At 61.1% G+C, this 56549-nt stretch carries 54 protein-coding genes and 1 pseudogene (1 of these 55 running past the window's edge); 24 read left to right on the top strand and 31 right to left on the bottom strand.

All coding sequences use genetic code 11. The features are described 5' to 3' along the window. On the top strand, positions 1-484 hold the 3' portion of the coding sequence (locus J3P81_RS05340) for a TetR/AcrR family transcriptional regulator (protein ID WP_420764220.1). Its footprint begins 152 nt before the window's first position; only the last 484 of its 636 coding nucleotides appear in the window; its start codon lies off the left edge, out of view; its stop codon occupies positions 482-484. A gap of 111 nt (positions 485-595) precedes the next feature. On the opposite strand, the gene J3P81_RS05335 is transcribed toward J3P81_RS05340, so the two are convergent. Then, positions 596-1378, bottom strand: a complete 783-nt coding sequence (locus J3P81_RS05335) for a class I SAM-dependent methyltransferase (RefSeq protein WP_420764219.1) — start codon at positions 1376-1378, stop codon at positions 596-598. 92 nt (positions 1379-1470) lie between these two features. On the opposite strand from J3P81_RS05335, the gene J3P81_RS05330 reads away from it, so the two are divergent. Continuing rightward, on the top strand, positions 1471-2091 hold the full coding sequence (locus tag J3P81_RS05330) for an energy transducer TonB (protein ID WP_420764218.1): 621 nt from the start codon (positions 1471-1473) through the stop codon (positions 2089-2091). Between the two features lie 3 nt (positions 2092-2094). On the opposite strand, the gene J3P81_RS05325 is transcribed toward J3P81_RS05330, so the two are convergent. From J3P81_RS05325 to ppc, 7 genes are all read right to left on the bottom strand, one after another. After that, on the bottom strand, positions 2095-2793 hold the full coding sequence (locus J3P81_RS05325; protein WP_434562511.1) for an extensin-like domain-containing protein: 699 nt from the start codon (positions 2791-2793) through the stop codon (positions 2095-2097). A gap of 16 nt (positions 2794-2809) precedes the next feature. Next, positions 2810-3631 (bottom strand): isocitrate lyase/PEP mutase family protein, encoded by an 822-nt coding sequence (locus J3P81_RS05320; protein WP_434562509.1) that lies wholly within the window; start codon positions 3629-3631, stop codon positions 2810-2812. Between the two features lie 33 nt (positions 3632-3664). After that, the gene (locus J3P81_RS05315; RefSeq protein WP_434562507.1) at positions 3665-4525 is read right to left on the bottom strand and encodes a DUF72 domain-containing protein; all 861 of its coding nucleotides are present in this window, start codon (positions 4523-4525) and stop codon (positions 3665-3667) included. Next, positions 4525-4833, bottom strand: a complete 309-nt coding sequence (locus tag J3P81_RS05310) for a hypothetical protein (protein WP_420764214.1) — start codon at positions 4831-4833, stop codon at positions 4525-4527. The genes J3P81_RS05315 and J3P81_RS05310 overlap by 1 nt, the downstream gene beginning before the upstream one ends. 342 nt (positions 4834-5175) lie before the next feature. After that, positions 5176-5856 (bottom strand): tRNA (adenosine(37)-N6)-threonylcarbamoyltransferase complex dimerization subunit type 1 TsaB, encoded by a 681-nt coding sequence (tsaB, locus tag J3P81_RS05305; protein ID WP_434562505.1) that lies wholly within the window; start codon positions 5854-5856, stop codon positions 5176-5178. A 94-nt stretch (positions 5857-5950) separates the two neighbouring features. After that, entirely contained in the window at positions 5951-6598 is a 648-nt protein-coding gene (gene adk / locus J3P81_RS05300; protein ID WP_420764212.1) for an adenylate kinase, read from the bottom strand. A 289-nt stretch (positions 6599-6887) separates the two neighbouring features. Then, entirely contained in the window at positions 6888-9518 is a 2631-nt protein-coding gene (gene ppc, locus J3P81_RS05295; RefSeq protein ID WP_434562503.1) for a phosphoenolpyruvate carboxylase, read from the bottom strand. Between the two features lie 176 nt (positions 9519-9694). Here ppc and J3P81_RS05290 point away from each other — a divergent pair, with 176 nt between their 5' ends. From J3P81_RS05290 to J3P81_RS05280, 3 genes are all read left to right on the top strand, one after another. After that, positions 9695-10039, top strand: a complete 345-nt coding sequence (locus J3P81_RS05290; RefSeq protein WP_420764210.1) for a pilin assembly protein — start codon at positions 9695-9697, stop codon at positions 10037-10039. Positions 10040-10325: 286 nt separating this feature from the next. Beyond that, on the top strand, positions 10326-10739 hold the full coding sequence (locus J3P81_RS05285) for a DUF4398 domain-containing protein (RefSeq protein WP_014336761.1): 414 nt from the start codon (positions 10326-10328) through the stop codon (positions 10737-10739). Between the two features lie 49 nt (positions 10740-10788). Beyond that, on the top strand, positions 10789-11580 hold the full coding sequence (locus J3P81_RS05280; protein WP_420764209.1) for an OmpA family protein: 792 nt from the start codon (positions 10789-10791) through the stop codon (positions 11578-11580). Between the two features lie 186 nt (positions 11581-11766). Here J3P81_RS05280 and J3P81_RS05275 read toward each other — a convergent pair whose 3' ends face one another. The 8 genes from J3P81_RS05275 to J3P81_RS05240 form a co-directional block, all read right to left on the bottom strand. Continuing rightward, positions 11767-12096 carry a hypothetical protein gene (locus tag J3P81_RS05275; RefSeq protein ID WP_434562501.1) on the bottom strand — a complete coding sequence of 110 codons (330 nt, stop codon included), beginning with the start codon at positions 12094-12096 and terminating at the stop codon, positions 11767-11769. Then, complete coding sequence (locus J3P81_RS05270; RefSeq protein WP_434562499.1) at positions 12093-12998, bottom strand: alpha/beta hydrolase; 906 nt, start codon at positions 12996-12998, stop codon at positions 12093-12095. Before J3P81_RS05270 ends, J3P81_RS05275 begins: the two co-directional genes overlap by 4 nt. 144 nt (positions 12999-13142) lie before the next feature. Continuing rightward, on the bottom strand, positions 13143-14420 hold the full coding sequence (locus J3P81_RS05265) for a flavohemoglobin expression-modulating QEGLA motif protein (protein ID WP_434562497.1): 1278 nt from the start codon (positions 14418-14420) through the stop codon (positions 13143-13145). Positions 14421-14457: 37 nt separating this feature from the next. Then, positions 14458-15012, bottom strand: coding sequence for a hypothetical protein (locus J3P81_RS05260; RefSeq protein ID WP_434562495.1), 555 nt, complete (start codon positions 15010-15012; stop codon positions 14458-14460). An 89-nt stretch (positions 15013-15101) separates the two neighbouring features. Next, the gene (locus J3P81_RS05255; protein WP_420764204.1) at positions 15102-15818 is read right to left on the bottom strand and encodes a TetR/AcrR family transcriptional regulator; all 717 of its coding nucleotides are present in this window, start codon (positions 15816-15818) and stop codon (positions 15102-15104) included. Positions 15819-15919: 101 nt separating this feature from the next. Continuing rightward, positions 15920-17422: a lysine--tRNA ligase gene (gene lysS, locus J3P81_RS05250; protein ID WP_420764203.1), complete on the bottom strand. Its 1503-nt coding sequence runs from the start codon at positions 17420-17422 to the stop codon at positions 15920-15922. 107 nt (positions 17423-17529) lie between these two features. Further along, positions 17530-18625, bottom strand: a protein-coding gene (gene prfB / locus J3P81_RS05245; RefSeq protein ID WP_095963568.1) for a peptide chain release factor 2 whose coding sequence is annotated in 2 segments (ribosomal slippage) — positions 17530-18552 and positions 18554-18625 — 1095 coding nt in all. Because the reading frame shifts where the segments join, the coding sequence is not laid out codon by codon here. A gap of 391 nt (positions 18626-19016) precedes the next feature. Continuing rightward, on the bottom strand, positions 19017-19727 hold the full coding sequence (locus tag J3P81_RS05240) for a tellurite resistance TerB family protein (RefSeq protein WP_420764202.1): 711 nt from the start codon (positions 19725-19727) through the stop codon (positions 19017-19019). A gap of 185 nt (positions 19728-19912) precedes the next feature. Here J3P81_RS05240 and J3P81_RS05235 point away from each other — a divergent pair, with 185 nt between their 5' ends. From J3P81_RS05235 to J3P81_RS05195, 9 genes are all read left to right on the top strand, one after another. Beyond that, entirely contained in the window at positions 19913-20827 is a 915-nt protein-coding gene (locus J3P81_RS05235) for a LysR family transcriptional regulator (RefSeq protein ID WP_420764201.1), read from the top strand. Positions 20828-20924: 97 nt separating this feature from the next. After that, positions 20925-22382 carry a gamma-aminobutyraldehyde dehydrogenase gene (locus J3P81_RS05230; protein WP_434562493.1) on the top strand — a complete coding sequence of 486 codons (1458 nt, stop codon included), beginning with the start codon at positions 20925-20927 and terminating at the stop codon, positions 22380-22382. Between the two features lie 129 nt (positions 22383-22511). After that, positions 22512-23663: a putative ABC transporter substrate-binding protein YdcS gene (ydcS, locus tag J3P81_RS05225; protein WP_420764199.1), complete on the top strand. Its 1152-nt coding sequence runs from the start codon at positions 22512-22514 to the stop codon at positions 23661-23663. A gap of 202 nt (positions 23664-23865) precedes the next feature. Beyond that, the gene (locus J3P81_RS05220) at positions 23866-24903 is read left to right on the top strand and encodes an ABC transporter ATP-binding protein (protein WP_434562491.1); all 1038 of its coding nucleotides are present in this window, start codon (positions 23866-23868) and stop codon (positions 24901-24903) included. Position 24904: 1 nt separating this feature from the next. After that, a complete protein-coding gene (locus J3P81_RS05215) occupies positions 24905-25852 on the top strand; it encodes an ABC transporter permease (protein WP_420764197.1) in 948 nt (315 codons plus the stop codon). Continuing rightward, positions 25842-26654 (top strand): ABC transporter permease, encoded by an 813-nt coding sequence (locus J3P81_RS05210; RefSeq protein ID WP_434562489.1) that lies wholly within the window; start codon positions 25842-25844, stop codon positions 26652-26654. Before J3P81_RS05215 ends, J3P81_RS05210 begins: the two co-directional genes overlap by 11 nt. A 146-nt stretch (positions 26655-26800) precedes the next feature. Then, complete coding sequence (locus J3P81_RS05205; RefSeq protein WP_434562487.1) at positions 26801-28225, top strand: gamma-aminobutyraldehyde dehydrogenase; 1425 nt, start codon at positions 26801-26803, stop codon at positions 28223-28225. A gap of 145 nt (positions 28226-28370) precedes the next feature. Further along, the gene (locus tag J3P81_RS05200; RefSeq protein ID WP_420764194.1) at positions 28371-28634 is read left to right on the top strand and encodes a CopG family ribbon-helix-helix protein; all 264 of its coding nucleotides are present in this window, start codon (positions 28371-28373) and stop codon (positions 28632-28634) included. Beyond that, a complete protein-coding gene (locus tag J3P81_RS05195; protein ID WP_434562485.1) occupies positions 28597-28896 on the top strand; it encodes a type II toxin-antitoxin system RelE/ParE family toxin in 300 nt (99 codons plus the stop codon). Before J3P81_RS05200 ends, J3P81_RS05195 begins: the two co-directional genes overlap by 38 nt. Before the next feature lie 45 nt (positions 28897-28941). Here the strand turns inward: J3P81_RS05195 and J3P81_RS05190 are convergent, their stop codons facing one another. After that, on the bottom strand, positions 28942-29127 hold the full coding sequence (locus J3P81_RS05190) for a hypothetical protein (protein WP_434562483.1): 186 nt from the start codon (positions 29125-29127) through the stop codon (positions 28942-28944). A gap of 359 nt (positions 29128-29486) precedes the next feature. Here J3P81_RS05190 and J3P81_RS05185 point away from each other — a divergent pair, with 359 nt between their 5' ends. Next, positions 29487-31112, top strand: a complete 1626-nt coding sequence (locus J3P81_RS05185) for a glucan biosynthesis protein D (RefSeq protein WP_420764191.1) — start codon at positions 29487-29489, stop codon at positions 31110-31112. 76 nt (positions 31113-31188) lie between these two features. Here the strand turns inward: J3P81_RS05185 and J3P81_RS05180 are convergent, their stop codons facing one another. The 3 genes from J3P81_RS05180 to J3P81_RS05170 form a co-directional block, all read right to left on the bottom strand. Continuing rightward, positions 31189-32295 (bottom strand): NADH:flavin oxidoreductase/NADH oxidase, encoded by a 1107-nt coding sequence (locus J3P81_RS05180; RefSeq protein ID WP_434562481.1) that lies wholly within the window; start codon positions 32293-32295, stop codon positions 31189-31191. A 264-nt stretch (positions 32296-32559) separates the two neighbouring features. Next, complete coding sequence (gene recJ / locus J3P81_RS05175) at positions 32560-34269, bottom strand: single-stranded-DNA-specific exonuclease RecJ (protein WP_434562479.1); 1710 nt, start codon at positions 34267-34269, stop codon at positions 32560-32562. A 157-nt stretch (positions 34270-34426) separates the two neighbouring features. Then, a complete protein-coding gene (locus tag J3P81_RS05170; RefSeq protein WP_420764188.1) occupies positions 34427-34969 on the bottom strand; it encodes a YaeQ family protein in 543 nt (180 codons plus the stop codon). Positions 34970-35116: 147 nt separating this feature from the next. On the opposite strand from J3P81_RS05170, the gene J3P81_RS05165 reads away from it, so the two are divergent. Next, the gene (locus J3P81_RS05165; protein WP_434562477.1) at positions 35117-36316 is read left to right on the top strand and encodes a CaiB/BaiF CoA transferase family protein; all 1200 of its coding nucleotides are present in this window, start codon (positions 35117-35119) and stop codon (positions 36314-36316) included. 244 nt (positions 36317-36560) lie between these two features. Here the strand turns inward: J3P81_RS05165 and J3P81_RS05160 are convergent, their stop codons facing one another. The 11 genes from J3P81_RS05160 to ffh all read right to left on the bottom strand — a co-directional run bounded on the left by J3P81_RS05160 (position 36561) and on the right by ffh (position 46941). Continuing rightward, complete coding sequence (locus J3P81_RS05160; protein WP_420764186.1) at positions 36561-36848, bottom strand: DUF3509 domain-containing protein; 288 nt, start codon at positions 36846-36848, stop codon at positions 36561-36563. Between the two features lie 157 nt (positions 36849-37005). Beyond that, positions 37006-38382, bottom strand: a complete 1377-nt coding sequence (locus J3P81_RS05155; RefSeq protein WP_434562475.1) for a transporter substrate-binding domain-containing protein — start codon at positions 38380-38382, stop codon at positions 37006-37008. Between the two features lie 120 nt (positions 38383-38502). Continuing rightward, positions 38503-39912 carry a threonine synthase gene (gene thrC / locus J3P81_RS05150; RefSeq protein WP_420764184.1) on the bottom strand — a complete coding sequence of 470 codons (1410 nt, stop codon included), beginning with the start codon at positions 39910-39912 and terminating at the stop codon, positions 38503-38505. 103 nt (positions 39913-40015) lie between these two features. After that, on the bottom strand, positions 40016-41320 hold the full coding sequence (locus tag J3P81_RS05145; protein ID WP_420764183.1) for a homoserine dehydrogenase: 1305 nt from the start codon (positions 41318-41320) through the stop codon (positions 40016-40018). Between the two features lie 132 nt (positions 41321-41452). Then, complete coding sequence (locus J3P81_RS05140) at positions 41453-42184, bottom strand: DsbC family protein (protein WP_420764182.1); 732 nt, start codon at positions 42182-42184, stop codon at positions 41453-41455. A 161-nt stretch (positions 42185-42345) separates the two neighbouring features. Beyond that, positions 42346-43242 (bottom strand): site-specific tyrosine recombinase XerD, encoded by an 897-nt coding sequence (gene xerD, locus J3P81_RS05135; RefSeq protein WP_420764181.1) that lies wholly within the window; start codon positions 43240-43242, stop codon positions 42346-42348. Between the two features lie 126 nt (positions 43243-43368). Beyond that, complete coding sequence (rplS, locus tag J3P81_RS05130; protein ID WP_003175895.1) at positions 43369-43719, bottom strand: 50S ribosomal protein L19; 351 nt, start codon at positions 43717-43719, stop codon at positions 43369-43371. A 45-nt stretch (positions 43720-43764) separates the two neighbouring features. Beyond that, the gene (gene trmD, locus J3P81_RS05125) at positions 43765-44538 is read right to left on the bottom strand and encodes a tRNA (guanosine(37)-N1)-methyltransferase TrmD (RefSeq protein ID WP_434562473.1); all 774 of its coding nucleotides are present in this window, start codon (positions 44536-44538) and stop codon (positions 43765-43767) included. Further along, positions 44520-45056: a ribosome maturation factor RimM gene (gene rimM / locus J3P81_RS05120; protein WP_420764180.1), complete on the bottom strand. Its 537-nt coding sequence runs from the start codon at positions 45054-45056 to the stop codon at positions 44520-44522. The genes trmD and rimM overlap by 19 nt, the downstream gene beginning before the upstream one ends. Before the next feature lie 5 nt (positions 45057-45061). After that, complete coding sequence (gene rpsP / locus J3P81_RS05115; protein WP_003198088.1) at positions 45062-45313, bottom strand: 30S ribosomal protein S16; 252 nt, start codon at positions 45311-45313, stop codon at positions 45062-45064. 251 nt (positions 45314-45564) lie between these two features. Further along, a complete protein-coding gene (gene ffh / locus J3P81_RS05110) occupies positions 45565-46941 on the bottom strand; it encodes a signal recognition particle protein (RefSeq protein ID WP_413794151.1) in 1377 nt (458 codons plus the stop codon). A 206-nt stretch (positions 46942-47147) separates the two neighbouring features. Here ffh and J3P81_RS05105 point away from each other — a divergent pair, with 206 nt between their 5' ends. From J3P81_RS05105 to cmoB, 8 genes and pseudogenes are all read left to right on the top strand, one after another. Further along, positions 47148-47960: a cytochrome C assembly family protein gene (locus tag J3P81_RS05105; protein WP_434562471.1), complete on the top strand. Its 813-nt coding sequence runs from the start codon at positions 47148-47150 to the stop codon at positions 47958-47960. Positions 47961-47972: 12 nt separating this feature from the next. Next, positions 47973-49211 carry a CNNM domain-containing protein gene (locus J3P81_RS05100; RefSeq protein WP_434562469.1) on the top strand — a complete coding sequence of 413 codons (1239 nt, stop codon included), beginning with the start codon at positions 47973-47975 and terminating at the stop codon, positions 49209-49211. A gap of 303 nt (positions 49212-49514) precedes the next feature. Next, positions 49515-50828, top strand: coding sequence for an MFS transporter (locus J3P81_RS05095; protein WP_434562467.1), 1314 nt, complete (start codon positions 49515-49517; stop codon positions 50826-50828). 150 nt (positions 50829-50978) lie between these two features. Beyond that, a complete protein-coding gene (gene lon, locus J3P81_RS05090; protein WP_420764176.1) occupies positions 50979-53393 on the top strand; it encodes an endopeptidase La in 2415 nt (804 codons plus the stop codon). A gap of 206 nt (positions 53394-53599) precedes the next feature. Next, on the top strand, positions 53600-53992 hold the full coding sequence (locus J3P81_RS05085) for a protease inhibitor I42 family protein (RefSeq protein WP_434562465.1): 393 nt from the start codon (positions 53600-53602) through the stop codon (positions 53990-53992). 2 nt (positions 53993-53994) lie between these two features. Beyond that, a pseudogene (locus J3P81_RS05080) lies at positions 53995-54629 on the top strand (lysoplasmalogenase). A gap of 58 nt (positions 54630-54687) precedes the next feature. Continuing rightward, a complete protein-coding gene (cmoA, locus tag J3P81_RS05075) occupies positions 54688-55431 on the top strand; it encodes a carboxy-S-adenosyl-L-methionine synthase CmoA (protein WP_434562463.1) in 744 nt (247 codons plus the stop codon). Next, a complete protein-coding gene (cmoB, locus tag J3P81_RS05070; RefSeq protein WP_434562461.1) occupies positions 55428-56384 on the top strand; it encodes a tRNA 5-methoxyuridine(34)/uridine 5-oxyacetic acid(34) synthase CmoB in 957 nt (318 codons plus the stop codon). The genes cmoA and cmoB overlap by 4 nt, the downstream gene beginning before the upstream one ends. Positions 56385-56549 lie beyond the last annotated feature (165 nt).

Raw genomic sequence — 56549 nt, 5'->3', positions numbered from 1 at the left:
GAAGCTGACGGTCTACAGCCACTTCAACGATAAGGAAACGCTGTTTTCCGCCGCGGTGATCGCCAAGTGCGAGGAGCAAGTGCCGCCGCTGTTCTTCGAATGGGTCGAAGGCGTCCCGATCGAACACGTGTTGTTGAACATCGCCCGAGGCTTCAATCAACTGATCAACAGCGACGAGTCGGTGAATCTGCATCGGCTAATGGTCGCCCTGGGTAGTCAGGATCCGAAGCTCTCGACGATTTTCTACGAGGCCGGCCCGCAACGCATGCTCTGCGGCATGGAGCGGTTATTGAGCAAGGTCAACCAGAGCGGCGCCTTGAGCATCGACAAACCGCGAAATGCCGCCGAGCATTTTTTCTGCCTGATCAAGGGGGCGGCCAACTTCAGGTTGCTGTACGGCTGCGACGGACCGCAAGACGCCGAGGCGGCCGAGGCTCATGTGCAGGAAGTGGTGGGGTTGTTCATGCGGGCCTATCGGCCTTAGTTCCCAAGCGCCATCACCTGGGGGCTTCATTCGCGAGCAGGCTCGCTCCCACAAGGGATCGTGGTGTTCCGTGTGGGAGCGAGCCTGCTCGCGAACGGGGGCGCCTCGGTTTCAAGCCTTGAGCGCCTTCTTGGGATAGATATCGTACCGACTGGATTTGCCCTCGAGCCCATGGCTCGGCTTCGGCCCTTCGATGCAAGGCGCCTTGCGCGGGCGTTTGACCACCACCCGGTGGGTCGCCAGCGCCAGCGCCGCGGCCAGCAGCGCCGGTGCGTCATTGTCATCGCCCACCAAAGGTCGGAACAGGCGCATTTCCTTTTTCACCAGGGCGGTTTTCTCTCGATGGGGAAACATCGGGTCCAGGTAGATCACCTGGGGCGGCTCGCCTTCCCAATGGCGCATCACCTCGATGGAGTTGCCCTTGAGCAAACGCATGCGCGCCACGATCGGCGCCACGTCGAAATCTTCCGCGCCACGGGCCAGGCCATCTTCCAGCAGTGCACCGATCAGCGGCTGGCGCTCGATCAGGCTCATTTCGCAGCCCAGGCTCGCCAGCACAAACGCGTCCTTGCCCAACCCGGCCGTGGCGTCGAGTACCCGCGGACGCACACCTTGGGCGACACCGACCGCCTTGGCGATCATCTGACCGCTGCCACCGCCGTACAAGCGCCGATGGGCCGCGCCACCCTCGACGAAATCCACCCGCACCGGTCCCGGCGCGTCCGGACCCAATTGCTGCAATTGCAATCCCTGCTCGCCGACCTGCAAGGCAAACTCGCCATCGTCCACTTGCAAAGGCAGGCCAAGCCGCTCTGCCCATTGTTCGGCCTGGGGCTGGAACGCCGGAATCAAGGCCTCGACATGGATGCGGCAGGCCGCGGGTTGCTCAATCATGAAAACACGCTCGAAAAAATTAAGGATCGGCAAAACCAGCCGATAACAACGGTGAACGGCATTTTGCCAGAGCTGAGCGTCGACCGAGAAAAATGTCAGACATTCAATCCACATCGATAGGCGTTATCTCCCCTTACGGCGATTACAGCCTGCGTAACACCCAAGCGCTGAGCGGCGTCAGTCACCTGTGGCAGGATTTTTTTGCCCGGGCCCTGGCCGATCAACTGGGTGAAAACGCACCGGCGCCTGGCAGCTACCAGCCCGTCGCCCTCGATGAAGCGGTTGAACCGACCCTTGGCGCCGAGCTGCTGGAGCACATCGTCAGCCAGCGCACCTGCGACGTGAAGGAAACCCAGGTCAAGCCGCCAGAGCCGTTGTTCCTGCCGATTGCCGAGTTCGAACTGGATTTGCTGGACAAACCGTTCCCACCGTTCCCGCCCGAAGAAATCGTTGCCCAGCAAAAGCAGCAAACCTTCGAGAGCAACTGGGTTCGCCCGATCGTCCTCACAGCCGGCCAGCCACAGTCGGAACCGGGCCCGGCGCCGCACCCGCGTCCATTGCACCTGCCGATCGCCGAGTTCGAACTCGACTTGCTGGATAAACCGTTCCCTCCGTTCCCGGAAGAGGAATTGGTGGCGCAGCAGAAGCAACTCGATTTCGATACCCGTTGGGCACGTCCGATCGTTCTGCAGAACCTTCGTATCGCCGCCTGATTCTTACCGACAGATCCACCACGGCCCTACATCCAGATGGAAGTGGTTGCGGTGCGCCGCGTTGTAGTCCGGACTCAACACCACACTGAACATCTCACAGGCGCCATCTCGCACCTGCCGCAGGAACTGCGCATCGGTGTTGTCTTTCGGCCAGTCCCTGAGCACGCTGATCGCCTTCCCATTGGCCAGGCGAAACCCGGCAATATCGAGCGCGCTGGCGGTGGCGTGCTGGCTGCGCGCCCCGCTCTCACGGCCGTACATGTTGCGACAGGCAAAGCTGCCCAGATGATCGACACGCGTGACTTTCTGCCCATAGGCCGCCGTTGCCGCCGGCTGCAGCGCATGGCGCTCGAACAACGCAAAAGCCACGGCCAGCGGGCAACTGGCCAGGAAGCTGCTGCTCAGCGCCACCTCGCCGCCCTGCACTCGCAACACATTGGTCAACGGACAGGTGGTGTTGGCGCCGCTGTCCGCCTGGCGAGAGGTCCGAAGCCCTGACGTAGCGAGCGCCTGGTCGCACAGTTGTGGGTCGTTGCGCAGGGCCATCAGCTTGTAGCGGGTCAGCATGTTCGGCGGGGCGCTGACGTCCAGCGGCGCCCAGGGATTCCATTGCGGCGGCACCGACAACCAGCCGCGCCATACGCCAAGCACTGCGGCGCCGACGATCAGCAGCACCACCATCAAACCTTTGAAAAACCGCACGACAACGCCCCGGGCATCAGCCCTTGAATAATTGATTGGCCTGCTTGAATGGCATCGAGCGACGGGTGAAGGTGAACGTGCCTTGCTGCTGGATTTCCTGCGCGGCGCGGAAGAACTCGCCATAGGCCGCCAGCGCCAACGCCGAGCCGACACTGATGCGCTTGACGCCCAGTTCGCTCAACTGCGCCACGGTAAGGTCCAGGGCGCCGGACATCAGCACATTGACCGGTTTGGGCGCCACCGCTTGTACCACCGCGAGGACCTGTTCGGCGCTGCTCAATCCTGGCGCGTACAACACGTCGGCGCCTGCGTCGGCGAACGCCTTGAGGCGTCGGATCGTGTCGTCCAGGTCGGGTTTGCCGTGCAGGAAATTTTCCGCGCGGGCGGTGAGCAGGAACGGGAACGGCAGGCTGCGCACCGCCTCGGCCGCGGCCTTGACCCGCGCCACTGCTTGATCGAAACGATAAATCGGGCTTTCTTCGCGCCCGGTGGCGTCCTCGATGGAGCCCCCCACCGCCCCGGCCTCTGCCGCACGCAGCAGGCTGGCCGCGCATGCGTCGGGCGCATCGGCAAAGCCGTTTTCCAGGTCGACCGCCACTGGCAGATCCGTGGCCGCCACAATCGCTCGCACGTTGGCCAGGGTGTCATCCAGGCCCAGAGCACCATCGGGCCGCGCCAGGGAAAAAGCGTGGCCGGCACTGGTGGTCGCCAAGGCTTCGAAGCCAAGGCTGGCGAGCATCTTCGCCGATCCGGCATCCCACGGATTGGGAATTACAAAGGCCCCTTCGCGTTCATGCAGGGCCTTGAACGCCTGGGCTCGCCGGGTTTGTGCATCCATCAGAGTCGCTCCTGAGCAATGAGAGGGTTTGCCTTAGAGCAATCCCAGTTGCTCGGCGGCGGGTTCTCTATATAGCTCAGGCAGGGCCGGCAAGCCAGGCAAACGGTTCATCAAGCGGCTGTGAAAACGCATCGCGAGCTTTGCCGCCAGAAGGTTGTCGGCGGTGTGCAGGAACATGTACGGGGTGCGCCCTTCTTCGATCCACTCGGCGATTTTCTCCACCCAGGGCGTCAGGAACGGCTCGTTGGCTTCCACCACTGGATGGCCGACGAAGCGCACCTGCGGGCATTGAGTGAAAGCCGCTGGCCGCGTAGGCACCCGAGGCTTCTTGTATTGCGCATGGATCACTGAGGGATCGGTCGAGGCGCAGCTGAACAAGCCCCGTGGATCGAGACAGATGCGTTCCACGCCGCGATCGAGCAACAGGCGATTGAGCCGGCGCTCGGCATCTCCCTTGGCAAAAAACTCGTCGTGACGGACCTCGACCGCCAACGGGCTCGGGAACGCGTCGATAAACGCCGCCAGCTCCTGCATCCGATTGGGCGTGAAGGCCTTGGACAGCTGCAGCCAAAACGGCGAGACGCGCTCGCCCAGCGGGCTGAGCAGTTGAACGAAGGCTTCAGTGGCGGTCAGGTGTTCACGCAAGTCGCCGCCATGGCTGATGTCGCCCGGGATCTTGGCCGTGAAACGAAAATGCTCGGGCATGATTTCCGCCCAGCGCTGGACAGTGGCCGCAGACGGGCTCGCATAGAAGGTCGTGTTGCCTTCCACGGCATTGAAAACCTGGCTATAGAGGTTCAGGAAGTCGGAGCTTTTTGCGTCTTGGGGATAAAGATAATCGCGCCAGGCGTTTTCGCTCCAGGATGGGCAGCCCAGGTAATAAGGCAACCGCATCAGATGTAGAGGTCGAGCCCTAGCACTTCCATATCCCAGTCGACAAAACCGGCAGTGCTCAAATAACTGGCAAGGGCCGTGGCGACACTGCGGCTCATGGCGCGGTGATACAGCATGTCCTGCTGACGGGCGGGGAGATTGCTCAGGCGCTGCGCAGAGGCTTTGGCGGCACGTGCGGCCAGTTGCTCTTCGGACGGAAATTCCAGGTCGCCATCGATATCATCGAAGTTTTCGGGCTCAGCGGATTTACCCGCACGAGGCCGACGCTTGATCGGGTAGGACTGGGATGAAACGCCGTCTATACGCATGACAAAATGCTCGGTATCAATGATGGCAATTTAGCGGCACATTCGTAGCCGCGCAAACGCGCAAGTGATAACTAGAACACAGAAAGCTAAAAAGGTTTAAAAACGGGCCGGAAAAGTGACGACTGGCAATGTGGCGTGTGACTTTTAGTTAGAGAAATGACTTTTCAAGCGCAAATCTGAAATTGGTCGATGTCCTTGTGGCGAGGGAGCTTGCTCCCGCTCGAGTGCGTAGCACTCGCTCGATAGTTGGCTTTCACACCAAGGTCGGGGCCGCTCCGCCCGAAGCGTCGGACCGTCCCAGCGGGAGCAAGCTCCCTCGCCACGAAGGCCGTTCGCTTGAGGTCAGAGCCGCTCGGATTTTGGCGTTGCTACCTTGTCCCGCAGGTAAACCGGCTGGGCATCATCGGCCACAATGGCCTCGCCGCGTTCCCAGGCGAAGCGTGCCAGCGCAAGCAAGTCTTCGGCATGGGGCAACATCGAGGCGTCCTGGCCAACAAGGCTGACACCGATCCGCTCGGCATAACCCCAGCCCGTACCGGCGCCGAACCAATCACCGCTCGCCTCAGCCGGCAGCGCCGCCGCCTCGGGTGGCAATACCGCTTCAGGCCCCGCCAGGCGCATCTCGCCGTTGGCTTCGCGATAGCAGCCCCAATACACCTCGTCCATGCGCGCATCGATCGCCGCGGCGACCTGGCGCGCACCGTGTTCGCGCAGGGCGCGCTGGGCCAGCACCGCCAGGTTCGACACCGGCAGCACCGGGCGCTCCAGGGCAAAGGCCAAGCCCTGCACCACGCCGATGGCGATGCGCACACCGGTGAAAGCCCCGGGCCCGCGACCGAAGGCGATTGCATCCACCGCTTGCAAGTTGGTGCCGGCATCGCTGAGCAACTGCTGGATCATCGGCAGCAATTTCTGCGCATGCAAACGCGGGATCACCTCGTAATGGCTCGTGACTTTGCCGTTGTGCAGCAAGGCAACGGAGCAAGCTTCAGTCGCGGTGTCCAGGGCCAGCAAGGTGCTCATTGATGTGTCCGTAAATCAGGTGGGGAAAAAGTGCGCCAGTATAAACAACTACGGCCCGCAAGCGGGCCGTAGTTGTTGCTGCCGATCAGACTTTTCAGCTCAAGGCCGCAAGCACTTTGGCAGTGATGGCCTCAACCGAACCGACGCCTTCGATATGGCTGTATTTCGGCTTGCCGTTGGCAGCCGACAGCTTCTGGTAGAAATCCACCAGCGGCTTGGTCTGGGAGTGGTAGACCGATAAGCGATGACGCACGGTTTCTTCGGTATCGTCCTTGCGCTGCACCAGTTCTTCACCCGTCACATCGTCCTTGCCTTCGGCTTTTGGAGGATTGTAGACGGTGTGATAGACACGGCCGGACGGCTCATGAACACGTCGACCGGCGATGCGCTGGACGATTTCTTCGTCCTCGACGGCGATTTCAACGACTGCATCCAGCTCTACGCCGGCGCTCACCAGGGCTTCAGCCTGTGGAATGGTGCGCGGGAAACCATCGAACAGGAAGCCATTGGCGCAGTCAGGTTGAGCGATACGATCCTTGACCAGGGCGATGATCAGGTCATCCGACACCAGGCCTCCGGCATCCATGATGCTCTTGGCCTTGATGCCCAGCTCGGTGCCGGCCTTGACCGCCGCACGCAGCATGTCGCCGGTGGAGATTTGCGGGATACCGAATTTTTCGGTGATGAACTTTGCCTGAGTACCTTTACCGGCCCCGGGAGCTCCCAGCAGAATGACGCGCATCGATGTGCTCCTCAATTTTTTTATGTAAACGCTCGGATTCGCCTCGTGGGGCCAATCTCGGAAAACAGGATCGTGGCCGCCCAAACGGCCAAAGGCTGATCAAGATACACAGCAGGCCCGACCCACACAAGCCGCCGAAAGTCGGAGGAACCCGCGTCGAACGCGACCTTCGTACGAGGTGGCGAGAGTCGCAACCTGACAACAAACTGTCGCCTGGCCGACCTGTCGTTCTCCATAAACGGCTACGCCCGGACGAGCCGGGCGAGTTGTCGCGGGTAACGACCCGACGTCAGCCGGTGTTGCGCAAACCGGCGGCGATCCCGGCTACAGACACCAGCAATGCCTGTTCCACGGGGCTGCCTTGGGCAACGTCCTGCTGCCGCGACCGTGCCAGCAGTTCGGCTTGCAACAGGTGCAAGGGGTCGAGGTAAGTGTTGCGCAGGCGAATGAATTCCAAGGTATCTGGGCTATGTGCCAGTAGCTGCGACTGGCCGGTCAACCCCAGGACCACCGAACAGGCCTGCGACAATAGGTCGCGTAAATGCTCGCCCAACGGCAGCAATGCCGGTTCCACCAGACGCTCATCGTAGGACAGCGCGATGTCGGCGTCTGCCTTGGCCAGCACCATCTCCAGCATGTCGATGCGGGTGCGGAAGAACGGCCATTGTTCGCGCATCTGCCCCAGCAATTCACCCTCGCCGCGCTCCAGCGCCTTGCCCAGGGCGGTTTCCCAACCGAGCCAGGCTGGCAGCATCAGGCGGGTCTGGGTCCAGCCGAAGATCCACGGAATCGCCCGCAAGCTCTCGATCCCCCCGGCGCGACGCTTGGCCGGACGGCTGCCCAAGGGCAGACGACCCAACTCCTGCTCCGGCGTGGACTGGCGAAAATACTCGACGAATTGTGGATTTTCCCGCACCACCGCGCGGTAGGCACTGACACCGTCAGCGGCCAATTCGTCCATCAAATGGCGCCATTCTGGCGTGGGCGGCGGCGGTGGCAGCAGGGTCGCTTCCAGCACCGCAGCGAGATAAAGGTTGAGGTTCTGTTCGGCGATGTCCGGCAGGCCGAATTTGAAACGAATCATTTCGCCTTGCTCAGTGGTGCGGAACCGCCCCGCCACCGAACCTGGCGGCTGCGACAGGATCGCCGCGTGCGCCGGGCCACCGCCACGGCCTACCGTACCCCCGCGACCATGAAACAACAGCAGTTCGACTTGCTGCTCGCGGCAGATGTCCACGAGTCGCTCCTGCGCTCGATACTGTGCCCAGGCCGCCGCCGTGGTCCCGGCGTCCTTGGCTGAATCGGAATAGCCGATCATCACCTCCTGGGGTCCATGCAGGCGCGAGCGATAACCCGGCAACGCCAGCAGGCGCTCCATCACCGGCCCAGCGTTGTCCAGGTCGGCGAGGGTTTCGAACAGCGGCACCACCCGCATCGGCCGCAACACGCCGGCTTCCTTGAGCAGCAATTGCACTGCCAGCACATCGGAAGCGGCACCGGCCATCGAGATCACGTAGGAACCCAGGGACGCCGCCGGCGCCGCCGCGACTTCCCGACAGGTCGCCAGGACCTCACCAGTGTCGGCGGACGGTTTGAAATGCGGCGGCAACAACGGACGTCGGTTATTCAGCTCATCCAGCAGAAAACGGATGCGCTGCTCTTCGTCCCAGTCTTCATAGCGTCCAAGCCCGAGGTAATCGGTGATTTCGGTCATGGCCATCGTGTGGCGCGTCGAATCCTGGCGCACATCGAGGCGCACGAGGAACAGCCCGAAGGTCACCGCGCGGCGCAGGCAATCGAGCAGCGGCCCGTCGGCAATCACCCCCATGCCGCACTCGTGCAGGGACTGATAGCACAACTCCAGCGGATCGAGCAGTTCGCGGTTGTCCTGCAACACTTCGGAAGAGGCCGGCGTAGTGGCTTTCAAGGAGGCCTGGGCCCAGTTGCGGGTGGCCCGCAGGCGTTCACGCAATTGCTTGAGTACCGCGCGATAGGGTTCGGCGCTATCACCGGCCTGGGCGCGCAAGGCCTCGCTGGCCTTTTGCATGGAGAGGTCGGCCGCCAGGTGATCGACATCGCGCAGATAAAGGTCCGCCGCCATCCAACGCGCCAGCAACAGCACTTCGCGTGTGACCGCGGCGGTGACGTTCGGGTTGCCATCCCGGTCGCCGCCCATCCAGGAGGCAAAGCGGATCGGCGCGGCTTCCAGCGGCAAGCGCAGCCCGGTGGCGGCGTGCAGGGCCTGGTCGGCCTTGCGCAGGTAATTGGGGATGGCCTGCCACAGCGAATGCTCGATCACCGCAAAGCCCCACTTGGCCTCGTCCACGGGCGTGGGCCGGGTGCGGCGGATTTCTTCGGTGTGCCAGGCTTCGGCGATCAATCTTTGCAAGCGCTCATGGATCTGCGCGCGCTCGGCACTGGTGAGGTCACGGTGATCCTGGGCCGCCAGTTGCGCGGCGATGGCGTCGTATTTCTGGATCAGCGTACGCCGGGCGACTTCCGTGGGGTGGGCGGTGAGGACCAACTCGATATCGAGCCGGCCCAACTGCCGGGCCAGCGATTCGGCGCTGTGGCCTTCGGCGCGCAAGCGTGCCAGCAACTCGGGCAACACTCGCGCTTCAAACGGCGCAGGCTTGGATTCTTCGCGCCGATGAATCAATTGGTATTGCTCAGCGATGTTGGCCAGGTTCAAGAACTGGTTGAACGCTCGCGCGACCGGCAGCAATTCCTCCTCGCTCAACTGATTGAGGCTGGCGCTCAGTTCGGCGTCCATGGAACCACGTCGGTCCGCCTTGGCGCCTTTGCGGATCTGCTCGATCTTGTCGAGAAAGGTGTCCCCGTACTGGTCGCGAATGGTGTTGCCCAGCAATTCGCCGAGCAGGTGGACATCCTCGCGCAGGCGGGCATCGATATCGGTCATCAGCAGTTCTCCAGCAAAAGGTCCGGACAGCTTTGTAGGAGAGAGTGCCGATGCTGATCGTTTATGACAAGCGACGAAGGGACATTAAACCTTGTCGGACAAAGCTAGTCTCAAGATAAGCCACACAACGGCTTGTCACTGTCGCGCCTGCCATAAGCAGGGCTATTGAGGTCATCATGAAAATCCGTGAGCTTGCCCAGCATTGGGAAGAAAATGCCAAGGGTCGCCTGACCCAGACCGGCTACACGATTCATCTCGATGTAGAGGCCGCTGCGCGCCTGGCGGCCATCTGCGACATGTACCCCAAGCGCCAGCCCGAAGAACTGCTCGGGGAGCTGATCGGCGCCGCGTTGGAAGAGCTGGAAGCCAGCTTCCCCTACGTCAAGGGATCGCAAGTCGTATCGACCGATGAGGAAGGTGATCCGCTGTATGAAGACGTGGGCCCGACGCCACGTTTTCTCGCGCTGTCACGCCGTCATCTGCGCGAACTTTCCTCCCACAGCGACAAATCCAAACACTGATTGCCGCCCTTTCCAGCGTGCGAAATTCCAGCGCGGAGCCTGTCCCAGTCGCGCTGGAATACCGCTGCCCGCCTTGAAAGTTCAGCTTTTTGGCGCTTGACCAATCAGTCAGTATTTCTTTTGGCGAATGGCCATCCTTGCCTGAACTTTTGAAAAACGCCTCGGGTCACACCGAATAACCATACTGGAACGGCCGTTTAAAAAAACGCGCCCTGGCGCCAGCGCCAAAACAGACGTCACGGCTTCGGTCCCAGCATGGAATGGTGTTTTTTTCAGGAGTTTTCCAATGGAGTTGAAGCCTATGAATACCTGCACTGCCAAACCCTCATCCACTGGCCTGCGCGGCCTGAAGTTGGCTGCCCTGGCTATCGGTAGCAGCTTCATTCTGGCCGGTTGTGCCGGCAACCCACCTTCGGAGCAATACGCGGTCACGCAATCTGCGGTCAACAGCGCCGTCAGCGCTGGCGGCACCGAGTTTGCCGCCGTGGAAATGAAATCGGCCCAGGACAAGCTCAAGCAGGCCGAGATCGCCATGCACGACGAGAATTACGAAGAGGCCAAGCGTCTGGCCGAACAGGCCGAATGGGATGCCCGCGTCGCCGAGCGCAAGGCCCAGGCCGCCAAGGCCGAACAGGCCCTCAAGGATTCCCAGAAAGGGGTTCAGGAACTGCGTCAGGAAGGCATGAACAAGGTCCAGTGACCCGGTTCGAGCCACGACGCACTTCTCATTGATAAAAGGACGACAGACTATGACGCACAAACATTTCATGATGCCCGCCCTGCTTGCCGCCTGCGTAGCCCTGGCCGCTTGCTCCCACGATCCGAACGCGAACCTGGAACAGGCGCGCACCAACTACAACGGCTTGCAGGCCGACCCGGCGGCCACCAAGGTCGCGGCCCTGGAAACCAAGGACGCTGCCGATTTTCTCGCCAAGGCCGACAAGGCCTACATGGATAACGAGGACGAAGCCAAGGTCGACCAACTGGCCTACCTGACCAACCAGCGTGTCGAAGTGGCCAAGCAGACCATTGCCCTGCGCAACGCCGAAGCCGAGCTGAAAAACGCCGGTGACGAACGCGCCCGCGCACTGCTGGAAGCCCGCAACGCGCAGATCAAGCAGTTGCAGGACAGCCTCAACGCCAAGCAGACCGAGCGCGGTACGCTGGTGACCTTCGGCGACGTGCTGTTTGCCACCAACAAGTCGGACTTGCGTACCAGCGGCATGACTAACGTGAGCAAACTGGCGCAGTTCCTCCAGGAAAACCCGGATCGCAAGGTGATCATCGAAGGCTACACCGACAGCACCGGTTCGGACTCCTACAACCAATCGCTGTCCGAACGCCGCGCCAGCTCCGTGCGCACCGCCCTGGTGAAAATGGGCGTCGACCCGGCCCGCATCGTGACACAGGGCTACGGCAAGGAATTCCCGGTCGCCGACAACACCAGCGTCTCGGGCCGCGCCATGAACCGTCGCGTGGAGGTCACCATCTCCAACGACAACCAGCCCGTCGCCCCGCGTTCGACCATGAGCGCCAACTGATCGGTTGACTGCAACTCAAAAGCCCCGCCTGACTTCAATCAGGCGGGGCTTTTTTATGATCAAATTTATTAGGCTGCACACGATCCTTGTGGGAGCGAGCTTGCTCGCGATAGCGGAGTGTCAGGCACTATCAATGCTGCTGAACCACCGCTATCGCGAGCAAGCTCGCTCCCACAGGGGTCTCGCTTAAGGCTGAAGCTTTTGCGGGGTTTCCTCGCCCATGCAGCGCACCGCGCGCTTCTTCTCGTTGATCAGCACACCGGTCAGGCCTTTCTGTTCGGTGTCGAACAACACCAGCACGCCATCGATGCACTGGGCCACTTGCGGCGCCGGCTCCAGGGAAACCTTGTAGTCCTCCCCCGGAACGGTCTTGAGCATGGTGAACTCGTTGAGCAGCAACGCATCCTCGGGCTTGGCGAAATGCAGGTAGCCGTAGTACCAGAGCGCCGCGACGGTGCCGAGGATGCTGCAGATACCTGTGATTATCAGGGGGATGGCGTTACGTTCTTCGCTCATTGCGGATTCTCAGGTGATTCAACGGGTGATTTCGGGTAATTCGGAATTTCGCCCAGGCGGCGCAGGCCGTCAAAGTGCCGGGGGTCGTCGAGGTAGCGCAGCATCACGGTTCGCCAGGTTGGGTCGGCGAAGGTCTGCACATGCCCGCCACGGGTCAGTTGCAGCACCCGTGGCGGCGGCGCAGCTTGATACAAGCGGATGCCGTTGGAAAGGGGCACGATCGGATCGTCGAGGCTGTGGTAGATCAGTTTCGGTACGCCGTTCAATTGCGCGATCGAGCCGATGGCGCTGTCGCCGTCCGGCACCAGCCACGACAGCGGCACCTGGAGTGGCCAGGTCAGCCATGAGGTGCCAAGAGCGAAACGCCCTACATCACGATAACTGGCGGGCACGCCGTCGAGCACCAAGGCCTTGAGCTGCTGCTGGCGCTGCGGGTGCTCGACCAGGTAATGCACCGCCAGCGCGCCACCGAGACTCTGGCCGAGCAGCACCAACGGCTTGCCCCGCACTTCGGGCGCCTGGTCGAGCCAATTGAACGCGGCGTCGAGGTCCTGGTAGATCGCCGGCAGGCTCGGCTCGCCTTCGGAAACGCCATAGCCACGGTAATCGACCATCAACACCTGATAGCCCTGCTCCGGCAACCACCAGCTCCCGCCAAGGTGCCAAGCCAGGTTGCCACCATTGCCGTGAAGATGCAGCACCGTGCCCTTGACCTCTACACCCGGCTTCACCGGCAACCACCAGCCACGCAGCTTCAACCCATCGGCGGTGGTCAGGGTGACGTCGCGGTATTCAAGGTTGGCCCGCTCCGGGGTAAACGGCAGCCCGCGTTCGGGGTAGAACAACAGGGAGCTGCAACCGGTCAGGGCCAGCAGCAGGCACATGATGCCGAGGGTTCGCATCCGGTGAAGCCTCGCAAGTCAGAAGTGAACGCAGTCCCCTGTGGGAGCGAGCTTGCTCGCGATAGCGGTATGTCAGTCACAGCTGTATTGACTGTCCTGTCGCTATCGCGAGCAAGCTCGCTCCCACAGGGATTGTTGGTGTGGTTAAAGGATATTGGAATAATCCGCTTCGATCCGATCCAGGCTCAGGTGGTTCAAGAAGTTGGAGAAGCACATCCAGGCCGACAGCGCGTTCATGTCGCGAAATTGGTCGGGCAGGTACTTGGGCGGTACGACCAGGCCTTCATCCACCAACTGGCGCAACGTGCGCATGTCCTCCAGGGTGGTCTTGCCGCAGAACAGCAACGGAACCTGCTCCAGCTTGCCTTTGCGCACGGCCAGCTGAATATAGTTGTAAACCATGATGAAGCCCTTGAGGTAGGACAAGTCTTTGGTAAATGGCAGACCGGTCGGCACCGAACCACGGAAAACCCGACTGGCGTTGCCGTAGCTTTCGGCCATTTCAAAGCCCTGTTCACGGAAGAACTCGTAGACCTGCAGGAAATCGGCGCCCTCTTCCACCATATGAATGGCACGAGTGCGGTTGGTGAGTTTGCGCAAGCGACTCGGGTAAGACGCGAAGGTGATGATCTCCATCAGGATCGCCAGGCCTTCCTGGGTCACTGTCGACGAGGGCGGGCCCTTGGACAGGAAGGTGCAGATCGGCTGGTTCAGGCCGTTGAGGGTGGTGCCGACGTGCACCAGCCCTTCATGGACCTCCAGGGCGCGTACATCGCGCTCGTTGAACATCGCGTCGGTGCGGATCTTGATGTAGTCGGCGCCCGCTGCCGCGTCGGCCACGATCCCATCGGACTCGAACACGCGGATGGTTTCCTCGGCTTCGCCGAACACCCGGTTGAGGCGATGCTGCAACAGGCTCACGGCTTCCTTGGCGCTGAGGACCTTGGGCTCGTCCTTCAGGTCGCCACGGCCATCGATGTTGTTCAGGTAATCGGACAGCATCAGCCCCAGGTCGGCCAGGGTCGGGTCACCGGCGTGGAAGGCGTCGGACGCCGCGCCATACAGCTCCTGGGAAATCAGCCCGAAGTCCTCGGTGCCGCGCGCTTCGAGCATGCGCACCACCATGCGGTATTCCTTGCACATGCGGCGCATGATCTGGCCAACCGGGTTGAACTGCCCGAGTTGGCGGGTGATGTCGCGCTCGATGTTCTGAAACTCCAGCTTCACTTTGCTGGAATCGAACGACAGCGGTCGGTTGAGGTAATAGTCGCGGTCCACGGTGGGCATTTCCTTGCCCTTGGTCTTGAGAAACCCTTTGCGGATGTTCTCGTCCCACTTCACCGCGTCGAGGATTCGAATCGGCGTCTGCGCCAGCACAATGCGATCGGACAAGGTGCGTATCGTCTGCTGGTAATCGTCCACCCGGAACTCCTGTGAAAAAAACGTCCGCTTGTAGCAGTTATTGGGATTTGGCCAGTCGCTGATAGCGCACGGCTTCCGAGAACACGTCGGAATTGGCTGGGTCGTCGAGGTAGCTGAACACCTTGACCATGTCGCTGTCCACCAGCACGCCATCGCCCTCTTCGCTTGGGTTCGGCTGACCACTGAGGAGCTTCTGGCCGATGGCCTGGTTGATCTGTTCCATGTCCAGGTTGTAGACCACCAGTTCCTGTTTGTCGGTCAGTTCGAAACCGGCGATGACAAAATGTCCGCCATAGCGGGCCGGCACCTTGGCCGACAGGTACCAGCGGCTGCCGTGTCGGGAGACCGTCACGGGAATGGCTTCGCGCTCTCGGGGCTTGGCCCTGAAGTAGCTGATGGCCTGGTAGCGGTGCTTGCCGACTTGCGTCAGCTCCAGGTTCAACGGCTCGCCCCAGGCGTTGGTGCTGGTCCATTGGCCGAGCAGGCCCTTGGGCGCGGCTTCGCTGTCGGGCAACGGCGCCTTGAACGACACCAGGCACCCACTGAGCAGCAGCAACGACACGGCCAGTACAACGGCATGCCAGGCTTTCATTGGAACTCCCTATGGCTTCAGCGCTTTGTTTTTTGTGGCGAGGGAGCTTGCTCCCTCGCCACGGGGGACCTGTTGTACCCCAATAAGGGCTACACCGACGCCAGTACCAGGTGCATGTAGCGGGTCAGGATGCCGAGCATGTCTTCTTCAGCGACAGGCTCGGCGCCATTGAGCAAGCCCTGATATTCCATCCGACCGATAATCGCCGTCAACACTTTGGCATCCTGTTGCGGCTCGCGCGAGCCCAACACCTGGAAAAACTGACAGGTGCCATGGAGCAGGATTCGTTGATGAGAACGAACCAGTTCCGCCAGGCGTGGGTTGAGCAGCGCTTCCTGGCGGAAGGCCTGTTCGGCCATCAAATAGTCGCGACGACTCTGCAACTGATGCTGCACATAATCAGCGGTCATCCGCGCAATGTCGTCGGCCAATTGCGAGCGCGACTCGGCGCTGCCGTCCCCATAGGCGACCATTTCACGCAGCAGCCCCTCGTTGTTGGTCCACAGCTTGGCCATGAACGCCGCGCTGCGCTCCACGTACTGGGCGAAGGTATCGGTGAGCAGGTCGTCGATGTCCTTGAAGTAGTAAGTGGTGGCCGACAGCGGCACGCCCGCTTCGGCGGCCACCGCGCGGTGTCGCACGGCCCGCACGCCATCGCGCACGACGATGCGCATGGCCGCGTCGAGAATGTCCTGGCGGCGCTGTTCACTCCCCTGTCGGCTGGCCTTGCGACCCTGGTACTGAACACTTTCAGCGACAGCAGTGGCGACGCCCGCTGCACCTTCTGGAGCCATTGCACGATTCACGACAGGTGTTTCCTCGCTATTTCAGAAGTAACCAATTGATACGTTTGTACCAGACAGGCAATAAAAAGCCGCCCATCGAGGCGGCTTTTTGATTCAGACCATTACGCTTGGGGCCGCATGTGCGGGAAGAGGATCACATCCCGGATCGACGGCGAGTTGGTCAGCAACATCACCAGGCGATCGATGCCGATGCCTTCACCTGCGGTCGGCGGCATGCCGTACTCCAAGGCGCGGACGAAGTCGGCGTCGTAGTGCATGGCTTCGTCGTCGCCCGCGTCCTTGTCGGCTACCTGGGCCATGAAGCGCTCGGCCTGGTCTTCCGCGTCATTGAGCTCGGAATAGGCGTTGGCGATTTCCCGGCCACCGATGAACAGCTCGAAGCGGTCGGTCACGCTTGGGTCTTCGTCGTTGCGACGGGCCAGCGGCGACACTTCGAACGGGTACTGGGTGATGAAGTGCGGCTGCTCCAGCTTGTGCTCCACCAGCTCTTCGAAAATCATCACCTGCAGCTTGCCCAGGCCTTCGAAGCCGAGCACCTTGGCGCCGGCCTTCTTGGCGATGGCACGGGCCTTGTCGATGTCCTGCAGATCGGCGGCGGTGATCTCAGGGTTGTACTTGAGGATCGAATCGAACACCGACAGGCGCACGAACGGCTCGCCGAAGTGGAACACTTTGTCGCCGTATGGCACATCGGTGCTGCCCAGGACCAACTGCGCCAGTTCGCGGAACAGTTCTTCGGTCAGGTCCATGTTGTCTTCGTAGTCAGCATAGGCCTGGTAGAACTCGAGCATGGTGAACTCGGGGTTGTGCCGGGTCGAAACGCCTTCGTTACGGAAGTTGCGGTTGATCTCGAACACTTTCTCGAAGCCGCCGACCACCAGGCGCTTGAGGTACAGCTCCGGGGCGATACGCAGGAACATTTCCATGTCCAGGGCGTTATGGTGGGTTTCGAACGGCTTGGCCGCCGCGCCGCCAGGGATGGTCTGGAGCATCGGCGTCTCGACTTCCAGGAAGTCACGCTTCATCAGGAAGCTGCGGATGTGGGCGATGACTTGCGAACGCACGCGGAAGGTCTGGCGCACGTCTTCGTTGACGATCAGGTCGACGTAGCGCTGGCGGTAACGTTGCTCGGTGTCGGTCAGGCCGTGGTGCTTGTCCGGCAGCGGGCGCAAGGACTTGGTCAGCAGGCGCACGCTGGTCATTTCGACGTACAGGTCGCCCTTGCCGGAGCGGGCCAGGGTGCCTTCGGCGGCGATGATGTCGCCCAGGTCCCAGGTCTTGACGGCGGCCAGGGTTTCTTCCGGCAGGGTCTTGCGGTTGACGTAGACCTGAATGCGGCCGGTCATGTCCTGGATCACCATGAACGAACCACGGTTGAGCATGATGCGACCGGCAACCTTGACCGCAATCGCCGCCTCGGCCAGCTCTTCCTTGGTCTTGTCTGCGTACTTCTTCTGCAGGACGTCGCAATACGCGTCGCGGCGGAAGTCGTTGGGGAAGGCCTGGCCCTTCTCGCGCTCGGCAGCAAGCTTTTCCTTGCGCAGGGCGATCAGGGAGTTTTCTTCCTGTTGCAGGGCTTGCGGGTCGAGTTCTAGGTCGCTCATGTCTTTAAGGATTCCATCACAGGTTCGTTGCCCCCGGCCCCGGGCCGGAGTTTGCGGGCAGGCCTCGCTTGCGTGCAAGCGTGCCTGCCCACCGCGTGGGTGTCGCGTTACAGCCCTTGCTTGAGGCTGGCGATCAGGTATTCATCGATGTCGCCATCGAGCACTTTGTCGCAGTCGCTGCGTTCGATGCTGGTACGCAAGTCCTTGATCCGCGAGGCGTCGAGCACGTACGAACGGATCTGGTGACCCCAGCCGATGTCGGACTTGGTGTCTTCCAGTGCCTGGGACGCGGCGTTGCGCTTCTGCACTTCCTGCTCGTACAAGCGGGCCCGCAACATCTTCATCGCGGTGTCTTTGTTGGCGTGCTGGGAACGTTCGTTCTGGCAACTCACCACCGTGTTGGTCGGTACGTGGGTAATCCGCACGGCCGAGTCAGTGGTGTTTACGTGCTGGCCACCGGCACCGGAGGAGCGGTAGGTGTCGATGCGCAGGTCGGCCGGGTTGATCTCGATTTCGATGTTGTCATCGATTTCCGGAGAGACGAATACCGCCGAGAACGAGGTGTGGCGCCGGTTGCCGGAGTCGAACGGGCTCTTGCGTACCAGGCGGTGCACGCCGATCTCGGTCCGCAGCCAACCAAAGGCGTATTCGCCCTTGATGTGCACGGTGGCGCCCTTGATCCCGGCGACTTCGCCGGCGGACAGTTCCATGATCGTGGCGTCGAAACCGCGTTTGTCAGCCCAGCGCAGGTACATGCGCAGCAGGATGTTGGCCCAGTCCTGGGCTTCGGTGCCGCCGGAACCGGCCTGGATGTCCAGGTAGGCGTTGTTCATGTCCATCTCGCCGCTGAACATGCGACGGAATTCCAGCTTGGCGAGGTTCTCGTCCAGGCGAGTCAGTTCGGCGACGACATCGCCGACCGCGCCTTCGTCGTTCTCTTCGACAGCCATGTCCAGCAGGTCGCGACAATCGGCCAGGCCACTGGACAATTCGTCCAGGGTCTCGACGATCTGCGCCAGCGCAGAACGCTCGCGGCCCAGTTCCTGGGCGTAGGAAGGGTTGTTCCAGACATTCGGATCTTCAAGCTCGCGATTGACTTCGGTCAGGCGCTCATGCTTTTGATCGTAGTCAAAGATACCCCCGAATAGTTTCGGAGCGCTCGGACAGGTCCTTGATAGTGTTCAGGATCGGGTTGATTTCCATGGCGGGCAGCACTCGTTGGCGAACTTTTGAAAGCCGGCGAGTATAACGTAATCAAACGCCAGCGGCAGCCCGCCCGGCGGCTTTAGGGGCAATGAGATTCCGCGTACGCCCCCTGTGGCGAGGGAGCTTGCTCCCGCTGGCGCGCGCAGCGCCCCTGAAACCAGTTGGCTCGGTGTGTCAGGTTGACCGAGGGAGCCATTTTAGGGCTGCTGCGCAACCCAGCGCGATCAAGCTCCCTCGCCACGAAAAGCATCTTTCCCCCGCAAACCTATTTAACCCCCCACCCGATTGCCGGCCGGAAGGTCGGAGGATCAGCAGCGACGGCTGGGACTGATCCCGCAGCAACCTCCACAGGTATAGTTTCAACTCTTCCAATTACTCTACGAGCAGATCAGGCAGCCGCCTGGCGCACCTGCTTTTCCAGTTCCGCCTTCAACCCCGGCTCCAGCTTCAACTGCCGCGCCAGTTCGTCGAGGTAGGATTTTTCCATGAAATTCTCTTCGTCCACCAACATCACACTGGCGATGTACATCTCTGCGGCGATTTCCGGCGTGCTTGCGGCACGTGCCACGTCGGTGGGGTCCAGCGGTTTGTTGAGCTCGGCATGCAGCCAGTGTTGAAGCTCCTGGTCGTTATCGAGCTTGGTGAATTCGCCTTCGATCAACTGCCGCTCGCGGTCATCCACATGGCCGTCAGCCTTGGCCGCCGCGACCAGAGCCTTGAGGATCGCCTGGCTGTGTTGCTCGACTTGCGCCGCCGGCACGCGGTCCAGGGTCTGCGGCTCGGTTTTCGGCGCGTTGCCCTGTTGGGCCTGCCAATTGCCGTAAGCCTTGTAGGCAATCACGCCCAGGGCAGCCAGGCCACCATAAGCCAGCGCCTTGCCACCAAAATTGCGGGCTTTCTTGTTGCCCAGCAGCATGCCCATGGCGCTCGCCGCCAGCGCCCCGCCCCCCGCGCCGGACAGCATGCCGCCCAGGTTGCCGGAGCCGCCGAGCAACCCGCCCAGGCCGCTGGATGGCTTGCCTTGCGAACCGCCGGCCTTGTTCTGCAACATTTCCTGACCGGACTTGAGTAACTGATCGAGCAATCCACGGGTGTTCATTTGCCGCCTCCACGCATTCGGGTTAACCGGATCATAAGGCCCTCAGCCTAGAACGAAAGTGCCCTACTACCCCTGGTCACATTGCTTCGAGATGTTGCCTGGGCAACCAGAGTCTCGCCGGCAACATTCGATAAAAACGATATACACTACAAGGTCTCGATAAATCCGATCTCAGGATGTGCGTCATGATGACCCTGCGCCAGATCCGTCATTTCATCGCGGTGGCCGAGACCGGCTCGATCTCCGCCGCCGCGCAGACCGCATTCATCTCCCAATCGACCTTGACCCTGGCAATCCAGCAACTGGAAGAGGAAATCGGCGTCAGCCTGTTCAACCGCCACGCGAAAGGCATGACGCTGACCCATCAGGGACACCAGTTCCTGCGCCAGGCCCATCTGATTCTCGCCACGGTCGATAACGCCAAGCGTAGCCTGCAGCAAAGCACCGACCAGGTGGCCGGCCAGATCACCATCGGCGTGACCAGCCTGGTCGCCGGTTACTACCTGGCGGATCTCCTGACCCGTTTCCAGCGCGCCTACCCCAATGTGGCAATCCGGGTTATGGAGGACGAACGTCCCTACATCGAACATCTGCTGGTCAGCGGCGAGATCGATGTCGGCGTGCTGATCCTCTCCAACCTGGAAGACCGCCACGCCCTGCAGACCGAAGTGCTGACCCACTCACCCCATCGCTTGTGGTTGCCGGCGCAGCATCCGCTGCTTGAAAACGACAGCATCCACCTGGCGGATGTCGCCCGGGAACAGCTGATCCAATTGAACGTCGATGAGATGGACCGCAACGCGCAACGCCTGTGGCGCGGCGCCGGCCTGCAACCGCAAATCACCCTGCGCACAGCCTCGACCGAAGCGGTACGCAGCCTGGTGGCGGCCGGCCTGGGTGTTTCGATCCAACCGGACATGACCTACCGCCCCTGGTCGCTGGAAGGCGACATCATCGAGGCGCGCCCCATCGCCGACCTCAACCAGACGCTGGATGTCGGGCTGGCCTGGCGCCGGGGAACTGCACGCCCGGCCTCGGTCGACCCGTTCCTGGCGGTCGCTCGGGAACAATCCCATGGCGGACGCAAGCCATCGATTTAATCGAACGCAGCGTTGAGTATTTCGAATTTGTAGGCCTTGCGAGTGCGCACTAGTCTTGCTGAATCCTCAAGACCGCTGACAACTCGAGAAATAAAACATGGCTGGCACGCAAACCCCGTTGTGTACCGCGTTGTTGATCAACGGAGAATTGGCGGCCGGCGAGGGTTTTGTCGAGCCGATTCTCAACCCGGCCACGGGTGAAGTGGTTGCGCAAATCGCCGAGGGCAGTATCGAACAGGTCGAAGCCGCGATCCTCGCGGCTCATCACGCCTTCGGCGGCTGGTCACGTACCACGCCGCAACAACGCTCGAACCTGCTGCTGGAAATCGCCAGCGCCATCGAAAAAAATGCCGATCACCTGGCCCGTCTCGAATCCTTGAACTGCGGCAAGCCCTTGCACCTGGCTCGCCAGGATGATTTGAACGCCACGGTGGATGTGTTCCGTTTCTTTGCCGGCGCGGTGCGCTGCCAGACCGGCCAGCTCAGCGGTGAATACCTGCCGGGCTACACGAGCATGGTGCGCCGCGACCCGATCGGCGTGGTGGCCTCCATCGCGCCGTGGAACTACCCCATCATGATGGCGGCCTGGAAGATCGCCCCAGCCCTGGCCGCTGGCAATACCTTGGTGTTCAAGCCTTCCGAGCACACGCCGCTGTCGATCCTGGCCCTGGCGCCAATACTGGCCGAGATCCTGCCGCCCGGCGTCATCAACATCATCTGCGGTGGCGGCGAAGGCGTCGGCAACCATCTGGTCAGCCATCCGAAGGTGCGCATGGTCTCGCTGACCGGCGATATCGTCACCGGCCAGAAGATCCTTCAGGCGGCGGCGAAAACCCTTAAGCGCACGCATCTGGAACTGGGTGGCAAGGCCCCGGTGATTGTCTGTGACGACGCCGATCTCCAAGCGGTGATCGAGGGCGTGCGCACCTATGGTTATTACAACGCCGGACAGGATTGCACCGCCGCCTGCCGGATCTACGCCCAGGCCGGTATCCACGACCGGCTGGTGGCGGAACTCGGCGCGGCGGTCGGCAGCCTGCGCTTTGCCGGCAAGCGCGACGCCGACAATGAAATCGGTCCGCTGATCAGCGTGCGCCAGCGCGACCGTGTCGCCAGTTTTGTCGAGCGAGCCCTTGGCCAGCCGCACATCGAACGCATCACCGGTGCGGCGGTGCATTCCGGGGCCGGTTTCTACTATCAGCCGACGCTGCTGGCCGGCTGCAAGCAAAGCGACGAGATCGTCCAACGGGAAGTGTTCGGCCCGGTGGTCACCGTGACCCGCTTCGACGAGCTCAGCCAAGCGGTGGACTGGGCCAACGATTCGGAATATGGCCTGGCCTCCTCGGTATGGACCCAGAACCTGGACAAGGCGATGCAAGTGGCGGCACGGCTGCAATACGGCTGCACCTGGATCAACAGCCATTTCATGCTGGTCAGCGAGATGCCCCACGGCGGCTTGAAACGCTCGGGCTATGGGAAAGATCTGTCCAGCGACTCGCTTCAGGACTACAGCGTGGTGCGCCATATCATGGCCCGGCATGGCCGGGAGCTTTGAGCTGCGAGCTTTCAAGCCCTTCGCTGCCTTGCAGCTTGCGGCTCAAGGCTTGCAGCTAAGCTAAAACAATAACCAGCGACACGTTCTCAAAAAACTGCCCCGACCATAATTAAAGCAAGAGGGATTTCCATGTACGCGCACAAGACCGTATTGCTCAGTGCAATCACCACGGCGCTGCTGACCAGCGTCAGCGTCCAGGCCGCCGAACCGCTCAAGGCCATTGGTGCCGGCGAAGGCCAATTGGATATCGTCGCCTGGCCGGGCTACATCGAACGCGGTGAAAGCGACAAGGCCTATGACTGGGTCACCGGTTTCGAAAAGGAAACCGGCTGCAAGGTCAACGTGAAAACCGCCGCCACGTCCGATGAAATGGTCAGCCTGATGAGCAAGGGCGGCTATGACCTCGTCACTGCTTCGGGCGATGCCTCGTTGCGGCTGATTGCCGGCAAACGCGTGCAGCCGATCAACACCGCGCTGATCGCCAATTGGAAAAACCTCGACCCGCGCCTCAAAGACGCGCCGTGGTATGTGGTCAATCAACAGACCTACGGCACGCCCTACCAGTGGGGCCCAAACGTGTTGATGTACAACACCCAGGTATTCAAGCAGGCACCGACCAGTTGGAGCGTGCTGTTCGAAGCCCAGAACCTGCCCGACGGAAAGCCGAACAAGGGGCGCGTGCAAGCCTACGACGGCCCGATCTACATCGCCGACGCGGCGCTTTATCTCATGACCGCCAAACCTGAACTGGGTATCAAGGACCCGTACCAGCTCGACGAAACCCAGTACAAGGCTGTGCTCCAATTGCTACGGGCCCAGCAACCGTTGATTCACCGCTACTGGCATGACACCACCGTGCAGATGAGCGACTTCAAGAACGAAGGCGTGGTGGCGTCCGGCGCCTGGCCGTATCAGGTCAACGGTTTGATGAACGAGAAACAGCCAATCGCCTCGACCATTCCCAAAGAAGGCGCCACCGGCTGGGCCGACACCACCATGCTGCACGCCGAGGCCAAGCACCCCAACTGCGCCTACAAGTGGATGGATTGGTCGCTGCAACCGAAAGTCCAGGGTGACGTGGCCGCATGGTTCGGCTCCTTGCCTGCCGTGCCCGAGGCGTGCAAAGGCAGCGAACTGCTGGGCGCCGAAGGTTGCAAAACCAACGGCTTCGATCAGTTCGACAAGATCGCTTTCTGGAAAACGCCCCAGGCCGAGGGTGGCAAGTTCGTACCGTACAGCCGCTGGACCCAGGATTACATTGCGATCATGGGTGGGCGTTAACCGCAGCCCGACAGTGCTTTTGTGGCGAGGGGATTTATCCCCGCTGGGGCGCGAAGCGCCCCCAACACTGACGTCTCAGGGTATCAGGCAGATTGAGTCGCCTGCTTTGGGGCTGCCTTGCAGCCCAGCGGGGATAAATCCCCTCGCCACAGGTTCCTGCCCGACCGCTAGTACTTAGCCCCGTTTTGTGGAGCCCCGCACCATGACACTTGCAGTCCAGTTCACCCATGTGTCCCGTCAGTTCGGCGATGTGAAGGCCGTCGATCGGGTCTCCATCGACATCCAGGACGGCGAGTTCTTCTCCATGCTGGGCCCTTCCGGCTCCGGCAAGACCACCTGCCTGCGGCTGATCGCAGGCTTCGAGCAACCCAGCGCCGGTTCGATCCGTATCCACGGTGAAGAAGCCGTGGGTCTTGCGCCCTACCAGCGGGACGTGAATACGGTTTTCCAGGACTACGCCCTGTTCCCCCATATGAATGTGCGCGACAACGTGGCCTATGGCTTGAAAGTCAAAGGCGTCGCGAAGGCCGAGCGCATCAAGCGCGCCGACGAAGCCTTGGAGATGGTAGCCCTGGGCGGCTACGGCGAGCGCAAGCCGGTGCAACTTTCCGGCGGCCAGCGCCAGCGTGTCGCCCTGGCCCGTGCGTTGGTCAATCGCCCACGGGTATTGTTGCTGGACGAGCCGCTGGGCGCCCTCGACTTGAAGCTGCGTGAACAGATGCAAGGCGAACTGAAGAAGCTGCAACGGCAGCTGGGCATCACCTTCATTTTCGTTACTCATGACCAGACCGAAGCGTTGTCGATGTCCGATCGCGTGGCGGTGTTCAACAAGGGCCGCATTGAACAGGTCGATACGCCGCGCAACCTGTACATGAAACCGGCCACCACCTTCGTTGCCGAATTCGTCGGCACCTCCAACGTGATCCGCGGCGAACTGGCGCGACAACTGAGCGGTTATCCACAGCCGTTCTCGATTCGTCCGGAACACGTGCGTTTTGCCGAAGGACCGCTGGAGAGTCATGAAATAGAGGTCAATGGCCTGCTCCATGACATCCAGTACCAAGGCAGCGCGACACGCTACGAATTGAAGCTGGAAAACGGCCAGACCCTGAGCCTCAGCCAGGCCAACACCCAGTGGAGCGACAACGGCACCCGGCATCAGGCCGGCCAGCACCTGGCCGTGCGCTGGGCCCGCGAGGCGATGGTTGCCCTGCACGACACCGTCGGCAGCGAGGTCTGAGATGAGCACCTTGGCCATGACTCAAACAGCGACGCACGGCTCGGCGTTGCGGCGCTTTTCGAATCTGCTGTACCGACGACCGAATCTGTATCTGTCGATGCTGCTGGTGCCTCCGCTGATCTGGTTCGGCGCGATCTACCTGGGTTCGTTGCTGACCCTGCTCTGGCAGGGCTTCTACACTTTCGACGACTTCACCATGGCGGTCACGCCGGACCTGACCCTGGCGAATTTTTCAGCACTGTTTCAGCCATCGAATTTCGACATCATCGCTCGCACCCTGACCATGGCGATTGCCGTGTCCATCGCGAGCGCCCTGGTTGCGTTCCCGATTGCCTATTACATGGCGCGCCACACCAGCGGCAAGACCAAGGCGTTCTTCTACATCGCGGTGATGCTGCCGATGTGGGCCAGCTATATCGTCAAGGCCTATGCCTGGACGCTGTTGCTTGCCAAAGGCGGCGTGGCGCAATGGTTCGTCCAGCACCTGGGCCTGGGGCCGCTGCTGCAATGGGCGCTGGAGATTCCCGGCGTGGGCGGCAGCACGTTGTCCACATCGCACTTGGGGCGCTTCCTGGTGTTCGTCTACATCTGGCTGCCGTTCATGATCCTGCCGATCCAGGCATCCCTCGAACGCCTGCCGCCGTCGCTGCTGCAGGCCTCGGCGGACCTGGGCGCCCGTCCACACCAGACATTCATGCAGGTAATCCTGCCGCTGTCGGTCCCAGGCATCGCGGCCGGCTCGATCTTCACCTTCTCGCTGACCCTGGGGGATTTCATCGTGCCGCAACTGGTGGGCCCGCCGGGCTACTTCGTCGGCAGCATGGTCTACGCCCAGCAAGGCGCCATCGGCAACATGCCCATGGCCGCGGCATTCACGCTGGTGCCCATCGTGCTGATCGCCATCTATCTTTCCATCGTCAAGCGACTGGGGGCTTTCGATGCACTCTGACTCTCGAGCGTCATGGGGCCTGCGCATCGCGGCATGGGGCGGGCTGGTGTTCCTGCACTTCCCGATCCTGATCATCTTCCTATATGCCTTCAACACCGAAGACGCCGCGTTCAGCTTCCCGCCCAAGGGCCTGACGTTGAAATGGATTAGCGTGGCCTTTTCGCGCCCGGACGTGCTGGAAGCGATCAAGTTGTCGTTGCAAGTGGCGGCTGTCGCCACGCTGATCGCCATGGTGCTCGGCACCCTGGCCTCGGCGGCGCTGTATCGCCGGGACTTCTTCGGCAAACAAGGCATTTCCCTGATGTTGATCCTGCCGATTGCCCTACCGGGGATCATCACCGGCATTGCGCTGTTGGCGACCTTCAAGAGCCTGGGCATCGAGCCGGGGATGTTCACCATCATCGTCGGCCACGCAACCTTCTGCGTGGTGATCGTCTACAACAACGTCATCGCCCGCCTGCGCCGCACGTCCCATAGTCTGATCGAAGCCTCGATGGACCTGGGCGCCGACGGCTGGCAGACCTTTCGCTACATCGTCCTGCCCAACCTGGGATCGGCCCTGCTGGCCGGAGGGATGCTGGCGTTTGCCTTGTCGTTCGATGAAATCATCGTCACCACCTTCACCGCCGGCCACGAGCGCACCTTGCCGCTCTGGCTGCTCAACCAGCTCAGCCGCCCTCGCGACGTCCCAGTAACCAATGTGGTGGCGATGCTGGTGATGTTGGTCACGATGTTGCCGATCCTCGGCGCGTATTACCTGACCCGTGGTGGCGAAAGCGTGGCGGGGAGCGGTGGGAAATAGATTCGCCGCCAAAATGAATATCCCCTGTGGGAGCGAGCCTGCTCGCGATGACTGACCAGCGCTCAACACAGATGTCGGCTGCAAGGACGCCTTCGCGAGCAGGCTCGCTCCCACAGAAAAGCACTAACGTTCAAGAGGACATGGACATGCAAACCAAACTGCTTATCAACGGCCACCTCGTCAACGGCGAGGGCCCTGGCCAGGCCGTTTTCAATCCGGCCCTGGGCCGGGTGCTGGTGGAAATCAACGAAGCCAGCGAGGCCCAGGTCGATGCCGCGGTCCGCGCTGCCGACAACGCCTTCGAATCCTGGTCGCAGGTGCCGCCCAAGGACCGTTCCCTGTTGCTGCTCAAGCTGGCGGACGCCATCGAGACCCATGGCGAGGAACTGGCGAAACTGGAATCGGATAACTGCGGCAAACCGTTCAACGCCGCGCTGAACGACGAAATCCCGGCAATCGCCGACGTGTTCCGCTTCTTTGCCGGCGCCAGTCGCTGCATGAACGGCTCGGCGGGCGGCGAATACCTGCCGGGCCACACCTCGATGATCCGTCGCGACCCGGTGGGCGTCATCGCGTCCATCGCACCGTGGAATTACCCGTTGATGATGGTTGCCTGGAAAATCGCCCCCGCCCTGGCCGCCGGCAACACGGTGGTGCTCAAGCCGTCGGAGCAGACGCCGCTGACAGCGTTGCGCATGGCGGAATTGGCATCAGAGATATTTCCGGCGGGCGTGCTCAACGTGATCTTCGGCCGCGGGCAAACCGTGGGCAACCCGCTGGTCACCCACCCGAAAGTGCGCATGGTATCCCTCACAGGCTCCATCGCCACTGGCTCGAACATCATTTCCAGTACCGCCGACAGCGTCAAACGCATGCACATGGAGTTGGGCGGCAAGGCCCCGGTGATCATTTTCGATGATGCCGACATCGACGCTGCGGTGGAAGGCATCCGCACCTTCGGCTTCTATAACGCTGGCCAGGATTGCACCGCCGCTTGCCGCATCTACGCCCAGCAAGGGATCTACGACAAGTTTGTCGAGAAACTCGGCGCCGCCGTCGCCAGCATCAAGTACGGTCTGCAGAACGAGCCCGACACCGAGATGGGGCCGCTGATCACTGCCCAGCATCGTGACCGAGTGGCCGCCTTCGTCGAGCGAGCCATCGCCCAGCCCCACATCCGCCTGGTCACCGGGGGCAAGGCGGTAGAAGGCAACGGTTTCTTTTTCGAACCGACAGTGCTGGCCGATGCCCAGCAGGATGACGAAATCGTCCGGCGCGAAGTCTTCGGCCCGGTGGTGTCCGTCACGCCGTTCCTTGATGAAGCGCAAGTGTTGGCCTGGGCCAACGATTCGGACTACGGACTGGCCTCATCGGTATGGACCACCGACATCGGCCGCGCCCATCGCCTCTCGGCGCGGCTGCAATACGGCTGCACCTGGGTGAATACCCACTTCATGCTGGTCAGCGAAATGCCCCATGGCGGTCAGAAACGTTCTGGCTACGGCAAGGACATGTCCATGTATGGGTTGGAGGATTACACAGTGGTGCGGCATGTGATGTTCAAGCACTGATGTAAAGACAACGTTGGCAACACATGCCCATGCCCGCCCCGCGCTCGTCCTGCTAAGGTTTTCGTCGATCGGTGCACGCCGCCGGTTGACGGAGATTCTGGCAGCGCCTAGGGTGTCTACAATGTATACATCCAGGAGATGAACCATGGCCTCGCCCGTTTTGTCCTTTCGTGTCGAGGAAGGTCTGGCCCAGCAATTGGACTTGCTGGCTGCCGCCACCGACCGCGACCGTCAATATCACCTCAAGCGTGCATTGGTTCGATATGTGGAAGCCGAATCGTGGCATCTGCAAGCGATCAGCGAAGGCATGGCGGATGCCGATGCTGGACATCTGACCGACCTGGACGCCGTGAAGGCTAAGTGGGCAAAGCGTGCCGAGCATCGTACTGACCGACAAAGCACAGAGTGACCTCGACTCGATCCATGAATATTACTCCCACGCTATCGGCCCGGACGATGCTGATGAGGTCGTCCTCACGATCCTTGAAACGTTGCAGCAACTGCAGCGTTTTCCTGGCTCGGGTCGTCCCTCACCTGCTCCCGATATCCGAGAGCTGGTGCTGACGCGCTATCCGTTTTTTGCGCCTTACCGACTCTTGCATGGGCAACTGCAGGTCCTGCGAGTATTGCACCAGCGCACCGAGCGCCCCCAGGAATGGTCAGAGCAGTAACGCCGACTAACACCTCCCGACCCAGCCGCCGATCTCCATCGGTATTCAAAATCGCGAAACACTGCGCATCGCATCCAGCAGGTAGCGCATGGCGATCCGGTCGCTTTCCGACAGCTCCCGGTACCGTTCGACCAATCTCAATTCTTCCCGGCTGAGCCGGCGTTTCTTGCGCGCGTTGATCAGGCCCGGGAAGACTCCCAGCATTTCGGTAAGGCCCTGTATTTTCGTCATGACTTGTCCTTCTGTTACGTCGAGTTGACCTGATAGCGCCCGGTGAACCGGTTACATCGTCCTTCACACTCAAGAATAGGGAGGATTCATCGGGTGAAAAGGGAGTTTTAGAGTAATTAGTCAAAAAAACCCAAAATGTTCATAAAAAAGGAAATAACTGTAAGAAATTTTGACCAGGTCACGCTTTCCTGTCTCTCCAAGCTCGCATTTCCCCTATGATTTTGCGCCTCGGTGAACCGATCCAGCTCTCAGGTATCTGTTCTTACGTTCGTCGCGTTTGGCCAAAGGCATGTCCGAACTCCTTTTTCAATCTCTGTTGCCAGGATCGGCTCGGGATTGCTTTGATTAAGGTTGTATTTATGCACCGCAGGAATTTGCTCAAGGCCTCCATGGCCTTTGCCGCCTACACCGGGCTATCGGCGTCGGGACTCATGGCCGCACGCGCCTGGGCCGCTGACCAGACCGCCGACGGCGAAGCCCGTCCCTTCGATTTCAAAGGGCTGAAGGATCAGGCCCGGCGGCTGGCCGAGAGCCGCTACGTCGACACCAAGCAAGTCCTGCCACCGACCCTGGCCCAGATGTCGCCGCTGCAGTTCAATGCCATCCGGTACGACGCCAACCACTCCCTGTGGAATGAGCTGGACGGGCAACTGGACGCACAGTTCTTCCATGTCGGCATGGGTTTCAAGCAGCCGGTTCGCATGTACAGCGTCGACCCGAAGACGCGTATGGCCCGTGAGGTGCATTTCCGCCCAGAGCTGTTCAACTACGAAAAGACCACGGTCAATACCTCGCAATTGACGGGTGACCTGGGCTTCGCGGGTTTCCGGGTGTTCAAGGCACCGGAGCTGGACCGGCACGACATCGTTTCATTCCTGGGGGCCAGCTATTTCCGCGCCGTCGATGCCAGCGGCCAGTACGGGCTGTCTGCCCGGGGCTTGGCCATCGACACCTATGCGAAGAAGCGCGAGGAGTTTCCGGATTTCACCAAGTTCTGGTTCGAAACCCCGGACAAGAACAGCACCCGTTTCGTGGTCTACGCCCTGCTCGACTCGCCCAGCGCCACCGGCGCCTATCGTTTCGATATCGATTGCCAGCCGACCCGGGTCGTCATGGAAATCGATGCGCACATCCATGCCCGTACCGCCATTGAGCAACTGGGCATCGCACCGATGACCAGCATGTTCAGCTGCGGCACGGTCGAGCGGCGCATGTGCGACACCATTCACCCGCAAATCCACGACTCCGACCGGCTGGCCATGTGGCGCGGCAACGGCGAATGGGTCTGCCGCCCGCTGAACAACCCCGCCACCCTGCAATTCAACGCGTTCGCCGACAAGAATCCGAAAGGCTTCGGGCTGGTGCAGACCGACCATGACTTCGACAGCTACCAGGACACCGTGGATTGGTACAGCAAACGTCCGAGCCTGTGGGTCGAGCCTACGACCGCATGGGGAGAAGGCTCAGTCGATCTGTTGGAAATTCCTACAACCGGCGAAACCCTGGATAACATCGTCGCGTTCTGGACCCCGAAAAAACCCGTCGCCGCCGGTGATTCGCTGAACTACGGCTACAAGCTCTACTGGAGTGCCTTGCCACCCGTGAGCACCGACCTGGCGCGTGTCGATGCCACCCGCTCCGGCATGGGCGGCTTCATCGAAGGCTGGGCACCCGGCGAGCATTACCCGACCGTCTGGGCGCGGCGCTTTGCCGTGGACTTCACGGGCGGTGGCCTCGACCAGTTGCCACCGGGCACCGGTATCGAACCGGTCGTGACCTGCTCCCACGGCGAGGTCAAGGACTTCAACGTGTTGGTACTGGACGCGATCAAGGGCTACCGCATTACTTTCGACTGGTACCCGACCGACGATCGCGTGGACCCGGTAGAGATGCGGCTCTTCCTGCGTTCCAAGGACCGCACGTTGAGCGAGACCTGGCTGTACCAGTATTTCCCGCCGGCGCCGGATCGGCGTAAGTATCCCTGAACCAACTCTGGACACCCGATAAACAAAAAACAAAAAGCCCCGGCCAATGACCGGGGCTTTTTGTTTCATCGCCAATTCAGTCCCGAAGATCCGACTCATGGATCGGCTGGTCCCGATGCGTCGCCCGCTGGTACTGCGCCGGCCAAGTGGCCTTGCGCCCACCCAAGTCATCATCGGCATGCAAGGCCCAATACGGATCGCGCAACAATTCCCGGGCGAGGAAGATGATATCGGCCTGGCAGGTGCGCAGGATGTGCTCGGCCTGGGCCGGCTCGGTAATCATGCCCACGGTGCCGGTGGCAATCTCCGACTCCTTGCGTACCCGCTCGGCGAAGCGGGTCTGATAACCCGGGCCGGTGGGAATTTCCGCATTCGCGGCGGTTCCGCCCGACGACACGTCAATCAAGTCCACCCCCAACATCCTGAATCGTCGCGCCAGTTCCACGGTTTCGTCCGGGTTCCAACCGTCTTCGACCCAGTCGGTGGCGGAGACGCGAACGAACACCGGTAGTTCTTCTGGCCACACCGCCCTCACCGCTTCAGTCACTTGCAGCACCAGCCGGATACGGTTTTCGAACGACCCGCCGTATTGATCGCGGCGCTGGTTGCTCAAGGGCGACAGGAACTGATGCAGCAGGTAACCGTGGGCCGCATGGACCTCGACCACCTTGAAGCCTGCGGTCAGGGCACGCTTGGCCGCGTCCACGAATGCCTGGATCACGCCAGCGATCTGCCCCTCGTCCAATTGCATCGGCTGGGTGTGTTGTGGGTCGAAGGCGATTGGCGAAGGACCGACCGGCACCCAGCCGCCCTCCTCCGGCTTGACGCTGCCATGCTTGCCCAACCAGGGCCGCCAGGTACTTGCCTTGCGACCTGCGTGCGCCAGCTGGATGCCGGGGACGGCCCCTTGGGCGGTGATGAAACGGGTGATGCGTTGCAGCGCCGGGATTTGCTCATCGTTCCACAACCCAAGGTCCTGGGCGGTGATACGGCCGTCCGCGGTGACTGCGGTGGCTTCGGTGAACACCAGTCCGGCGCCGCCCACGGCGCGACTGCCAAGGTGTACCAGGTGCCAGTCGTTGGCCAGGCCATCGACGCTCGAGTATTGGCACATCGGCGAAACCGCGATGCGATTGGGAAGGGTCAGTTGGCGAAGGGTATAGGGTTCCAGCAGCAGACTCATGGGGCACCTCTCGAATCAGTGGGCAGGCTCCAGGGTTCTGTTTGAAAAGTCGACGAGTGACAAAAAGGTACAACACCCGCCCCCGCGGGCAAAAAATCCGACAAGACGTCACAAGGGCTATCAAGCAGTGCTTAGAGACTAGTCGACAACTTCGAAGGAGGGAGGGTTCCGATTCCAAAAACCGACCCTGGGCGGCCAAGCTGTTTGCCTGGGTCTTGTGGCAAGCGAGCTTGCTCCCTCGCCACAGGTTTCGCTTGGGTTCTGCTATCGCGGCTCGATATGGGCGATCATCAGTTGCACCGTTTCCTGGCCACGAAACTCGTTGAGGTCAAGCTTGTAGGCCAGTTCCACCCAGCGCACAGTCGGGTTCGGCCAGATCTCACGGTCGATGCCAAAGGCGATGCCATCGAGCTTCAGCGAGCCGCACTCACTTTTGAGAACAACCTTCAAGTGACGTTCGCCCACCACTCGCTGCTCGACCAACTGGAAAACACCGTGGAACACTGGCTCCGGGAAATGCTGGCCCCACGGTCCCGCATGGCGCAGTGCCCGGGCCAGTTCCAGATGGAATTCCTCGACCGCCAGGGTGCCGTCCGACAGCAGTCGTCCAGTCAGGTCCTCCTCACGCAGTTGCCTACGTACTTCAGCGTCGAATGCCTCGGCGAACAACGGAAAATTCGCCTCGGGCAATGTCAGCCCCGCCGCCATGGCGTGGCCGCCGTATTTGCTGATGAGGGTTGGATGCTGTGCCGCAACGACACTCAGGGCATCGCGGATATGGAAGCCCGGCACTGAACGACCGGAGCCCTTCAGAAGACCGTCGCCGGCATCGGCGAAAGCGATGGTCGGACGGAAATAACGCTCCTTCATGCGCGAGGCGAGGATACCGATCACGCCTTGGTGCCATTGCGGGTCGAACAGACACAAGCCGAACGGCATCGACTCCACCGGCAGGTCCTTGAGCTGAGCCAGGGCTTCACGCTGCATGCCCTGCTCAATGGATTTGCGATCCTGGTTCATGCCGTCCAGCTGGGCCGCCATCTCACGGGCCAGCGTTGGGTCGGCGGTCAGCAGGCATTCGATGCCCAGGCTCATGTCGTCCAGGCGTCCCGCCGCATTCAGTCGTGGACCGACGATGAAACCCAGGTCCGTGGAGGTGATGCGCGACGGATCGCGCTTGGCCACTTCCAGGATGGCCTTGATCCCGGGACGCGCGCGGCCAGCGCGAATACGCTCCAGACCCTGATGAACCAGGATCCGGTTGTTGGCGTCCAGGGGCACCACGTCGGCCACGCTGCCCAGCGCCACCAGGTCCAGCAGCTCACCAATGTTCGGCTGGGGCGTGCTGGCATACCAGCCCAGGCCGCGCAGGCGCGCCCGCAGCGCCATCAGTACATAAAAAATCACCCCGACGCCCGCCAAAGCCTTGCTTGGGAATTCGCAGCCCGGCTGGTTCGGGTTGACGATGGCATCGGCCTGCGGCAACTCCAACCCAGGCAAGTGGTGATCGGTAACCAGCACCTTCAGGCCCGCCGCCTTGGCCGCCGCCACGCCTTCCACGCTGGAAATGCCGTTGTCCACGGTGATCAGTAACTGTGGCTCGCGTGTCAGGGCGACTTCGACGATCTCCGGCGTCAAGCCATAGCCGTATTCGAAGCGATTGGGCACCAGGTAATCGACATGAGCCGCGCCCAGCAGCCGCAGGCCCAACACACCCACGGCACTGGCCGTCGCGCCGTCGGCGTCGAAGTCGCCGACAATCAGGATCCGCTGGCGTTGCTCCAGCGCGGTCACCAGCAGATCCACCGCGGCGTCGATCCCCTTGAGCCGCTGGAACGGAATCAAGCGCGCCAGGCTCTTGTCCAGTTCGGCCTCGGACTGCACGCCGCGTGCTGCGTACAGGCGGGTCAACAGGGGCGGCAGGTCACCGAGGAACGGTAGGGTGTCGGGCAGTTGGCGGGGTTCTATGCGCATGGGGGACGGACATTTCTCTACTTTTTGGTCCTGGACCGTGGCGAGGGAGCTTGCTCCCGCTGGGCTGCGTAGCGGCCCCCTTGATTGTGGGCGCTGCGCACCCAAGCGGGAGCAAGCTCCCTCGCCACAATGAGTTCACTCAATACCTGTCAATGGCTCAACCACGCTCACCCAGCAACCATTGCAACTGGACTTCATGCTGGCCACGGTCGTCGGTCACGAAAATGGTCCCTTCGCTGATCATCACGTCCCACTTGATGACGCGGGGCATGTCCTTGGCCAGGGTTTCGAGGACTTCCTGGGGCACGGCGGCGATGTTCACGTTTTTCAGGGTCTTCACGGCTGGAATCACCTTGCCCTCCCAGACACGCAGGCTGCCATAGGCCAGCAGGCTGGTGCGCTCGGTACGACGCGAGCACCACGTCAGGCGTTCGGCATCCGGCTGGCCGACTTCGATCCAATGCAGGACACGGTCATCCAGGCTTTTTTCCCACAGGGCAGGTTCATCGACGTCTGACAGGCCACGACCAAACGCCAGCAGCTCGTTGTACCAGAACGCGTAGGCCAACAAGCGCACGGTCATGCGTTCCTCGGTTTCCGAAGGATGGCGGGCGATGGTCTGCTTCACGCTCTCATACACACTGCGGTCGAGGTCGGTGAGGTTCAGTTCGAATTTGTAGGTCGTGGACGGCTGGGCCATGAACGGGCTTCTTGATACGAGGAAAGTCGGCAAGTCTAACCGATGAGGCGGCCAATCCACGAATTGCCGACCATCAACCTGCGGCGACAGGCGTTGGCCTATGATAAAACGCTCTATTCGTTCTGCCTTTGTCCTACAGGATTCGCCATGTCGCTTACTTCCAAACCCCTTGCCGGCGTCAAAGTCATTGAACTCGGCACCTTGATCGCCGGCCCTTTCGCCTCGCGGATCTGCGGTGAATTCGGTGCCGAGGTGATCAAGGTCGAATCCCCCGACGGCGGCGATCCGCTGCGCAAATGGCGCAAGCTGTATGAAGGCACGTCCTTGTGGTGGTTCGTCCAGGCACGCAATAAAAAGTCCCTGACTCTGAACCTCAAGCACCCCGAAGGCCTGTCGATCCTGAAACAGCTGATCGGCGAAGCGGACATCCTGATCGAGAATTTTCGCCCGGGCGTGCTGGAAAAGCTCGGTCTGGGCTGGGACGTATTGCACGCGCTGAACCCTAAATTGGTCATGGTGCGGCTCTCCGGTTTCGGCCAGACCGGGCCGATGAAGGATCAACCGGGGTTTGGCGCCGTCGGCGAATCCATGGGCGGCCTGCGCTACATCACCGGTTTCGAGGATCGTCCGCCAGTGCGTACCGGCATTTCAATCGGCGACTCCATTGCCGCACTCTGGGGCGTGATCGGCGCACTGATGGCCTTGCGTCACCGCGAGGTAAATGGCGGGACCGGACAAGTGGTGGACGTGGCGCTGTACGAGGCGATCTTCGCCATGATGGAAAGCATGGTGCCGGAGTTCGATGTGTTCGGCTTCATCCGCGAGCGCACCGGCAATATCATGCCCGGCATCACCCCGTCATCCATCCACACCAGTGCCGACGGCAAGCACGTGCAGATCGGCGCTAACGGTGACGCAATCTTCAAGCGCTTCATGCAGATCATCGGTCGCGACGACCTGGCCAACGACCCGCAACTGGCCGGCAACGATGGACGCGACAGTCGCCGCGACGAGCTGTATGGCGTGATTGATCGCTGGGTCAACTCACTGCCGCTGGAGGCTGTCATCGACCAACTGAACCAGGCCGGAGTACCGGCCAGCCGGATCTTCAGCGCCGAAGACATGTTCAGCGACCCGCAGTTTCTCGCCCGGGAAATGTTCTTGCAGGCCAAGCTGCCGGACGGCAAGGCGTTCAAGATGCCGGGCATCGTACCGAAACTGTCGGACACGCCGGGCACATCCGAATGGGTCGGGCCGGCGCTGGGTGAGCACACGGCACAGGTACTCGGCGAGCTGGGCTACGATGCGCAGCGGATCGCCAAACTGCGGGCCGATGGTGCTATTTGAGATAAGCAGCTAAAGCACGTTGTCAGATCTTTAACTGTGGGAGCGATGCCCTTGGCGGGATAGAACGAGCCAAGCCCTGAACGCCAGGCAAAAAGAAACCCCGAGAAGTGGGGAGACAACTCGGGGTTAAACGTGACCATTCAAGGTCCGTGCAACAAGCGACAAGCACCGGAGCACAATGCTCGCTCTTGTTGGTAAAAGGTCTGACTCACAGGGACGTAGGAAGGTTCCCTCAAACCGTCGCTCAATTAGGGACAGCCATGGCCTTGTCCCCTGCCAGATTACGCAAAGCCGCGATCACGCAGGGCTCCAGGCGGCCTTCGGCGATCAGTACATCGCGGTGCAGGCCATCGACCACGTCGGTGAGCTGGCGCTTGTCGGCCAGCTGGGCCTGGTTGAACACCCGCTCGACCATGATGGCCCCCGTGGGGTTCTTCAGCGTTACCAGGCATTCACCCTTGGCACCGGAGGGAGTGAGCGTGACCTGATACGGACTCAAGGCTTCATTCAGCAACAGGCTGATACTTTCCATTCGATCACCCTTCAATAGTCCGAGAAAACAACTGCACATTAAGTGACCGTGGGCCATGGCCTAAAGTTCTGCCAGCGCAACGAACCGACACTTTTGCAGCGTGTTCAACCGAGCATGCGCGCCCAATATGACAGGTTGGCAACAGGCACGGCCATCATCAAGCCAGGAAGCGGTTGCGGCGCCAACGATGCCCAACATCGATCCACCCTCCCAGCAGACCGCGCAACTGACCATCGGCCCCATAGAACGGCACTGACCAGTGGTAGATGTCCCGCAAGCCACCGCTGAACATCAGTTGGCGGTCCACAAAACGCGGCTGGCGGGTTTGCAGCTGCTCCATCAACTCGCCGTGCAACAATTCGGCGGTTGCTGCTGGAAACGTCGCGGAATCGGTCAGGCGCGTGCCCAGCAGCTTCTCGAAGCGAGTCTCGAACTGATCCTCATAACTTTTGTTGCACATGATCAGGCGACCTTCCAGGTCGCGAATGAAGATCGGATCGGGAATGGCGTCCATCAGGGCTCGCTGGAACTTCAGTTGGTCATTGAGTACGGCCTCGACCTTGAGGCGTTGATCAATCTGGACCTGCAGGCGTCGGTTCCATAACAGCGACAGCAGGGACAACAGGCCAAACACCCCGAACACGACCACACACCAGTAGCCCCACTGTTTGATGTACAACCAGGAAGACGGTGACGGATGGGGAGCGATGCCTGTCAGCCATTTCGAGCGCAGCGCTCGCATCTCTTCGGCGGGGAACGCTTCCAGCGCCTTGTTCAGGATGCTTAACAATGGCCGAAGGTCTTGGCGCACAGCCAGATAGTCGGGCTCCCACTTGCCTTCGAGATTGCTTCCTACTTGCAGCTGTCCCGCAGGGTACAGGTGCGCGCCGGTTTCATTTTCAATGGTGGCGTAGGCTTCACCGCTTTCCACCAGCGCCCGAGCTTCACCGTACGTCTTGACCGTGCGCAACTCGATGGCTGGATGATTGCGCCTGATCTCCGACTCCAACGCATGCCGTGCCGGCAACACCAGCACCTTGCCTTCGAGTTGCTCCAGCGAACGAAGTGCGGGCTCTGCGTCACGTCCGACGAAGACCCAGCCGGAACCTCCGAACGCGTGGCTGAAACTCAAGAACTCCCTGCGCTCGTCATTCATCGCCAGGGTAGTCGTCATGTCGGCCTCGCCTTTTTCCAACAGGGCCATTAATTGATCGGGAGAGAACGACTCCCGATGAACGAATTCAAGTCCGGTCATGTGCTCGATACGCCGGAGAATATCGTCGTTCAGCCCGTTCCATTGCCCACGTTCATTTTTGAACAGGTACAACGGGAACTGCATCGAGGCGACGACGACGCGAGGGTTCTCGCTGATCCACTTCAGCTCCTGGGCATCGAGCGCGATCCGTCCGCTGGATTCGAACGGTGGCTTGCCAGAGGCCGCCAACTGGGCCGCGCCTCCCCATGGCGCCCCAAACAAAAACACCAGGCCCATCATCCAGCTCATCACTGGTTTGCAACGTATAAAGAACAACATCTGCACTTCCTTCGAGATTACCCGCCCGTCCCTCCAAGGGCGGAAACCCGGCCAGTTTGGCATGCAGAAACAAGAAAGCCCGTCAGGAGACGGGCTTCAAAATGTGACAACTTCCAGCTATCAGAGAGGTTTGCCGCGGTTGCCATGCTGGCTGACAAAGGCCTGCACGGCTTTCAAGTCATTGGGCAACACCGTGCAACGCTCGTTTCGCTCAAACAAATCCGAAAGATGTGCAGGCAGTTCAAGCGCTTTTCCTACGCCAGCTTTCTCCACGGCTTCCGGAAACTTGACCGGGTGTGCGGTGCCCAGGACGACCATCGGGGTATCCAGGCTGCGGCGGCACTCGCGTGCAGCTCTCACGCCAATGGCGGTGTGTGGGTCGAGCAGCTCACCGCTCTGCTCGAACACCTCGGCGATGGTTTCGCAGGTCTGCGCGTCATCCACTGCAAGGGAGTCGAACAGCTTGCGGGCTTCGGTCCAGCGCTCGGCTTCGACGCTGAAACCGCCACCCTGGCGGAAGCTGTCCATCAGGCCGGCAATCGCGGCACCATTGCGACCGTGCAAGTCGAACAACAGGCGCTCGAAGTTCGACGACACCATGATGTCCATCGAAGGTGACAGCGTGGCGTGCAGGGTTTCCTTGACGTACTGGTTACCGCTCATGAAGCGATGCAGGATGTCGTTGCGGTTGGTGGCGACGATCAATTGGTTGATCGGCAGGCCCATGTTGCGCGCCAGGTAACCGGCGAAAATATCGCCGAAGTTGCCGGTAGGCACCGAGAACGCCACCGAACGGGCCGGGCCGCCCAACTGCAGCGCCGCGTGGAAGTAGTAGACGATCTGGGCCATGATCCGCGCCCAGTTGATCGAGTTCACCGCCACCAACCGGGTGCCCTTGAGGAAGCTCTGGTCGGCGAAACTGGCCTTGACCATTTCCTGGCAGTCATCGAAGTTGCCTTCGATGGCGATGTTGTGGATGTTGTCGCCGAAGATCGTCGTCATCTGCCGACGCTGCACTTCCGAGACGCGGTTGTGCGGGTGCAGGATGAAAATATCGACGTGCTCGCAATGCTTGCAGCCTTCGATCGCGGCCGAGCCGGTGTCGCCGGACGTTGCGCCGACGATCACCACGCGCTCGCCACGCTTTTGCAACACGTAGTCCAACAGGCGGCCGAGCAGCTGCAGGGCGAAATCCTTGAACGCCAGGGTCGGACCGTGGAACAGCTCCATGACCCATTCGTTACCGTTGAGCTGGCGCAACGGTGCGATGGCATTGTGGGAAAAGACCCCATAGGTCTCTTCCAGAATCTTTTTGAAATCGGCGTCCGGGATGCTGCCGGCAACAAACGGGCGCATGACCCGGAAAGCCAGCTCGTGGTACGGCAGGCCGGCCCAGGAGGCAATCTCTTCCTGGGTGAAACGTGGCAGGTTCTCCGGCACATAAAGACCGCCATCCGTGGCCAGGCCGGCCAGCAGGACATCTTCGAAATTCAGGGCCGGTGCCTGGCCGCGGGTGCTGATATAGCGCATAGGGCAAACCTTCGGTTTGAGCTTCAAGCCTCAAGCTGCAAGCTACAAGTGAAAAGCGGTTCGGCTTTTACTTGCAGCTTGCAGCTTATAGCTTGCCGCTAAATTAGTTCAAATGTTCGACGCGGATACGGACCACTGGGCCAACGACCCCCTGGAGCGCCTCCAATGCCGCAATCGCATCGTTGATGCGCTGCTCGACCACGCGATGGGTCAGCAGGATCATCGGCACCAGGCCATCATGTTCCTCGACTTCCTTCTGCATGATCGACTCGATGTTGATGCCGCGCTCCGAAAGAATGCTCGCCACCTGGGCCAACACGCCAGGATGGTCCTTGGCCTGGATACGCAAGTAGTAGGCACTTTCGCAAGCATCGATCGGAAGAATCGGATGGGCCGACAGCGAATCCGGCTGGAAGGCCAGGTGCGGCACTCGGTTCTCTGGATCCGAGGTCATCGCGCGAACCACATCCACCAGGTCGGCGATCACCGACGATGCAGTCGGCTCCATGCCCGCGCCAGCCCCGTAGAACAGCGTCGACCCGGAGGCATCACCATTGACCATCACTGCGTTCATCACACCGTTGACGTTGGCGATCAGGCGGTCGGCCGGGATCAGCGTCGGGTGTACGCGCAATTCGATGCCGCTGGCGGTGCTGCGCGCCACGCCCAAGTGTTTGATGCGGTAGCCCAAGGCTTCGGCATAGTTCACATCAGCGGTGGTCAGTTTGGTGATGCCTTCGGTGTAAGCCTTGTCGAATTGCAGCGGTATACCAAAGGCGATGGAAGCCAGGATCGTCAGCTTGTGCGCCGCGTCGATACCCTCCACGTCGAAGGTTGGATCCGCCTCGGCATAACCCAGGGCCTGGGCCTCGGTGAGGACGTCCTCGAAGGTGCGACCTTTCTCGCGCATCTCGGTGAGGATGAAGTTGCCGGTGCCGTTGATGATTCCCGCAAGCCAGTTGATACGGTTGGCCGACAGGCCTTCGCGAATCGCCTTGATCACTGGGATGCCACCCGCCACGGCGGCTTCGAACGCCACGATCACGCCTTTCTCTCGTGCCTTGGCGAAGATTTCATTACCGTGAACGGCGATAAGCGCCTTGTTCGCGGTGACCACATGCTTGCCATTCTCGATGGCCTTGAGTACCAGCTCTCGGGCAACGGTATAGCCGCCCATCAGCTCTATTACGATGTCGATCTCAGGGTTCGTGGCCACTTCGAAGACATCGTTGGTAATCGCAATACCGGTCGTCTGGAACTGAGGCTTTGGCGTGCGCATGGCAATTTGTGCCACTTCGATTCCACGCCCGGCACGACGAGCAATTTCCTCGGCGTTGCGCTGAAGTACGTTGAAGGTGCCGCCACCGACGGTACCTAACCCACAGATGCCTACTTTGACCGGATTCACTCTTGACTCCCCATGAAACGGCCGACGCAAGGTCGGCCGTGAAATACAGCCGCGCAGCAACGCGACTTTGTGTTTAACGGCCCGACGAACGTTTTCGCCGAGCCGTGATCTTCAAAAGCGGATCTACGCAAGTCATTTTGCGTCCAAAGCCAGTTTGGCGACTTGCGGCGCCGGCTGATAGCCCGGAATCACCTGGCCGTCCGCCAAAACGATGGCCGGCGTACCGTTGACGCCGATGGACTGGCCGAGGGCGAACTGCTTGGAAACCGGATTCTCGCACTTGGCGGACTTGATCTCCTTGCCATCGACCATCTTGTCCATGGCCGCTTTTTTGTCCTTGGAACACCAGACCGCTTGCAACTGCTCGTCACCCGGCGAGCCCAGGCCCTGGCGCGGGAACGCTACATAACGCACTTCGATGCCGCGCTTGTTGAGCTCGGGCACTTCAGCGTGCAGCTTGTGGCAATAAGGACAGGTGGTGTCGGTGAACACGGTGATGTGCGACTTGGTTTCGCCGACTGCTGGATAGACCACGGTTTCGGCGACCGGGATGCCGTTGATCAACTTCGAAATGCCCTGGCGTTCGGTGATCTCGGTGAGATTGACCGGCTTGCCGTCCTTGAGCGTGAACAGGTTGCCCTGGACGATGTACTGGCCGTCGGCGCTGGCGTACAGCACGCGGCTGCCCTTGAGCTTGACTTCATAGAGCCCGGACATGGGACTGGCAGAGATGGCTTCGATCGGCACTTCGAGCTCGAGGTTGGCCAGGCTCTTGCGGATAGCCTGGTCAGCCGCGTCGTCGGCGATGGCAAAGGTGCTGGCCAACGCAATGGCGGCGGCGGTGAACATCTGGATCAAACGCATGAGGACTCCTGAGGCGAACAAATGGGACGGGAACCAACGACCCGCAGATTCGGGTTCCAGCCGCCCACCGTGCAAACCGGGAAAGCCTACCACATAAGGCTGGCGTGGCCGAATGCCGGTGATGCAAGGCAATGGCGAGCGCTTATCCGTGGGGTTCTTCTTCAGCCGCGGGGATGATGCTTGGCGTGCAGGTCCTGCAACCGCGCCCGAGCCACGTGGGTGTAGATCTGGGTGGTGGACAGGTCGCTATGCCCCAGCAACATCTGTACTACCCGCAGATCAGCGCCATGATTGAGCAGGTGCGTGGCGAAGGCATGGCGCAAGGTGTGGGGGGACAGCGATTTATTGATTCCCGCCACCTTGGCCTGGTGCTTGATGCGGTGCCAGAAAGTCTGGCGGGTCATCTGCTCGCCGCGCAGGCTCGGAAACAGCACATCGCTGGGACGCCCACCCAGCAGGTCATGACGCGCATCGCGCATGTAGCGCTCGACCCAGACGATCGCTTCCTCGCCCATGGGCACCAGGCGTTCCTTGCTGCCCTTGCCCATCACCCGCAGCACGCCCTGGCGCAGGTTCACTTGCTCAAGTGTCAGGCTGATCAGTTCGGTGACCCGCAAACCACAGGCGTACAGCACTTCCAGCATCGCTCGGTCGCGCTGGCCGATGGGGTCACTGAGGTCGGGGGCCGCCAGCAATGCTTCCACGTCCGCTTCCGACAGGGATTTTGGCAGCGGACGGCCCAGTTGCGGCATTTCCACGCGCAAGGTCGGGTCCACCGCAATCACTTTTTCCCTCAGCAAATAGCGATAGAAGCCACGCAACCCGGAAAGAAATCTGGCGGTAGAGCGGGGTTTATAGTTCTGCTCCAAACGCCACGCCAGATGGTCGAGGATCAATTCCCTTCCGGCGTTGATCAATTCCAGGTTCTGTTCCTGCAACCAGCCATTGAACAAGGCCAGGTCGCTGCGATAGGCACCGCGGGTGTTATCGGAGAGCCCCTTCTCCAGCCACAGGGCGTCGAGGAACTGGTCTATCAGTGGATGGTCGATGGCTGGCATAAAGACTCATGAGCTAGCGAAGGCTGCGTCGCATAAAAAACGACGAGTGAAGAGTGCTCAAAGCACAAATCGCAGGCAACAAAAAAGCAGCCCGCAGGCTGCTTTTTTTTGCATCGGAAGCTGGACTTAAGCCAGTTTTTCCTTGATGCGAGCTGCTTTACCCGACAGGTCACGCAGGTAGTACAGCTTGGCTTTACGGACGTCACCGCGACGCTTCACAGCCATGCTGTCGATTTGCGGGCTGTAGGTCTGGAAAGTACGCTCTACGCCAACACCGTTAGAGATTTTACGAACGGTGAATGCACTGTTTACGCCGCGGTTACGCTTGGCGATAACAACGCCTTCGAACGCTTGCAGACGCGAACGGTCGCCTTCCTTCACTTTCACCTGAACGACAATGGTGTCGCCTGGGGCAAAGGTAGGGATCTCTTTGGTCATCTGCTCTGCTTCGAGTGCAAGGATGATTTTGTTAGTCATGCTGTGCTCCTAAGGCAAGTCAACGGACTTACCATCGATACGTTGTTAACTATCGTCCCGCTCGCGGATGTATTCCTCGAGCAGCTTCTTCTCTTCTCCAGAAAGCGAGCGGCTTTCCAGAAGATCGGCGCGTCGTTCATAGGTCCGACCAAGGGACTGCTGTAAACGCCAACGCCGGATGTGCGCGTGGTTGCCACTTAGCAACACGTCGGGAACACGCTGATCCGCATACACCTCCGGTCGGGTGTAGTGCGGGCAATCCAGCAGACCATCCGTAAAGGAATCTTCCTCGGCGGAATCCGCATGCCCTAAAGCTCCAGGCAGCAGTCGTGTAACCGCATCGATCAGGACCATCGCCGGCAGCTCGCCGCCAGACAGTACATAGTCGCCAATCGACCACTCTTCATCGACATGAGCTTCAATGAAACGCTCGTCAATGCCTTCATAACGGCCGGCAATCAGGATCAATGCATCCGAATTCGCCAGCTCGCGTACCGCCGACTGAGTCAGCTGACGGCCTTGGGGCGACAGGTAGATCACCTTCGCACCCTCCCCGGCTGCCATCCTGGCCTGAACCAGCGCATCTTCCAGGGGCTTGATCTTCATCACCATGCCCGGACCACCGCCAAACGGGCGATCGTCCACAGTGTGATGCCGATCCGTGGTGTAGTCTCGCGGATTCCAACAGGTGAGCTGCAACAGCTCCTGTTTCACCGCGCGGCTGGTTATGCCGTATTCGCTGATGGCGGAAAACATCTCGGGAAACAGCGTGATGACTTCAACGCGCAAATTAGCCACGTTTAGAAATCCGCATCCCATTCCACCTTCATCTCGCCTGCTTCAAGGTCGACTGCCAACACGCATTGCTCCGTATAGGGCAACAGGCGTTCGCGATCATCCAGGCTGCCGACGCAAGGCTTGACCACCATGACATCGTTCGAACCGGTCTCGAGCAGATGATCGATCTTCCCGAGCAATTGCCCGAGGTGGTCGATGACCTTCAGACCCACCAGCTGGTACCAGTAGTACTCGCCGTCGGTCAGTTCAGGGAACAGGTTGCGCGGCACGCAGATCTCATAACCGGCCAGAAGACGCGCTTCTTCACGATCATCGAGACCCTTGAGCTTCGCGACCAGGAACTTGTCGTTCCCGCGTCCGCTGACCAGCTCCACCTGTTTCACGCTACCTTCGCGCTTGAGCGTCCAGGTTTTGTAGTCCAACAGGTTCTTGATCGGATCAGTAAAGGAATACACCTTCACTTCGCCGCGAACGCCATGTACAGAGTAGATCTTGCCGACAACGATCAAATCACCGGCATCTTTTGGCGTCGCGTTCATATTGCTCAGGCCGCGGCCTTAGCCGATTCCTTCAACAACTGAGCAACACGCTCAGAAGGCTGTGCACCAACGCTCAGCCAGTAGGCTACGCGCTCTTGGTTCACGGACAGACGAACTTCCTGACCACGGGCAACAGGGTTGAAGAAACCAACCTGTTCCTTGTGGGAACCGTCACGCGGGTTGCGGCTGTCGGTTACGGTCAGGTGGTAAAACGGGCGCTTTTTGGAGCCGCCAAGGGCAAGACGGATTGTTAGCATGTGAACATCGTTCCTGTAGTCGGTGCTGCAAATCTAAATGCACAGCGGGCATAGGTGCCCGAAAGGCCGCATATTCTAAGGAATATCCGGACTTTTGCAAATGACTTTTTCCGGCGCCTGGCGCGGTGCAATCAAGATTTGCCATAGAGCCGTCATGAAAAACGGCGGGTCAGCTCCCGCGTAGCGCGGGTTTGCTGGAAATCCCCGCTTCCGTGCGAGGCAACGCCGACATGACAGCCGGCGCAGATTCTTTACATTTTCGGCATGCCGCCGCCGGGCAACATACCGCCCATGCCGCGCATCATCTTGGCCATCCCGCCCTTGGCGGAGAATTTCTTCATCATCTTCTGCATCTGCTTGTGCTGCTTGATCAAGCGTCCGATGTCCTGCACCTGGGTGCCGGAACCCATGGCGATACGACGCTTGCGCGAACCGCTGATCAGCTCAGGGTCGCGGCGCTCGGCCGGGGTCATGGAGTTGATGATGGCTTCCATCTGTTTGAACTGCTTTTCAGCCGCGCCCTGGGCATTGCCCATCTGCGCCAGGTTCACGCCGCCGATGTTCGGCAGTTTGTCCATGAGGCCGCCGAGGCCGCCCATGTTCTTCATTTGTTGCAGCTGGTCGCGGAAGTCCTCGAGATCGAAGCCCTTGCCCTTCTTCAGCTTCTTGGCCAGTTTGTCGGCCTTGTCCTTGTCGAGGGTCTGTTCGGCCTGCTCGATCAGGCTGAGCACATCGCCCATGCCGAGGATGCGCGAAGCGATACGCTCAGGGTGGAACGGCTCGAGCGCTTCGCTCTTCTCGCCCATGCCGATGAACTTGATGGGCTTACCGGTGATGGCGCGTACCGACAGCGCGGCACCGCCACGGGCGTCGCCGTCGACCTTGGTCAGGATCACGCCGGTCAGCGGCAGTGCGTCACCGAACGCCTTGGCGGTGTTGGCCGCGTCCTGGCCGGTCATGGCATCGACTACGAAGAGCGTTTCCACGGGGTTGATCGCGGCATGCAGCGCCTTGATCTCACCCATCATCTCTTCATCGATGTGCAGGCGACCGGCGGTGTCGACGATGACCACGTCAATGAATTTGAGCTTCGCTTCCTTTATAGCCGCCTGGGCGATGTCCACCGGCTTCTGGCTCAGATCGGACGGAAAGAACGTCACGCCGATATCGCTGGCCAGGGTTTCCAGCTGCTTGATTGCCGCCGGACGGTAGATGTCCGCCGACACCACCATCACCGACTTCTTCTTGCGCTCCTTAAGGAAGCGCGCCAGCTTGCCGGCGGTGGTGGTCTTGCCCGCGCCCTGCAGACCGGCCATCAGCACCACCGCTGGCGGCACGGCGCTGAGGTTCAGGTCTTCGTTGGCGGCGCCCATCAGGCTTTCGAGCTCGGCCTGGACGATCTTCACGAACGCCTGGCCTGGGGTCAGGCTGCGGGACACTTCGGTGCCGACGGCGCGTTCCTTCACCGAATTGACGAAGTCCTTCACCACCGGCAGGGCAACGTCGGCTTCGAGCAACGCCATGCGCACTTCGCGCAAGGTGTCTTTGATGTTGTCTTCGGTCAGTTTCGCCTTGCCGGTGACATGGCGCAGCGTCTGCGAGAGACGGTCGGTTAGGTTTTCAAACATGCGCGATCCTTTCAGGCCCAGATAAGACCGGGATAATGGCGGCCCAGACCGTGAAATATGTGCTCGGCGAGCCTGCGGCGTGGGCAGGTCGCGGATTATAGCGAAGAAGCGTGCGACGTACACCTCGCCGTCGGTTGCGGCGGTCTTTCGTGCGGTAGGGGTTCTATGCCAAACTCAGCGCCTTTCGGGCCTGCCTAACAGGATTTATGCTCCCCTTGTCACCCAGCTTGCTTGCAACCCTCGCCGCCGCTTGTCTTTATGCCGCTGCGACCTTCTATCAGGGCACCCGTCTGGCCTCCGGCGCCAAGGCGAACAAGCGCCTGCTGGTCACGCTCGGCGTGCTGGCGGTGCTCGGCCATGCGGTCAGCCTGTTCACCCACTTGATGACGCCGATCGGCCTGGGCCTGGACTTCTTCAACGCCGCCAGCCTGATCGCCATGGCCGTGATCGCGCTGACGCTGCTGGCCTGCTCGCGCATCCCCGTGGAAAACCTGCTGGTGCTGCTGTTCCCCCTCGGGCTGGCCACGGTGCTGCTGGCGCAATTCGCGCCCTCGGGCACCGTGCAGATCATCGACGAGGAACCGGGCATCCTGGCGCATATCCTGTTGTCGATCCTCGCCTACGGCCTGTTCACCATCGCGGTGTTCCAGGCACTGCTCCTGCTGTTGCAGGACCACCAGCTCAAGCACAAGCACCCCTCCGGTCTGATCCGCAATTTCCCGCCCCTGCAAACCATGGAAAGCCTGCTGTTCGGCTTCCTCTGGGCCGGCTGGACCCTGCTCTCGCTGTCGTTGATCTCCGGCTGGCTGTTCGTCGAGAACCTGTTCGCCCAGCATCTGGTGCACAAGACTCTGCTGGCGTGCCTGGCGTGGGTCGTTTTCAGCGTGCTGCTGTGGGGTCGCAACCGCCTCGGCTGGCGTGGCCACAAAGCCATTCGTTGGACCCTGGCGGGATTCTGCCTGCTGATGCTGGCCTACTTCGGCAGCAAGCTGGTCCGCGAATACATCCTGCATGTCTGACGGACGACGCTGATGGATAGGCTGCCCTTAGGGCCATTGTTTGCGGTAATGGTCGTGCTGATCCTGTGGTCAGCCCTGTTCACGGCCATCGAAGCCGCCCAACAGTATCTGCTCGCCCAACGCAGGGCCTCGCGCTCCGGCGACAAGCCATTGGCGAAGCTCAGCTTTCCCTTGGCCAGCCTGATCCTGTGCAACACCCTCTGTCGCGCCCTCGCCGTGGTCATCGGCACGTGGCTGGCTATTTTCACCTGGCTGGAAAACGGTCCCTGGCTGGCCTGGCTCGGCACCAGCGTGGCCCTGCTGGTTTTCGCCGACTACCTGCCACGCACGCTCGCCACCCGTCATCCCGATGCGGTGCTGGCCCTGGGCAACGGTTTGCTGGGCGTTCCGTTGAAAATCGTTTATCCGGTGGCCTGGCTGCTCAATGGCCTCAGCCAGTTGCTGCTGCGCCCTTTTGCCCGCAAGGCTGGCGCGGTCCAGCAAAGCGACGACGAGCCCCCCGCGACGCCGCGTGCCGAGGAACAGGAACAGACCAGCGGTCGGGTGCATCCGGTTTCCGGTATCCATGCGCTGGACAACATCACCGTCAACGACATCCTCGTCCCTCGCAGCGAGGTGGACGGGATCAATCTCGACGACCCAATCGGCGACATCATCGAGCAGTTGCGCCTGAATCGGCGAACCCGCCTGCCCGTGTTCCACAGCGATATCAACCAGGTCGAAGCAGTCCTCAATACCCGCCAGGTTCGCCATCTGCTGGCGGATGCGAGCCTGACCAAGGAAGCACTGCTGGCTGCCTGCCACGAACCGTATTTCGTTCCCGAGAGCACCCCCCTGCAGCTGCAGTTGCTCAACTTCCACAAGCAGCAACGCCGCTTGGGCATGGTGGTGGACGAATATGGCGAAGTCATGGGCATCGTGACCCTGGAGGACATCCTGGAGGAGATTGTCGGCGAGTTCGAAAGCGAGCACAGCCTCGACAATCCCCACGTTCATCCCCAACCCGACGGCCGCTTGATGATCGATGGCGCCGCGTCGATCCGCGAGCTGAACAAGACCCTCGGTTGGCATTTGCCCTGCGACGGCCCCAAGACGCTCAATGGCTTGGTGACCGAAGCACTGGAAACCATCCCGGAAAGCCCGGTGTGCCTGAAGATCGGCCGCTACCGCCTGGAAATCATCGAGACCGTCGACAACCGCGTCAGCCAAGTGCTGGTGTGGCATAACAGTTCGGTGCCGGTAGTTCTCTAATCACCGCACCGTGGCGAGGGAGCTTGCTCCCTCGCCACAAAAGCTCAGCGCATGTTCCAAATTGTGTGCGGGCTCACTTGTTGATTCGTTAGCCTCCTTCCTATACTCAAACCGCTTACCCAGCCCCGCCCGAACCTCGTGCCTACCCTGCACACAGACGGTTCCGGGCCGTTCACCGGTTCTATTCGCTTCAGCCCTGCGACTGTTCCTACCCGAAACAGCGACAGCGCCCACCCCACATCCCTGGGTGTTTGACCATAATAATTCGCTCCAACGGAGCACATGACTGTCAGGGACAACCGCATGACAACCACTACCTGCAACGAAGCAGTGCCTGTCGAGCCGACCAACTCCGCCACCCGCGTGGCGACCGCGAGCTTCATCGGCACCGCCATCGAGTTCTATGATTTCTACGTCTATGCCACCGCCGCGGCCCTGGTGATCGGACCGGTATTCTTTCCGCAGACCTCAGGCACGGCACAGATGCTGTCGTCCTTTCTGACCTTCGGTATCGCGTTTCTCGCCCGCCCCCTGGGCTCGGCGTTGTTCGGCCACTTCGGCGACCGCATCGGGCGCAAGTCGACACTCGTGGCCTCGCTGCTGCTGATGGGCGTGTGTACCACGCTCATCGGCGTGCTGCCTGGCTACGCCAGCATTGGCGCCTGGGCCCCGATTCTCTTGTGCCTTTTGCGTTTCGGCCAAGGGTTGGGGCTTGGCGGCGAATGGGGCGGCGCGGCCTTGCTGGCCACCGAGAACGCCCCAAAAGGCAAGCGCGCCTGGTTCGGCATGTTCCCGCAACTGGGCCCCTCTATCGGTTTCCTGGCGGCCAACGGATTGTTCCTTACCCTTGCCATGACCCTGGATGACGAGCAGTTCCGCTCATGGGGCTGGCGGATTCCGTTCTTGCTCAGCGCCGTATTGGTGATCGTCGGCCTCTATGTACGTCTCAAGCTCCACGAGACGCCGGTGTTCGCCAACGCCATGGCCCGCCAGGAACGGGTGAAAATCCCGCTGGTGGAGTTGTTCAGCCAGTACTGGGCGCCGACACTGCTTGGCGCGGCCGCGATGGTGGTGTGTTACGCCCTGTTCTACATCTCCACGGTATTTTCCTTGAGCTATGGCGTCGCGACCCTGGGCTATAGCCGCGAGACCTTCCTCGGCCTGCTGTGCTTTGCAGTGTTGTTCATGGCCGCCGCCACGCCGCTGTCGGCCTGGGCAAGCGACCGGTTTGGCCGCAAGCCGGTGCTCATCACCGGCGGCCTGCTGGCGGTGGCCTCGGGCTTCCTCATGGAGCCCCTACTGACTCAAGGCTCCACGGGAAGCGTGGCGCTGTTCCTGTGCATCGAGCTGTTCCTGATGGGGGTGACCTTCGCGCCCATGGGCGCGTTGCTGCCGGAGCTGTTTCCTACGCATGTGCGCTACACCGGCGCGTCGGCGGCCTACAACCTGGGTGGCATTGTCGGCGCTTCTGCGGCACCGTTCTTCGCGCAGAAGCTGGTGGCGATGGGCGGCCTGAGCTACGTCGGCGGTTACGTATCCGCTGCCGCGGTGCTCAGCGTGATCGCGGTGCTGTGCCTGAAGGAAACACGCCATAACGACCTGAACCGCGTAGGCTGAAACGCGTGGCGAGGGGGGCACCCCCTCGCCACGCCAACCTGTCGCCCACCTGAATACCCATCAATGAAATAACCGCTGACAATTGCCCGCCATTGAAACAACCCCCTGCCCGCCCCATCTAAGGTCCATACCCCATTGCGCAGGTGCCCCATGAGCGACCAGCACTCTACTGAAGCGAATAACGAATACACAGAATCCGAGCACATCGAACACACCGTTTCCGGCACCGGCCTGGCCCTGCCCGGCCAGAGCCTGCCGGACAAGGTCTACATCATTCCTATCCACAACCGCCCGTTCTTCCCGGCCCAGGTGCTGCCGGTCATCGTCAACGAAGAGCCGTGGGCCGAAACCCTGGAACTGGTGGCCAAGTCCGAACATCATTCCCTGGCGCTGTTCTTCATGGACTCACCCCAGGAAGACCCGCGCCATTTCGACACTTCGAAGCTGCCGCTCTACGGCACGCTGGTAAAGGTCCACCACGCCAGCCGTGAAGCCGGCAAATTGCAGTTCGTTGCCCAGGGCCTGACCCGCGTGCGCATCCGCACCTGGCTCAAGCACCACCGCCCACCGTACCTGGTGGAAGTCGAATACCCGCACCAGCCGAGCGAGCCGACCGACGAGGTCAAGGCCTATGGCATGGCGCTGATCAACGCGATCAAGGAGCTGCTGCCGCTCAACCCGCTGTATAGCGAAGAGCTGAAAAACTACCTCAACCGCTTCAGCCCCAACGACCCGTCACCGCTGACCGATTTCGCCGCCGCGCTCACCTCCGCCACCGGCAGCGAATTGCAGGAAGTACTCGATTGCGTGCCGATGCTCAAGCGCATGGAAAAAGTCCTGCCGATGCTGCGCAAGGAGGTCGAGGTCGCGCGGTTGCAGAAAGAAATTTCCGCCGAGGTCAACAGCAAGATCGGCGAACATCAGCGCCAGTTCTTCCTCAAGGAACAACTCAAGGTCATCCAGCAGGAGCTGGGTCTGACAAAGGACGACCGCAGCGCAGACCTGGAACAGTTCGAACAGCGCCTTGAAGGCAAGGTATTGCCGGCCCAGGCCGAGAAGCGCATCGAAGAGGAAATGAACAAACTCTCGATCCTGGAAACCGGCTCACCGGAGTACGCCGTCACACGCAATTACCTGGACTGGGCAACATCAGTGCCTTGGGGCGTGTATGGCCAGGACAAGCTCGACCTCAAGCATGCGCGCAAGATTCTCGACCAGCACCACGCCGGGCTGGGCGACATCAAGGAGCGCATCCTGGAATTCCTCGCCGTGGGCGCCTACAAGGGTGAGATCAGCGGTTCCATTGTGTTGCTGGTGGGCCCGCCCGGCGTGGGCAAGACCAGCGTCGGTAAATCCATTGCCGAATCCCTCGGGCGGCCGTTCTATCGCTTCAGCGTCGGCGGCATGCGTGACGAAGCCGAAATCAAGGGTCACCGGCGCACCTACATCGGAGCCCAGCCGGGCAAGCTGGTGCAGGCGCTCAAGGACGTCGAAGTGATGAACCCGGTGATCATGCTCGACGAAATCGACAAGATGGGCCAGAGCTACCAGGGCGACCCAGCATCCGCGCTGCTGGAAACCCTCGACCCCGAGCAGAATGTCGAATTCCTCGATCATTACCTGGACATGCGCCTGGACCTGTCGAAAGTGCTCTTTGTGTGCACCGCCAACACCCTCGACTCGATCCCCGGCCCGCTGCTGGACCGCATGGAAGTCATTCGCCTGTCGGGCTACATCACCGAAGAGAAGGTTGCCATCGCCAAGCGTCACTTGTGGCCCAAGCAACTGGCCAAGGCCGGCGTGTCCAAGGGCAGCCTGAGCATCAACGATAGCGCCCTGAAGGCCCTGATCGACGGCTACGCCCGTGAAGCCGGGGTACGCCAGTTGGAGAAACAACTGGGCAAACTGGTGCGCAAGGCCGTGATGAAACTGATCGAAGATCCAAAAGCCGTGATCAAGCTCGGGCCCAAGGATCTCGAAGCCTCCCTGGGCAAACCGGTATTTCGCAACGAGCAGGTGCTGTCTGGCGTCGGGGTCATCACCGGCCTGGCCTGGACCAGCATGGGCGGCGCCACGTTGCCGATCGAGGCAACGCGGATCCACACTCTCAATCGCGGCTTCAAGCTCACCGGGCAACTGGGCGAGGTGATGAAGGAATCTGCGGAGATAGCCCACAGCTACGTCAGCTCCCACCTGAAGCAGTTCGGTGGCGATCCGAAGTTCTTTGACGAGGCCTTCGTGCACCTGCACGTACCGGAAGGCGCCACGCCCAAGGACGGCCCGAGTGCCGGCGTGACCATGGCCAGCGCCTTGTTGTCCCTTGCGCGCAACCAGCCGGCGAAGAAAGGCGTGGCCATGACTGGCGAATTGACACTTACCGGCCACGTCCTGCCGATTGGCGGCGTACGCGAAAAGGTCATCGCGGCGCGCCGGCAGAAAATCAATGAGTTGATCCTGCCGGAAGCCAACCGTGGCAACTTCGAGGAGCTGCCGGACTACCTGAAGGAAGGCGTCACGGTGCACTTTGCCAAGCGGTTTGCGGACGTGGTGAAGGTGTTGTTCTGATCGTTCTGCAGTGACTGCATTGGCCTCATCGCGAGCAGGCCCGCTCCCCCGGGGATTTGTGGTGTTCACGGTATGTGATCCGCAACGAACCCTTGTAGGAGCGAGCCTGCTCGCGAAGGCGTCATCTGCACCAGCACATGTCCAGCTGACACACCCAGTAGCATCTTCGGTTATGCTCGCCGTTCGTCGTGAATGCCGGAGCCCTTATGTCCCTCACCCGCCTGCTTGTCCCCGTCAGCCTCGCCTTGCTGAGCGCCTGCGCCACACAGCCGAAACACAATGTGACGGTGGAAAAACAGAGCCAATGCCCGGTGCAGCTCAAAAGCGGGCAGAACCTGATCCTGAGTTTGCCGAGCAATCCCACCACCGGCTATCGCTGGAGCATCCAGGATTCGGCCGGCGGTGTTCTCAAAGGCCTCGGCCCCGAGGTTTACCGTAACCCGGAAGACGCTGGCATCGTTGGCGCCGCCGGTGTCTCGACTTGGCGCTTCCAGGCGTTCGACGCCGGCACCGGGCGCTTGCGCCTGACTTATCAACAGCCATGGGCACCCGAAGTGCCACCCGTGGAAACGTTTGACTGCGCTATTTCGGTGAAATGACCGTGGGTTGGCTGATCCTCGCGCTGATGGGTGCGGCCACCTTTCTATATGGCCTGAGCGTGCATGCCACGTTGCTGTGCCTGCTGGTCAAGCCAATGCCGGTGCTGGCCCTGCTGGGCTGGCTGCACGACGCGCCGCCGGGCGAATACCGACGCTGGATAAGCCTGGGCCTGATATTTTCAGTGGTGGGCGACGTATTGCTGGCCTGGTCAGGAGATTTGTTTGTATTCGGGCTCGGCGCTTTTTTGTGGCGCACCTGGCCTATTTTAAAGCCTACCTCAGTGACTGCCGCCGCCCGGCGCTCATGCCGTTGACGATTGCCTTGTTCATTGGCGCCTTGCTGTTGGGAATATTGGTGTCGAACGGCCTCGGGCCGCTGCTGGTGCCGGTGGTCGTCTATGGCTTGGTCATCAGCGCTATGCTCTGGAGGGCCCTGGCGCGCTTGGGGACCGAGGTGCCGAAACGCTCGGCCCTGCTCGCAGCCGTTGGAGCGCTGGGGTTTGTCTTTTCCGACAGCCTGATCGGGATCAACCGGTTCGTGGCGCCGTTCCATGTCGCGCCCTACCTGATCATCATCAGTTACTGGCTGGGACAGTGGGGCATCACCGCATCGGCGTTCCCCCGAAAGCCGCACTAAGCAGCATTTTTCTGGTTAAAATGCCGGCCTTTTCAACACCCCAGCCGCTGGAACCGCCGTGAGCAAAGAGCCCGATCGCCTATTCGCCCAACCCTTGGCCCAGGTGCCCGACTTCGCCTTCAATGAAGACGTGGTGCGGGTGTTCCCGGACATGATCAAGCGGTCAGTGCCAGGCTACCCGACCATTGTCGAGAACCTCGGCGTGCTCGCGGCGCAATTTGCCCAGCCCAACAGCGTGCTTTATGACCTGGGCTCCTCCCTCGGAGCCGTGACCCAGGCATTGCGCCGCCACGTGCGCACCGAGGGTTGCCGGGTGATTGCGGTGGATAACTCTTCGGCCATGGTCGAGCGCTGCCGCGAATACCTCAACGGCCAGGACTCGATGTTCCAAGAGCTGCTGCCGGTGGAAGTGATCGAAGGTGACATCCTGGCCCTGACGTTTCAACCGGCCTCGGTGGTGGCGTTGAACTTCACCCTGCAATTCATCGCGCCGGACCAGCGCACCGCGCTATTGGGCCGCATTCGCCAATCGTTGCTACCCGGCGGCGCCCTGATCCTTTCGGAGAAGCTGCGCTTCAACGATGCCGAGGAACACGCGTTGCTCACCGAGCTGCACGTGGCGTTCAAGCGCGCCAACGGCTACAGCGAACTGGAAATCGCCCAGAAACGCAGCGCCATCGAAAACGTCATGAAGCCCGACAGCCTCGAAGAGCACCGCGAGCGCCTGCTGGCCGCCGGGTTCTCGAAAGTCGTGCCGTGGTTCCAGTGTCTTAACTTTGCCTCGTTGATTGCCCTGCCATGATCGATCTGTCCCCCCTCGCCCGCCATCTGGCCGGCACGCCCCTGGCCGATTGGGCCGCGACGTTGCAAACGCAGCTCGACGTCAAGATGGAAAAGGGCCACGGCGACTTGGAGCGTTGGCAAAGCGCCCTCGATGCGCTGCCGCTCTTGCAGCCCACCACGGTGGATTTGCTGAATGGGCTGACGCTGGACGCCGATTGCTCCGACGAAACCCGCGCCCAAATGCGTACCGCGTTGATGGGCCTTTCGCCTTGGCGCAAGGGTCCGTTCGATCTGTTTGGCGTGCATGTGGATACCGAATGGCGCTCGGATTGGAAATGGTCGCGCGTCGCCCCGCATCTGGATCTCAAGGGCAAGCGGATCCTCGACGTTGGTTGCGGCAACGGATACTACATGTGGCGCATGCTGGGCGCCGGAGCCGACACGGTGATCGGCGTCGACCCGAACTGGTTGTTCTTCTGCCAATTCCAGGCGGTACAGCGCTACCTGTCCCAGCCCAATGCCTGGCACCTGCCGTTTCCCTTCGAGGCCCTGCCGCCAGAGCTCGAAGGCTTCGATACGGTGTTTTCCATGGGCGTGTTCTACCACCGCCGCTCGCCAATCGAGCATCTACTTGCTTTGAAGGATTGCCTGGTCAAGGGCGGCGAACTGGTGCTGGAAACCCTGGTGATCGAGGGCGACGAGCATCAAGTGCTGGTGCCCGAAGATCGCTACGCGCAGATGCGCAACGTGTGGTTCCTGCCATCGGTCCCGGCCTTGGAGCGCTGGCTGCGCCGCGCCGGGTTCAGCGACGTGCGCTGCGTGGACGTGAGCCTGACGACCGTGGAGGAACAGCGTGGCACCGAATGGATGAAGTATCAGTCGCTCACTGATTTCCTCGATCCGGCGGACCACAGCAAGACCATCGAAGGACTGCCGGCGCCGATGCGGGCGGTGATCGTGGCGCGCAAATAAATCGCCCGAGCCCCCTGTGGGAGAGCAACCTACTCACTTAAGGGCTGCCAATCATTGTGGCGAGGGAGCTTGCTCCCGCTCGGCTGCGCAGCAGTCGTAAAAGCTGCCAACCGTTTTTCCTGATGCACTGTGTTGAACGGTTTGGGCTGCTGCGCAGCCCAGCGG

Origin of the sequence: Pseudomonas sp. R1-6, assembly GCF_051132115.1 — a bacterium.
Classification (GTDB): Bacteria; Pseudomonadota; Gammaproteobacteria; order Pseudomonadales; family Pseudomonadaceae; genus Aquipseudomonas.
The sequence above is the reverse complement of the archived record's forward strand: the minus strand, read 5'-3'. Positions and strand labels throughout refer to the sequence as shown.

Coding starts and splice junctions, on each gene's coding strand:
- tsaB (WP_434562505.1), bottom strand. CDS start 5,856: ATGAGCACCTTGCTGGCCCTGGACACCGCGACTGAAGCTTGCTCCGTT.
- J3P81_RS05160 (WP_420764186.1), bottom strand. CDS start 36,848: ATGGAAAGTATCAGCCTGTTGCTGAATGAAGCCTTGAGTCCGTATCAG.
- J3P81_RS05310 (WP_420764214.1), bottom strand. CDS start 4,833: ATGCGTATAGACGGCGTTTCATCCCAGTCCTACCCGATCAAGCGTCGG.
- J3P81_RS05165 (WP_434562477.1), top strand. CDS start 35,117: ATGTCGCTTACTTCCAAACCCCTTGCCGGCGTCAAAGTCATTGAACTC.
- J3P81_RS05320 (WP_434562509.1), bottom strand. CDS start 3,631: ATGGATGCACAAACCCGGCGAGCCCAGGCGTTCAAGGCCCTGCATGAA.
- trmD (WP_434562473.1), bottom strand. CDS start 44,538: ATGGGATGCGGATTTCTAAACGTGGCTAATTTGCGCGTTGAAGTCATC.
- J3P81_RS05240 (WP_420764202.1), bottom strand. CDS start 19,727: ATGAACACCCGTGGATTGCTCGATCAGTTACTCAAGTCCGGTCAGGAA.
- J3P81_RS05190 (WP_434562483.1), bottom strand. CDS start 29,127: ATGACGAAAATACAGGGCCTTACCGAAATGCTGGGAGTCTTCCCGGGC.
- J3P81_RS05205 (WP_434562487.1), top strand. CDS start 26,801: ATGCAAACCAAACTGCTTATCAACGGCCACCTCGTCAACGGCGAGGGC.
- J3P81_RS05230 (WP_434562493.1), top strand. CDS start 20,925: ATGGCTGGCACGCAAACCCCGTTGTGTACCGCGTTGTTGATCAACGGA.
- ffh (WP_413794151.1), bottom strand. CDS start 46,941: ATGTTTGAAAACCTAACCGACCGTCTCTCGCAGACGCTGCGCCATGTC.
- ydcS (WP_420764199.1), top strand. CDS start 22,512: ATGTACGCGCACAAGACCGTATTGCTCAGTGCAATCACCACGGCGCTG.
- J3P81_RS05330 (WP_420764218.1), top strand. CDS start 1,471: ATGTCAGACATTCAATCCACATCGATAGGCGTTATCTCCCCTTACGGC.
- J3P81_RS05220 (WP_434562491.1), top strand. CDS start 23,866: ATGACACTTGCAGTCCAGTTCACCCATGTGTCCCGTCAGTTCGGCGAT.
- rplS (WP_003175895.1), bottom strand. CDS start 43,719: ATGACTAACAAAATCATCCTTGCACTCGAAGCAGAGCAGATGACCAAA.
- J3P81_RS05200 (WP_420764194.1), top strand. CDS start 28,371: ATGGCCTCGCCCGTTTTGTCCTTTCGTGTCGAGGAAGGTCTGGCCCAG.
- thrC (WP_420764184.1), bottom strand. CDS start 39,912: ATGCGCTATATCAGCACCCGCGGCCAGGCACCGGCCCTGAATTTCGAA.
- J3P81_RS05335 (WP_420764219.1), bottom strand. CDS start 1,378: ATGATTGAGCAACCCGCGGCCTGCCGCATCCATGTCGAGGCCTTGATT.
- recJ (WP_434562479.1), bottom strand. CDS start 34,269: ATGCGCATAGAACCCCGCCAACTGCCCGACACCCTACCGTTCCTCGGT.
- J3P81_RS05280 (WP_420764209.1), top strand. CDS start 10,789: ATGACGCACAAACATTTCATGATGCCCGCCCTGCTTGCCGCCTGCGTA.
- J3P81_RS05095 (WP_434562467.1), top strand. CDS start 49,515: ATGACAACCACTACCTGCAACGAAGCAGTGCCTGTCGAGCCGACCAAC.
- J3P81_RS05170 (WP_420764188.1), bottom strand. CDS start 34,969: ATGGCCCAGCCGTCCACGACCTACAAATTCGAACTGAACCTCACCGAC.
- J3P81_RS05180 (WP_434562481.1), bottom strand. CDS start 32,295: ATGAGTCTGCTGCTGGAACCCTATACCCTTCGCCAACTGACCCTTCCC.
- J3P81_RS05100 (WP_434562469.1), top strand. CDS start 47,973: ATGGATAGGCTGCCCTTAGGGCCATTGTTTGCGGTAATGGTCGTGCTG.
- lysS (WP_420764203.1), bottom strand. CDS start 17,422: ATGAGCGACCTAGAACTCGACCCGCAAGCCCTGCAACAGGAAGAAAAC.
- ppc (WP_434562503.1), bottom strand. CDS start 9,518: ATGACCGATATCGATGCCCGCCTGCGCGAGGATGTCCACCTGCTCGGC.
- J3P81_RS05260 (WP_434562495.1), bottom strand. CDS start 15,012: ATGAAAGCCTGGCATGCCGTTGTACTGGCCGTGTCGTTGCTGCTGCTC.
- J3P81_RS05155 (WP_434562475.1), bottom strand. CDS start 38,382: ATGTTGTTCTTTATACGTTGCAAACCAGTGATGAGCTGGATGATGGGC.
- adk (WP_420764212.1), bottom strand. CDS start 6,598: ATGCGCGTCATTCTGCTGGGAGCTCCCGGGGCCGGTAAAGGTACTCAG.
- J3P81_RS05285 (WP_014336761.1), top strand. CDS start 10,326: ATGGAGTTGAAGCCTATGAATACCTGCACTGCCAAACCCTCATCCACT.
- J3P81_RS05215 (WP_420764197.1), top strand. CDS start 24,905: ATGAGCACCTTGGCCATGACTCAAACAGCGACGCACGGCTCGGCGTTG.
- J3P81_RS05315 (WP_434562507.1), bottom strand. CDS start 4,525: ATGCGGTTGCCTTATTACCTGGGCTGCCCATCCTGGAGCGAAAACGCC.
- rpsP (WP_003198088.1), bottom strand. CDS start 45,313: ATGCTAACAATCCGTCTTGCCCTTGGCGGCTCCAAAAAGCGCCCGTTT.
- J3P81_RS05235 (WP_420764201.1), top strand. CDS start 19,913: ATGATGACCCTGCGCCAGATCCGTCATTTCATCGCGGTGGCCGAGACC.
- J3P81_RS05270 (WP_434562499.1), bottom strand. CDS start 12,998: ATGCGAACCCTCGGCATCATGTGCCTGCTGCTGGCCCTGACCGGTTGC.
- J3P81_RS05210 (WP_434562489.1), top strand. CDS start 25,842: ATGCACTCTGACTCTCGAGCGTCATGGGGCCTGCGCATCGCGGCATGG.
- J3P81_RS05185 (WP_420764191.1), top strand. CDS start 29,487: ATGCACCGCAGGAATTTGCTCAAGGCCTCCATGGCCTTTGCCGCCTAC.
- cmoB (WP_434562461.1), top strand. CDS start 55,428: ATGATCGATCTGTCCCCCCTCGCCCGCCATCTGGCCGGCACGCCCCTG.
- J3P81_RS05085 (WP_434562465.1), top strand. CDS start 53,600: ATGTCCCTCACCCGCCTGCTTGTCCCCGTCAGCCTCGCCTTGCTGAGC.
- J3P81_RS05275 (WP_434562501.1), bottom strand. CDS start 12,096: ATGAGCGAAGAACGTAACGCCATCCCCCTGATAATCACAGGTATCTGC.
- J3P81_RS05105 (WP_434562471.1), top strand. CDS start 47,148: ATGCTCCCCTTGTCACCCAGCTTGCTTGCAACCCTCGCCGCCGCTTGT.
- rimM (WP_420764180.1), bottom strand. CDS start 45,056: ATGAACGCGACGCCAAAAGATGCCGGTGATTTGATCGTTGTCGGCAAG.
- J3P81_RS05140 (WP_420764182.1), bottom strand. CDS start 42,184: ATGCGTTTGATCCAGATGTTCACCGCCGCCGCCATTGCGTTGGCCAGC.
- J3P81_RS05290 (WP_420764210.1), top strand. CDS start 9,695: ATGAAAATCCGTGAGCTTGCCCAGCATTGGGAAGAAAATGCCAAGGGT.
- xerD (WP_420764181.1), bottom strand. CDS start 43,242: ATGCCAGCCATCGACCATCCACTGATAGACCAGTTCCTCGACGCCCTG.
- lon (WP_420764176.1), top strand. CDS start 50,979: ATGAGCGACCAGCACTCTACTGAAGCGAATAACGAATACACAGAATCC.